We start from the raw sequence: 57,671 nt of genomic DNA, 5'->3' as shown, positions 1-57,671 counted from the left end.
TCGACGTCGCCGCAGCCGTCGCCGAGCTCACCGGCCTGCCGGTGGAGGTCCACAACGACGCCACGGCCGCCTGTGCGGCGGAGATGACCCTGGGCGGTGCGCTCACCTTTTCCTCCGCGCTCTACATCTATGTCGGCACCTTCGTCGGCGGCGGCGTGGTCATCGAGGGGCGCCTTTTCGAAGGCACGCGGCGCAACGCCGGGGCCATCGGCTCCATCCCCGTCGCCGCCCGGGACGGCCATCTCGAACAGTTGATCCGCCAGGGCTCCCTGTTTCGCCTGACGGACGAACTCCGCAAGGCAGGCATAACCGGCGACGCCATGATCGCCGATCTGGTGCGCGACCCGCGCGCCGCCGAGGCCTTCACCCGCTGGCGGCGCAGCGCGGCCCCGCCCATCGCCCAGGCCATCGCAGCGGCCATCAGCATCATCGACTTCGAAGGAGTCGTCATCGATGCTATGCTCCATAGCGAGGAGGTCGAGGCCTTCGTCGCAGACGTCCGCGCGGCGCTGACGGAAATCGACCTCACCGGCACCAGCCCGCTGGAGATCCGCCGCGGCAACGTGGGTCCGCGGGCACGGGTCTGCGGCGCCGCCATCCTGCCGCTGATCCGTCAGTTCTCGCCGGACCAGAACCTGCTGGTGAAGAAAACCGCCGCCTGAGCGGAGGCCTGAGGCATTGGCCCCAACAGACTGGGGCCCCAACAGACTGGGGCCCAACAGACTGGGGGCTCCAACAGACTGATCCGGTGGCGCCGCCCCAAGGGGCTGGCCTGGAAAGCATCCAAACGCCCCGAAACACTTTGAACGGCCCATAACAGTCTTATATGATTTTCAGTGGGACCGAAGCATGCTCAGTAAACCATTCATGACCACGCAGGAAATTGCGGAGCTCCTCAGGGTGCGGGAAGCGACTGTGCGGTCTTGGATCCACCAAAACGAACTTCGCGCAATACGGCTGGGCCGCGAATTCCGGGTGGCAGTCAAGGATCTGGAGGCCTTTGTGAATGAACACGCCACGCGCGCGCCGAGCTGTGGCAAGGAAACGAAGGACGGCTGAAACAGACCTGCCCGGCCGGGACGATCGAACGGGGCCGGCATGCCTCGCGTAGAGGCAGGCCCGGAGAAACAAGCGCCGACCACCTGGCACGACCGGCCACAAGAGGAAGCTCTGGAAACGCTTGGCGCAAGCGCCGAGCAGGGGCTTGTCGATCCTGAGGCGGCGGCGCGCCTGGCCCGCTACGGCCCGAACCGCCTGCCCGAACCCAAGCGGCAGGGTCCCCTGGTGCGCTTTCTGCGCCAGTTCCACAATCTTCTGATTTACGTCCTGCTGGCGGCAGCGGCGACGACGGCGGCCCTGGGCCATCTCGTCGACACCGGCGTAATCGTGGCGGTGGTCTTCGTCAACGCGGTGATCGGTTTCATCCAGGAAGGCAAGGCGGAGCGGGCGCTGGCTGCCATTCGCGACATGCTGGCCCCCAAAGCCACGGTGTTGCGCGCAGGACATCGCCAGACCGTGAGCGGCGACGAGGTCGTTCCCGGCGACATCGTCATCCTGGAAGCCGGCGACCGCGTGCCCGCCGACCTCAGACTCCTGGACATCCGCGGACTGAAGATCCAGGAGGCCGTGCTGACCGGCGAGTCGGTTGCCGTCGACAAGACGACGACGCCGGTCGTGGTCGAAGCGCCCCTCGGCGATCGCAGCTGCCTGGCCTTCAGCGGCACCCTGGTGGCCGCCGGACAGGGCCGCGGTGTCGCCGTGGCAACCGGCGCGGCGACGGAGCTGGGCCAGGTCAGCGCGCTCATCGCCGAAGTGCAGTCGACGACAACGCCGCTGATCCGCCAGATGGCGGTCTTCGCCAAGTGGCTGACCCTGTTCATCCTGGCCGCCAGCGCCGCCATTCTGCTCTTCGGTCTGACGCTGGGAGACTACGGCTTCAGCGAGCTCTTCATGGCCGTGGTCGGTCTTTCGGTGGCCGCGATTCCGGAGGGGCTGCCGGCAATCCTTACGGTCACCCTGGCCATCGGGGTCCAGGGCATGGCGGCGCGCCATGCCATCGTGCGCCGGCTGCCCGCGATCGAGGCCCTGGGTTCGGTCTCGGTCATCTGTTCCGACAAAACGGGCACGCTCACCAAGAACGAAATGACCGTCGCCTCCGTCGCCACCGCGCGGCAGCTCTTCGCGGTTTCCGGCACCGGCTATGCGCCGCACGGCGGTTTTGCGCTCGACGGGCACGACATTGAAGTGAGCGGCTTTCCGCTGCTGGGCGGCCTCGCCCGGGCCGCCTTTCTCTGCAGCGAAGCCGAGCTCACGGGGCAGGACGACGACTGGCACGTGGTCGGCGACCCGATGGAGGGGGCGCTGGTGACCCTGGCCCACAAGGCCGGGCTCGACCCCGCGGTCGAACGCGGCGCCCATCCCCGCACCGACGCCATTCCCTTCGACTCCCAGCACCGCTTCATGGCCAGCCTGCATCACGACCACAGCGGACAGGCGGCGATCTATGTGAAGGGAGCGCCGGAGCGCCTGCTGGAGATGTGCCAATGGCAACATCACGACGACGGGCGCATGGAGCCGCTGGACATCGACTACTGGCATCGCCGCGCCGATGCGATCGCCGCCGAGGGTCAGCGCGTTCTGGCGATCGCCAGCAAGCGAACGCCCTGGGAGCACAGCGCCCTGCGTTTCGACGATGTGGCGGACGGCCTGACGCTGCTGGGGCTGGTCGGCCTGATCGACCCCCCGCGGGAGGAGGCCGTGGCTGCGGTGGCCGACTGCCGCGCCGCCGGCATCCGGGTGAAGATGATCACCGGGGACCACGCCGGCACGGCCCAGGCCATCGCGCGCCAGCTGAACCTGGAGAACACGCGGGACGTTCTGCAGGGCGCCGAGATCGACGGGCTCGACACGGAAGCCCTCAGCCGCCGGGCTGCCGAGGTCGACGTCTTCGCCCGCACCAGCCCGGAGCACAAGCTGCGCCTGGTCGAAGCCCTGCAACAGGGCGGCGCGGTGGTCGCCATGACCGGCGACGGCGTCAACGACGCGCCGGCCCTGAAACGCGCCGATATCGGCATCGCCATGGGCCGCAAGGGGACGGAGGCGGCCAAGGAGGCCGCGGAAATCGTCCTCGCCGACGATAACTTCGCCACCATCGCCGCCGCGGTGAAAGCCGGGCGCACGGTCTACGACAATCTCAAGAAGGCGATCATCTTCCTGCTGCCCGTCAACGGCGGCGAGTCCCTGAGCCTGATCATCGCCATCCTCTTCAGCCTCACCCTGCCGATCACCCCGGTTCAGATCCTCTGGATCAACATGGTGAGCTCGGTGGTCCTGGCCATGACCCTGGCCTTCGAGGCCTCGGAGCGCGGCGTCATGCGCCGCCCACCGCGCGCGCCCGGCGAGCCGATCCTCTCCGCCTTCGTGGTCTGGCGTGTGGCTTTCGTCTCGCTGCTGTTCTGCGGCGGCATCTTCGGCAAGTTCGCCCTGGCCCAGGCCCAGGGTGCAAGCATCGAGGAGGCACGGACGGTCGCCGTCAACACGCTGGTTGTGATGGAGATCTTCTATCTCTTCTCCGTGCGCTATCTGAACGACAGCTCGCTGACCCTGCGCGGCGTCATCGGGACCAAGCCGGTGCTGATCGCCATCACCGCCGTGACGGCGCTGCAGTTCCTCTTCACCTACGCACCCTTCATGGAAGCCTTCTTCGACACCCGGCCCCTGAGCCTGCTCGAGGGCTTGCAGATCGTCGCCGTCGGCGTGGCGGTCATGCTGATCCTGGAGTTGGAGAAGCGTTTGCGGCAGCGTCTCCTGGGGCCTGGCCGCAAAGAGAACCCGCAGAATTCAATGACAGCACGGCCGCACCGGTCATGAGCGAGGCCATCGGCGGGTACATCTTCTACGAGATCGCAGCCCTTCTGGTGCTGGCGGCCAGCGTCGGCTTCGTCGGGCTGATGCTGCGCCAGCCCCTGATCGTGAGCTTCATCGCGGTGGGCATCCTGGCCGGACCCTCGGTCTTCGACATTGCCAAGTCCGACGAGCACATCGACCTCCTGGCGGAACTCGGCATCGCCGTCCTGCTGTTTCTGGTCGGCCTGAAGCTCGACCTGAAGCTGGTGCGCACCCTGGGGCCCATCGCGCTGATGACCGGGCTCGGGCAAGTCGCCTTCACGACCATCTTCGGGTTTCTGATCGGACTGGCGCTCGGCCTCGGGACCCTGACGAGCCTCTATGTCGCCGTCGCGCTCACCTTTTCCTCAACGATCATCATCGTGAAGCTGCTCTCCGACAAGCGGGAGATCGACTCCCTGCACGGACGCATCGCCCTGGGCTTCCTGATCGTCCAGGATGTGGTTGTGGTGCTGGCGATGATCGTGCTCTCGGCCATCGGCGTGGGCACCGGGGGCGACGCGGCCTTCTCCGACGTGCTGCTGGTCTTCGGCTACGGCGCGGCCATGCTGGTCGCAGTGGGCCTCTTCGTCCGCTTCCTCGCCAATCCGCTGGTCGAGCGGCTGTCCCGCGCGCCGGAACTGCTGGTCTCCTTCGCCATCGGCTGGGCAGCGCTGCTGGCGGCCCTCGGCCACTACCTGGGATTCGGCAAGGAACTGGGCGGCCTGCTGGCGGGCGTTTCGCTGGCTTCGACGCCGTTCCGCGAGGCGATCTCCGCCCGGCTCGCCTCCCTGCGCGACTTCCTGCTGCTGTTCTTTTTCATCGCACTGGGCGCCTCCCTGGATCTCTCTGTCCTCGGCGCCAGTGTCTTCGCCGCCGTGATCTTTTCGCTCTTCGTCCTCATCGGCAACCCCTTGATCGTGCTGGCGATCATGGGCGCCATGGGCTACCGCAAGCGCACCGGCTTCCTCGCCGGCCTGACCGTCGCGCAGATCAGCGAGTTCTCGCTGATCTTCATGGCCATGGGGGTATCGATCGGCCATGTGGCGGAGGACGCCCTGGGTCTGGTTACCCTGGTCGGTCTGATCACCATTGCCGTCTCCACCTACATGATCACCTACTCTCATCAGATCTACGGCCGGATCGAACCCTTGCTCGGTCCCTTCGAACGGCGCTCCGCCGGGCAGGCGGAAGACGCAAGCCTGGCCGCCAGGGCCGTGGCCTGCGATGTGCTGATCTTCGGTCTCGGCCGCTATGGCATGGGGATCGCCCAGGAACTGAGCCGCGCCGGCTGGCGGGTTCTGGGCGTCGACTTCAACCCGGTCGCCGTGCGCCATGCCCGGGAACGGGGCTTCGACGTGGTCTTCGGCGATGCCACGGACCCGGAGTTCCTCGCCCACCTGCCTCTCGGCCAGGCCCGTTGGGCGGTCTCCGCCGTGCCGGAACACGACACCGGCGTCTCGCACGACGACCCGCGGCGCTCACTTATCCGTTCCCTCACCGACCTGAAGTTCGGCGGGCGAATCGCCGTGGCCGCCCATCAGGAAGAAACCGCCGATGCCCTGGAGGCCGGAGGGGCGGATCTCGTGCTGATGCCCTTTCGCGATGCCGCCTCGCGCGCAGCCGCCCTCATCCAGAACGGGATTTCGCCGCCACACAGCGAGGCAGACGATCCGGAAGGACAGAGGGAGCTTTCGGCATGATCGAAGACAGCCCGGCGGCCCTGCAAGGCGACAGGGAAGGCACACCGGTTCCGCGGCATATCGCCGTGGTTTGCGGACTCGACGATCATGACGGGACGCTGTTGCAGAGCAGTGCAGGCCTGGCCGCCGCCTGGGGTGCCCGCCTGACCGTCCTGGGCGTTCTGGAGCCGTTGCCGGAAATCGATCGCATCGCCCGGGCGGCCGGCGTTTCGGCGCAGGAGATCGAGAAACGCCGACTGACGGAATACCGCGAGGCGCTGCAGGACCAGATCGCCCGTGCGGGGCTCGATGTGCAGCCCGGCTTCACCCTTCGTGTCGGCAAGCAGTTTCTGGAGATCGTCCGCTACGTGATCGCCGAGAACGTCGACCTCCTCCTCAAAACGGCGGAGCGGCTCGACGGGTCGGCGCACTTTGTCTTCGCGAGCACCGATCAGCACCTGCTGCGCAAGTGCCCCTGCCCCGTCTGGCTGCGCAACGACACCGCCGCGACGCCGCCAAAGACCGTGGTGGCGGCGGTAGACGTGGATGCGACCTCCGCGGGCGAACCGAAAACCCTGGCGGGCCTCAATCGCCGCATTCTGGAGCTGGCCGCCCGGGTCGCCGCCGCCGCCCAGGGAGATCTCTATCTGCTCCACGTCTGGGATGCGCCCGGCGAGGGTCTGGTGCGCCTGTGGTCCGACGGGAGTGACCCCAAGCACGCTGCGGAGGCCTATACCAGCGAGCTGCGCGCCACCCACTGGAACGCCCTGGCCGCGTTGGCCGAACAGGCGCGTGGCTGGATCGGTCCCGCCGCCGCCGAGCGTATCGCCTTTCGCTTCCGCCTGGAGCGCGGCGAGGCGCGCAGCGTCATCCCCATGCAGGTCGAGGCCCTGAAGGCGGACCTCTTGGTCATGGGCACCATCGCACGCACCGGCGTTCCCGGTTTCATCATCGGCAACACCGCAGAGGACATTCTCAACAGCGTCGACTGTTCAGTGGTCACCGTAAAGCCGCCCCACTATGTCAGCCCGGTCATGAACATGATCGCCGCGCTCTGACGGCCAGCGACGACGGGCGCCGCTCAGACCAGAGAGCGCAGCGCAGGCCTAGGTGTGACTGCGCCCGCCGGTTTCGTAGAACCAGTCGTCCGGATAGGGGTACCACCAGTCCTGAATGGCCGGCTTGTGGTCGATGACCACCATCTTGGAACGGCGGAAAGCGTCCAGCCCGAGCCGGCTTAGTTCCCGCCCCAGGCCCGACATCTTCCAACCGCCGAACGGCAGGGCGTCGTTGTCGATCAGCGGGTTGTTCACCCAGACCATGCCGGCCTCCAGGCGCTCCGCCGCCTCCATGGCCTCCGCCAGGCTGGTGGTGAAGACGGAAGCGCCGAGCCCGAAGCGGCTGTCGTTGGCCCGCTCCAGCGCTTCGTCGAAGTCCCTGACCCGGCAGATCGACGCCACGGGGCCGAAGCACTCCTCCTGCATCACGGCCATCTCCGGGGTCACGCCGGTCAGGATGGTCGGCTCGTAGAACCAGCCCACCGGCTGGTCACCCGGCACCTTGCCGCCGAGCGCAACATGGGCGCCCTTGCTCCGGGCATCCTCCACCAGCGCCATGACTTTCTCCCGCGCGGCCTCGCTCACCAGCGGCCCGATCTCGGACTTCGCAAGTCCGTTGCCGATGCGCAGCCCCTTCGCCGCGGCGACGAAGGCCTCCAGAAAGGCATCGTGGACGCCATCGACCACGAACAGCCGCTCGGCGGAGGTGCAGACCTGTCCCGACATGTGGAAAGCCGCCGTGACCGCGCCGCTGGCCGCGACCTCCAGGGGCGCCTTGGCACTGACGATCATGGCATCGCTGCCGCCGGCCTCGATCACCGCCGGCTTCATCTGCGCCGCCGCCGCAGCGGCCACAGCCTTGCCCGCGCCGACGGAGCCCGTGAAGGCCACGGCATGGGTCTTCGGCGAGGCGATCAGAGCCTGCGCCACCTCCGCACCGCCGGGCAGGCAGCAGAGCAGCCCCTCCGGCAGGGCGTTGAACACCGGCATGAACTCCAGGGTCGACAGCGTCGTCGCCGGTGCGGGCTTGACGATGCAGGCATTGCCGGCGGCAAGGGAAGCCGCCACGGTCCAGCACATCAGCAGGATCGGAAAGTTGAAGGGCATGATGTGGACGCTGACGCCAAGCGGCTCGTAGCGGGCAAACTGAAAGGAACCGGTCTGGGTCGTGCCCGCGACCTTGCCCGCCTCGTCGCGCGCCATCTCCGCGAAATAGCGGAAGGCGCCCGCGCAGTTGGCAATCTCGCCGATCGCCTCGGGATAGGGTTTGCCCATCTCCCGCGACATCAGCTCCGCGCAGCGGCGCATGTCGCGGGACTCGATGGCGCTGGCGATGCGGTGCAGCACCTGGGACCGGGACTTGGCGTCGACGCGCCTCCAATGCCGCTGCGCCGCCTGCGCCGCATCGAGAGCCTTTTCGCGCTCCGCCTCGGAAACTTCGGCAATGATGCCGACCGGCTCGAGGGTTGCCGGGTCCGTCACCGTCAGGGGGCCGCCGCCCGCGCCGATGAACGCGGGCGTGATGAAGAAGGAGGGCTGGTTCGGGTCGAAACTCATGGCTGCACAGTCCGCTTTGTTGGGGGACCCTTCTGTCTCGCGTGCCGCTGGGTTGTCGCGGGTTTCATCGGATCATGTAGACCTTCCTTACCGTCTCGTGGACACGGCAGGTGCCTTTCCATCCGGCCGGGAAGAAGGCGGCGGTGTCCGGTTCGATCTCGATCACTTCGCCGGACTCGTGGGTGTAGGTACAGCGGCCTTCCAGGAAGTGGCAGAGCTCGTCGGCGGTGACATGGCAGTCCCAGTAGCCCGGCGTGCAGATCCATATGCCGGACTCCGGACTGCCACCGGGCCCCTTGTACAGCAGCTTGCCGGAGGTCCGACTCTCGCCTTCGATCATCGTCGGGACGGCTCCCCAGTCGACCGTGTCCGCAACGGCCCTCGGGTCCTGCATCACCGGGGTTGCAGGTTGGCTCTTATCCTTATTGGCGTGGCTCATCACAGGGTCCTCGATCAGCGCAGCATATAGATGCTGCGAATGGTTTCGTGCACCGTGACGGTGCCGGTCCAGCCTTCACGAAAATGCACGACAGTGCCCGGCACCACTTCGATCACCTCGCCGTCGTCCCGGGCGTAGGTAGCCCGGCCGGAGACAAAATGGCAGAGCTCGTCTCGCGGCAGTTCGAGCCGCCAGCTGCCCGGGGTGCAGTCCCAGATACCGGCCTCGGGCAGGCCATCGCGCTCCCCCTTCCAGAGCAGGCGGCCGGCATTGGTCGACTTGCCGTCGATGGGCTCCAGGTGACCGCCCCAGTCGACCAGTTCTTCCTTCCAGTGGGAGGCCCCAGCGATGTGCGGCGCCGAGGATCTGAGGTTCGTGGGCAAGGTGGAGGGTTCCTTTCAGGACGGATCAGAGGGTGTACTCATCAGAGGCATAGAGGGCCGATCCTGTCTGTGCAACGGACAGCCGCTGGCCATCGCTCATTGCCCAGCCAGGGTGTCGAGGATACCGGCCGCCTTGCTGGGCCCATGCTGTCCCTGGGAGTGTTTGGCCGTCGCATCCAGCTTTTCGCGCATCGCCGGATCGCTGAGCATCCTGTGGATCTTCTCCGCAAGCTCCTCTTCGGTCCACCGGTAGCGGTCAAGCTTGAAGCCGTGGCCGGTTTCCTGCACCCGCGTTGCGTTGTCGTGCCCGTCCCAGACATAGGGCATGATGATCGCCGGCTTGCCGAAGTAAAGGCACTCGGTGAAGCTGTTGTTGCCGCCGTGATGGATCACGGCATCGACTTGCGGGATGACCGAGGGCTGGGGATACCAGCTGGCAAGATGCACGTTGTCCGGTACGCTGTCATAAGCCGCCATATAGTCGCCCACATTCACCAGCGCCCTCAGCTCCAGCTTCGCCAGCGCGGCGATCAGCCGCTTCAGGAGGTCCGTGTCGCCAGCGCCGAGGGAACCGAAGCTCACGTAAAGCAGCGGCTTGTCGTTGTGCGCCTTGAAGGTCGGCACGGTGTAGGGCTCATCCTCCCGCACACAGCCCTCGAGGTATTGAAACCGCGCCGGATCGAGCGGCTGGGAGCGGTCGAAGCGCACCGGTTCCGGATAGAGCAGGAAGTTCATATGCGGGGAGGCTTCGAAGAACTCGCCGAGCGGATAGGCTGATTCGCCGCAGCTTTCGAGAAAGCCGTTGAAGTCGTCATGGATCGGCTTGATGACCTCGTTGAAGCGCGCACGGTAGCGGGCATGGCAGCCGCTGTCCTTCTCGCCGCAGCCCGACAGGTGCGGCGGAATCGCAGGATCTTCGATTTCGTTTTCAGAGCAGGAGATGATGCGCACCCAGGGTTTGCCGTTTTCCTTGGCGTAGCGCTTGATCGCCGGGAAGAGGATCACGTTGTCGACGCAGACCACGTCCGGCTGCAGCTTCTCGAGGACCTGCGGCAGATCCTTCTCCGCCCACTTGGCGCTGTCGACAATCGCTTCCCAGCATTCCTTCACGTAGTTGTCGATCTGATCGATCGGGCTCTTGGCGAAGTTCGGAATGTGGCCGTTGATGAAGTCCTCCCAGAACTTCGCCATCTCCTCCGGCGGCATGGGCTCGGAGAGGTTCACCGGGTGGCACGGGAAACCATAGCCCTCATAGACCTCCACAAAGCCGGGGTCCGAAAGGAAGACGGCCTTATGCCCCAGCTTTTCGACCGCCTGAGCGATGCCAACGGAGTTGAGGGCCGGGCCGAAGGCGGCCTCGGGGAAGAATGCGATCGTTTTCTTGCTCATGGCATCCTCTCTGGAAGGTCAGTCGGTAAGAATGCGGCCGTGCGCGGGCCGCCAATGGCACCAGACCGGCTGTCCGACACGGTAGCGTGACGCCTCCGCGTCGTCCGCCGACGTACGCACCAGGACCGGGCTGTCATGGCCGGCCACGGCGACCAGCAGGGTCTCGCTCTGGCCGAGATAGGCAATGTCGGTGATCTCCCCGGGCAGGGCGTTATAGCCCTCCGCCAGCCGTTCCGTTGTGAGAACCATGCGCTCCGGCCGGACCGAGAGCGCACAGGCGGTTCCGGCGGGCAGTTGCGAGGGCGCCCGGAGCACCCCCAGACCGGCAACCTCGATGCCTTCGGCCACGGCCCTGCCCTCGAAGAGATTGGTGACCCCGATGAACCGGGCGGCAAAGCGGGTTCGGGGTTCCTCATAGAGCGCCCGCGGGGCGTCCAGCTGGACGATCCGCCCCCCATCCATCAGGGCGATCCGGTCAGCCAAAACCAGGGCTTCTTCCTGATCATGCGTCACCACCACGAAGGTGATCCCGAACTCGTGCTGCAAACGTTTCAGCTCCAGTTGCATCTGCTCGCGGAGCTTCTTGTCGAGGGCGCCGAGCGGTTCGTCGAGAAGCAGCACCCGGGGGCGCTTGATCAGGGCGCGCGCCAAAGCCACGCGCTGGCGCTGGCCGCCGGAAAGCTGGGAAGGCTTGCGCCGCGCCAGGTCCGAGAGCTGGGTCTGTTCGAGGATTTCATCGACCCTGCGGGCGATCTCGCCTTTCGGCAGCCGCTCCATCTCCAGGCCGTAGGAGATGTTTCGGCGCACATCCATATGCGGAAAGAGCGCATAGGACTGGAACATCAGATTGATCGGCCGCCGGTTGGCGCCGAGGCGCGCCATATCCCTGCCGTCCAGCAGGATCGCGCCTTCGTCCGGTTCCTCGAAGCCGGCGACCATGCGCAGCAGGGTCGTCTTGCCGCAGCCCGAGGGCCCGAGCAGGGCGAAGAATTCTCCTTCCGCCAGGTCCACGGAGACCCCGTCGACCGCCGTCAGCCCGCCGAAGCGCTTGGTGACCCCTTGCAGGGAGATGACCGTGCCACCCGCCATCAGTCGACCGTCGCGCCGCGGTTCAGACGTTGGGAGAAGAACACCAGCGTGAAGCTGATCAGCATGATGATCGTCGCCATGGCGTTGATTTCCGGCGTCACACCGAAGCGGATCATCGAATAGATGCGCATCGGAAGCGTCGTGGAGCTGGCGCCGGCGCCGGCGGTGAAGAACGCGATGATGAATTCGTCGAAGGAAAGCGTGAAGGCCAGCAGAGCCCCGGCCAGCACCCCCGGAAAGATCACCGGCAGCGTGACCCGGCGAAAGGTGGTGAAGCGGTCCGCGCCGAGGTCGATGGAGGCCTCGATGATGGCATAGTCGAAATGCTTCAGGCGCGTGCGCACCACCGCGCAGACAAAGGCGATGTTGAACACCACGTGCGAGAGAATGATGGAGTGCAGGCCGAGAGTCACCTCCAGCAGGGTGAAGAACGACAGCAGCGCGATGGCCAGCACGATATCGGGAATGATCATCGGCGCGAAGAGCAGCGCATCGACCGCGTTCGACTGCCGGCGCCGCTCCACCCCCAGCGCCAGAAGGGTTCCCAGTGTGGTGGCGATCACTGTCGAAACGACCGCCACGACGATGGTGTTGAGGGCGGCGGCCAGAATCTCCGGGCTGCCCGCCAGGGTGACGTACCAGTCGAAGGAGAACCCGGTCCAGGCCGTCGGCAGGCCGGCCCGGTTGAAGCTGAGGATCATCAGCACGAGGATCGGCCCGTAAAGAAAGGCATAGGTCAGGGCCAGATGCAGGCCGAGCGCCCGCTGCGCCACCGCCGCCCTAGCCATGCGGTGCGGCCCTTGCCTGCTGGGCCCGGTTGACGAGCACGGCCTGGGTGAACAGCAGCAGCATCATGATGAAGATCAGGATCAGCGACAGTGCCGCGCCGAAGGGCCAGTCGCGGGCCGAGAGAAACTGATCGTAGATCAGGTTGCCGACCATCTGGATGCGTCCGCCGCCCAGCAGATCCGGGGTGATGAAGTTGCCGATGGAGAGCACGAAGACGAAGACCGCGCCGGCGGCAACGCCGGGCAGGGTGAGTGGCAGGGTGACGCGCAGAAAGGTCTTCCAGGCCGGCGCGCCAAGGTCTGTCGAGGCCTCGCGCAGCTCCGGACTGAGGCGCTGCAGCGAGGCATAGATCGCCAGGATGACGAACGGCAGGTAGTTGTAGACCAGCCCGGTCACCACCGCGAAGTCGTTGTAGAGGATGTTGAGCGGCTCGGAGATGACGCCCGCACCGCCGAGCGCCTTGTTGATCAGCCCTTCGCGGTTCAGCAGGACGATCCAGGCATAGGTGCGGATCAGGTAGTTGCTCCAGAACGGCAGCATGACCAGGAACAGGTAGGTGTTCTGCCGGTCCTTGCGGGCCAGGGAAATGGCATAGGCGGCCGGATAGGCAATGATGACGGCAATCAGGGTTGCCAGGGCGGCGATGCGGGCCGACCCGAGAAAGATCGAGAGATAGATCGGTTCGGCGGCGCGCAGAAAGTTGTCGAAGCCGAAGATGTATTCGATCCCGCCATAGACGCCGCGCTCGAAGAAGCTGAAGAAGAAGACGATCAGGCAGGGAACGATCATGAAGACCGTCAGCCAGCCGAGACCGGGCAGGGCCAGAACAAGGGATCGTCTTTGGCTGTTCATGACGGTAACAGGATCCAGGGGCCGGAAGGCCGCCGCCGGGCTGGAAGCGTGATTGCCCGGCGGCGGCCTTCCGGCCCGATACCGGCTAGTTCGACGCCGTGATCTCCGTGACGGCCTTGGTATAGGCCTTCTGGGCAGAGCCGAGATCGCGCAGCTGTTCCTGCTTCATCATATCGGCCGGCGCCATGTCGAGGTTGGGGAAACTCGCCAGCAATCCGCTGTCCAGGGCCTCCATGGCCGCCTTGTTGGGCACCTTGTAGAGGATGTTTTCGGCCACCCACTTGCCGTTGTCGGCGCTGAGGATGTAGTTGATGAACTTGTGCGCGGCGTCTTTGTTTTCGGAGGCCGCGGTGATCACCATGGTGTCGACCCAGAGGTCGGTCCCCTCTTCCGGGATCACATACCTGATCTTGTCGTTCTCGGCGATGCCGTAGTTGCACCAGCCGTCCCAGGCATGCACGAGGCTGGCCTCCCCCGAGACGAGCTTCGAGTAGAAGGTGGTGTCGTCGTAGGCCAGCAGGTCCTTCTTGGTCTCGATGAGTTGGGCCTTCACCTCGTCAATCTTGGCCTGGCTGGTTTCGTTCACCGAGTAGCCCCTGGCCAGCATGCCGGCCGCCATAAGCCAGCGGTCGGTGGCCAGCATGGTCACCTTCCCCTTCAAACCGTCGCTTGGATTCAGCAGGTCATTCCAGCTCGACGGCGTGCCCTCGACCAGATCGGAGCGATAGCAGAGACCTGTCGTGCCCCAGGCATAGGGGGCCGAGAAGCTGTTGCCCGGGTCGTATTCCAGGCTGGCCGCTTCCGGGTAGAGATTGGCGAAGTTCGGCACCTTCGCGTGATCGATCGGCGCCGAAAGGCCGAGCTTGTTCAGGACCTCCGCAAAGGGCGAGGACACGAAGAGCACATCGTAGCCCTTGCCCTTGCCGGCCACGACCTTGCCCATGATCTCCTCGTTGGTCGCATGGAGGGCGACCTCCACCTCGATCCCGGTCTCAGCCTTGAACTTCTCCGGCAGATCCTTGGGCATGTAGCCGTCCCAGTTGGAGATGACGATCTTCTCGGCGGCCATGGCGGCCCCCGCCCCCGGGCCGAATGTGCCGATGCCCCCTGCGCCCAAGCCAAGTGCCACCGCCAGGGCGGCCGTCGATGCCGTCGTGAGAAAACTCTTCATTGCCGCTTTGCCTCCATGTCTGCCGGGGCGGTTTGCCCGCCCCGCTTTCTGACCGCAGCAGCCTGAACCGGCCTGCGGATGCCCCTGTCTCCGGCCAATATTGTATCATTTCCAAAAATTATACAATCTGGTTTCCCGACAGCGCCATACAACCGAACCGGGCGAACGGAGCCCGCAATCCCTGGGCCCTCTTGCCCGGGCCGTGAAACCGCCGGATTCAGGAGAGCCGGAAGCAGGGCGAGAACAGGTAAAGAGGTCTAGCGGCGTGTCAGGCGACGGTGCGCCAGGACCCGGACCTTGCGGAAGTCGGGCCGGTTTTCGTCCGACATGCGGATGTGCAGCGACATGCGCTCGGCAGCCTCCGCCAGGGCACCCCGCTCCACAGCATCGAGGATCGCCAGATGCTCGGCGAAGGAGGCCTCCAGGCGCTCAGGCGTCGTGTACTTTTCGTACTCGGAGAGGCGGCGCAGCCGCGTCTGCTGGCGGATCGCCTGCGCGAGAAAGCGGTTTCCGCAGGCCTCGCCCAGGGCATTGTGAAACGCCGCATCGATGTCGAGCAGGTTGTTCAGGGGCTCCGACTCGATACCCGACGACAAGGCGGCGAGGTGCCGCTCGCGCAGTTCGGCGATCTGAGCGGCCGGCAGATCGAAGCGCTCCTCGCGCAAGGCCGCCGGCTCCAGCAGCAGACGGAAGCGATAGCTTTCCTGATAGGAGGCCTCGTCGTTCAAAGCGGGGCCGAAGACCCAGCCGTGGCCGGGCGTCTTCTCGACCAGGCCGTCTTCCTGCATGCGGGCCAGAACCTTGTGAATGACGCTGCGGCCCGCGCCATAGCGCCGCACCAGGTCGGCGATGGAAACCTGGTTGCCCAGCAGATTGGCAAAGCGCTCGCTGGTGATCTGCCGATAGATCCGCTCCACCTCCGGCACCGGCAGGTCGACCTGCTCGAAAAGATCGGAGCCGGGGGCCGCTGTCAGAAAGTAGCCGCGGCTCGGCTTCAGGCTGACGATCTTGTGCTTCTCGAGCTGCTTCAGCGCCGTGCGGACGGGCGAGCGGGACACGCCGAGCGCATCAGCGATCCACTGTTCGCGGATATGGAACCCCGGCTCCGCGCGCTCCCGCCGCAGCGTGTCCAGGATCTGCCGTGCAAGCTCCGAACTGCGCATCGCTCCATGCTCCCGCGGCCGCGGTGCGACCCTCCATCGATTCCGGACTTACCACGAAATCCGGTGCGAGGACACCTCCGCCGGTTTTCGCCCATTGACTCAGAACTCGCCGCTCCACTCCAACCTCGATGCCGGGGCTCAGACGCCGAAATCGCTCGGGCTCCGTCCAAGGGTACGGCGAAACATGTAGCTGAACGCGCTTGAAGACGCATAGCCCATGTCGAAGGCGACCGAGCTGACCTTCTCGCCGGCGGCGAGCCTTGAAATGGCGTGAAGAATGCGCGCGTGCCGCAACCACCGCGACGGCGGCATTCCCGTTTCTGTGACAAACAATCGTTCGATGGTCTTGCGGCTGGCCGGGGCTTCGGCAAGCCAGGAGTCGACCGATCCGATCGCGCCCGGATCGTCGAGCGCCGCTTCGGCAAACCGGCTGATGCGATGGTCCTGTGGCATGGCGATCGAGAGCGGTACATCCGGGGCGGCGACCAGTTCATGGCGCAGAAGGTCGTGAAGCGCCTCGTTATGCTCGTTCGCGCGGCTCGCGGCACGGTCGGGCATGGTGCCGGCCATCAGGGCGTTCAGCAACGGCGTCATTGCCATGATCCGGCAGTCCTCCCCGATCAGTTCAGCTTCGCCCTTGCGTACGTCGACGTAGCGCATCTCGTTGTCCGATCCGTACCGCATCCAGTGCTCAACGTCCGGCGGAATCCACAACACCATCGCCGGACTGAGCAACAAGACGCGGTCCGGCGTGCCGACGTACATTGACCCCGATGCAGCGGAGATGAGCTGCCCGAAGTCGTGGGTGTGCCAGTCGTAGCTTTCGCCGGACGTCGGTCTGACGAGTTCCCCCAGGTAGCGCGGCCGAACAACTTCGCCCAGGTCGCTCAGAGGATGGTGTTTTGGATTGGTCATGGCGCTTGACGATTTCTAGATATATTTTGTCTTAATGTCGACTGAAAGACATACCGTTCTGCCCTAGGGTGCTCAAGCCTTTCGGGCCTGAGGTCCGCACCTCTCGATCAGAGCATCTTAGCGTCATGAAAAACCGCAGCCTCCTGACGTGGTTCGCGCTGGGCCATTTCGCCAACGACTGGCCGGTCTGTTCGCTGTGGCTGATCGTGCCGGCGGTCGGCATCGCCATGGAGCTTTCGCCGGCCGAGGTCGGCCTGCTGTTCACGATCTGCAACGTCGGCGGCGCGCTCGCCTATCTGCCAGCCGGCATCCTCGCCGACCACGTCGCGAACCGGGGCCGGCTCCTGGTCGCCACGTTCTGGTGGGTCGCTGTCGGGTACCTGCTGGCCGCCATGGCGCCGGGATTCTGGAGCCTCGCGCTGTTGCTCGCCGTCGCGGGCATGGGCGATGCGGCGTGGCACCCGATCGCCACCGGCGTGCTTGCGCGCAACAGCAGAGAGCGGCGTGCACACGTGCTCGGCATTCACGCCATCGGCGGCTCGCTTGCCGAGGTGCTGGCGCCGCTCGCCGTCGGCTTTCTCCTCGCTTACGTCGACTGGCGCGAGGCGCTGGCGATCTCGGTGCTTCCCGCCGCGCTCATGGGCTTCTGCTTCTTCTTCGTGGCGCGCGCGGTTCCGCGTGTCGAGAAAACGTCTGTCAACAGGCGGGACCTGCTCGACCTTCTGAGCATGTGGCGGCGGGGCAACGGACTCCGCATGGTGGCGATGATCTGCCTCTACAACATGGCCCTGATTGCGCTTCTCAGCATGATCCCGCTCTATCTTGCGGACCAGCACGGGTTCGGGCCGGAGGCGGCCGGCATTGCGTTTTCGACCATGCTGATCATCGGCGCTCTGGCGCAGCCCTGGGTCGGCAAGATCTCCGACATCGCCGGACGCCGGCCGGTCGTCGTGTTCGGCAATCTCACAGCGGCACTGGCGATCACATTGCTGGTTTTTCAGCCCTCGCTCTGGATCATGATCGCCGCGATGGTCGTCGCGGTCGCCGCCCTGGATGCGATCCGCGCCGCCATTCTCGCGGGCGCGGTCGACCATACTGGCCGCAGCGAAGGAACGACGCTGGGTCTTGCCTTCGTCCTGCTGGACGGTATCGGTGCGCTCGGCGCGGTGCTCGCCGGCATCGCGGCGGGGTTCTCGTGGCCGCACATGTTCGGCCTCGCCGCCGCCTTCTCGCTTGGCGCCGCAGCCCTGGGCTTCGTCACGGTTTTCGGGCGCCAACCCGATTCCGTCACCGCGGAAGCGGCTTCCACATCAGCATCGGCGGAGTGAAAGTCCTTTGCTTGGATGGTCGCAATATTGCCGCTCGGTCTTGATCATGGCGTCAACCGGTGCGACTTCCGACCGCTCATTCCGCGGCGAGACCAGCGGCCTTCTTCACGGCATCGGACGGCATGGCTTCGCGGTCGACAGGTGACGACTCTGGCAGCGTGCCCATCGCTTCCGCGCGGCGCTCCTTGCGCAGGTAGGTGTGGTAGAGCACCGGTACGCCGAAGAGCGTGAGGATGGAGGCGAAGCCGAGACCGCACATGATGGTCACCGCCATCGAGGCGAAGAAGACATCGAAGAGCAGCGGCACCATGCCGAGGATGGTCGTCGCAGCCGCCAGCGCCACGGGCCTCAGACGACTGACCGAGGCGGCAACGATCGCCGCCGACTGTGGCAGCCTCTGTTCCGCCTTCTGCAGGTCGATCTCCTCGACCAGGACAATGGCGTTCTTGATCAGCATCCCGGAAAGGCTCAGCAGCCCGAGCATGGCCGTGAAGCTGAAGGGCAGACCGCTGAGCAGCAGGCCAAGGGCGACACCGTTCACGGCCATCGGCACAATGGTCCAGATGACGGCGGTCTGACGCAGCTTTCCGAACAGCAGGATCGTGATCAGCAGCATCGTCCCGAAGGACAGAGGCATCTGCATTCCGAGACTCGTCTGCGCCTCGGTGGCGCTCTCGAACTCGCCGCCCCACTCCATCCGATAACCGGGCGGCAGCTGCATGGCTTCGACCAGCGGGCGGACCTCGGCGAAGGCGGCCGGCGGCAGGATGCCCGGAACGGTGAAAGCCTGAGCGCTGACCGTCGGCTCCCGGTTTCGCCGTTCGATTGCCGTATCCCGCGACACCACCTCAAAGCCGTCGATGACCTGGTTCAGGGTGGTGTAGGCGCCGCTGGCCGGTGCATAGACAATCTGGTCGAGCAACCGGCCGTCGGCCGTCATCTCCTCGCGGGGGCTGCGAATGACGATGGGGATCAGTCGGTCCCGCTCCCGAAAAGTACCGGCGCGGATGCCGTCGGTTGCCAGGGCGATCGCCTGTGCGACGTCCCTGCGTTCGACGCCCAGCGCCTGACCGCGGTCGCTGGCATAGATCGGCCGGGTGACAAGCTCGCGCTCGCTCCAGTCCGTCTGCTCGGCCAGAAGCAGGCCGCTGCCGGTTTCGAACAGCCCGCGCGCCTCCTCCGCCAGACGCCGCAACACGTCGGGGTCGGGTCCGGAAAGGCGCACCTCGACGTCGGCGCTGACCGGGGGGCCGTAGATGATCTGCTCGACGCGGGTCTGCGCCCAGGGCAGCACCGAGCGCGCAAAGACGGCCAGGTCGTCGCGCAGCTTCGGGATGGCGTCGAAGCTTTTCGCCCTGATGACGAGTTCGCCATGGCTGGGTTCCGGGTTCTCAGGCTGATAGGTCAGCAAGAAGCGGGTCAGGCTGCGGCCGGCGGTCGCGGTGACGGCTTCGACATCGTCGCGCTGAAGCAGCCACTCTTCGATCACGGCGAGATCGGCGGCGGTCTCATGGATCGAGGTTCCCTGCGCCGCCTTGTAGTTGAGATAAAAGAGCGGCGTATTGGCCGGCGGAAAGAACTGCTGGGTCACCATGCCGAAGGCCCCGATACAGGCAACCGTCCCGCCGACAAGACCAAGAATGACAAGCCAGCGGCGGCGCAGGGCTCCGCGCACCAGCACCGCATAGCCGCGAAAGAACCTGCCGCCATAGGCTCCTTCGCCCTCGCCAAGGCCGCCGACCGGAAAGATGTAGCTGGCCAGCAGGGGCGTCGCGGTGATGGCGAGAAGCCAGGACAGCATCAGCGAGATGCCGATAACGGCAAAGAGCGAGAACAGGAACTCGCCGGAGCTGTCCGGGCTGAGGCCGATCCCCGCAAAGGCCATGACACCGATAGCGGTGGCCCCCAACAGCGGGATCTGCGTCCTGCGCGCCACCTCCGCGGCGGCATCCCGGGCAGTGCGCCCCTTGCGCATCTCCACCTGCATGCCTTCGGCGACCACGATGGCGTTGTCGACGAGCATGCCCATGGCAATGATCAGGGCGCCGAGGCTGATGCGCTCCACCTTGATGTCAAAGAACGCCATGAAGAGGAAGGTCAGGCTGATGGTGAGCAAGAGCGTGGCCCCGACCACCACAGCGGCCCGCCAGCCCATGAACAGGGCCAGCACGGCAATCACGATGGCAAGCGACAGCCCCAGGCCTCTCAACACTTCCAGGTTGGCGCTCTCGACGACCCTGTGCTGCTCATAGATCGGCGCGATGGTCACGCCGACGGGCAGCAGCGGCGCAACCTCCGCAAGCCGCTGCTCGACCGCTTCGCCGACGGTGACGATGTTCGCCGAGGTCAGCCCGGCAATGCCCAGCGTGAAGGCCTCCACACCGTTGTGGCGGACAATCTGCACCGGGTCGTCGACCCGGCTGCGCGTGACGTCGGCGACATCGAGGAGGTTGAGGACCTCGCCCTCAAACCCAAAGGTCAGAGCGCCGATCTCACGGATGCTGTCTTCGCCGCGCGGCGGGTCCACCCTGACCTTGCGCGTCTCGTCGTCCGCGGAACCCGCGGGCACCACGGCATCGGCGCGACTGACCGCATCCACGATCACGGTCGGCGGCACCCCCAGGTTGGCGAGCGTCCGGCTGAACGGCTCCACGAAGATCGCCTCTTCCGGCAGGCCGGTAACCTCCGCATCGGCGACACCGGTGACGGTGAGAACTTCGCGCCGCAGGAAAGTCGCGATCTCCCAGATCTCATCGTCGCTGAAGCCCGGCGCCGTCACGGCATAGTACAGGCCGTAGACATCGCCGAAGCCGTCGTCCACGTCCGGCACAGCGGCCCCGGGGGGCAGAAACGGCACAGCGTCGGCAACCCGGTCGCGCAGGTCGTCCCAGATCTGCGGCAGGTCCCCGCCGTCGAAGCGGTCCTTGATTTCCACTTCGATCACCGACAGTCCCGGCGTGTTGCGGGAGGTGATCACGTCGACTTCGTCCATCTTCTGGATTTCGCTTTCCAGAACCTCCGAAACCTCGACAGCCACCTCCGACGCGGTGGCGCCCGGGTAGGCGGTGATCACCAGGGCGGACTTCAAGGTGAAGACCGGATCCTCCAGCTTGCCGACCGCGAGGTATCCCGCGAAGCCGCCGAAGAGGCAGATCAGGATCAGCAGCCAGGTGTAGAGCGGCTTTTCGATTGAAAAGCGGGCGATCTGCATGGCTCAGCGTTCCTCGACCACAAGGCGGGTGTAGCGCCGCACCGCCTGGCCCTCGCGAAGCAGATGTCCGCCGACCGCCACCACCTCGGCGCCTTCCGGCAGCCCCGTGACGAGAAAGCGCGTGCCGGTCCGGGAGCGGACGTCGACCGGCTGGCGGCGCAGCACGGCAAGGCCGGCCAGCCCGCCTTCGGAGGTTTCAAGGACCAGAACCGAGGCGTTCCGTTCCGGCCCGATCAGCAGGGCAGACGCAGGCAGGACGAGGCCAGCCTTCGGGGCGGGCAGTTCGGCGATGACGGTCACCGAGGCGCCGGGCACCAGGAACACACTCTTCGCATCCGGAAAGGCCAGCGTGACGATGTAGCTCTGCCCCACCCGATCGGTCTGGGCGTGAAACTCAACAAAGCGCACGGCGACCGCACCGTCCTGATCCGGCATCCGGACCATGAAGCGGATCTGCGCGGGGTCGCCGGCCTGGATCAGCAGCCTCTCCGGCAGATCGAGTTCCACGCGGACCTCGGACATGTCGTGCAGGCGGAGGATCGGGCGGCCCGGCTCGACGTTGGTGAAGTTCGGGGTCAGCCGCTCGGCGACAAGACCGTCGAAAGGCGCCAGGATTGTCGCGTCTTCCAGATCGTCGCGCGCCTCGCGGAGCGCCACGGCGGCAAGGTCCCGGCTCGTCTCCGCATCTTCCAGGCGTACACGCGACCCCGCGCTGCTCTGCATCAGCTTTGCGGCACGCTCGAAGCGGCGGTTCTCCTGCCGCAACGTGACCTCGGCCCGCTCGACGGCCCGCTTGAAGGGCGCCTGATCGAGACGCGCCAGAGGGCTGCCCCGGTCAACGCGGTCGCCCTCGACCGCGTCCAGAATCTCGAGTCGCCCCCCGACCTCGAAGGACAGGTCGACGGTCTCGCGCGCCCGCACCCGGCCGAAGAAGCTCCGGGTCTCGAAAGCCCCGGCGGCCTCCGCCGTGACCACCTTGACGGCGGGAACGCCCCCGTCCTGCACCCTGGCCCCGTCCTCCGCACCCGCCCTTCCTGCGAGCAGAAGGCCGGCCGCAAACAAGAGGCTGACTGCAAACAGAAGGCTGGCGATGGCCGCCGGGGCCGCGTACACCTGCATGAAACCTTGCCGCATGGCGGGAATACCCTATGTTTTAAGAACCAACCGTCCGGTCGGTAGGCTATCTAGATCGGCTGAGGGATGCGTCAATGCAAAAAAGTGGGGCGAGGCCGGTTTCCGAACCGGAAAACGACACGGGCGCGGAGCGTTCGTCCCGCCGGGCGGAAATCCTGACCCTGGCCACGGCCCTGTTCCTGGAAAAGGGCTATGCCGGCACCTCGATGAGTGCACTGGCCCGGGCCTGCGGCATACAGAAGGCAAGCCTGTATCACCACTTTCCCAGCAAGGAGGCGCTGTTCGTAGCCTGCGTGACCGACGGCTACGATGTGGCGGTCCGAAAACTGCAGCAGATCCTGGACGACGGCGGCCTGGACCATGAAGAACGCCTGCGCCGGGCCCTGACGGAGATCTACCGGATTACGATCGACTCGCCGGTGGGGCGCATGTCGCCGCTCATCGCCGAGGTCTCGCGCCAGATTCCCGAGGTGGCGCAGGCGTTTCACGACGGCTTTATCCAGCAGCAGCATGACATCGTGAACGCGATCCTCGATGCGGGAGAGCAGGCAGGCGCCTTTGTGCAGCATGATCGCCTGGGCATGGTGCACCTCATTTTCGGCCCGGTGGTGACCCTCTCCATCTCCCGGCAGATGTTCTCGGAACTTGAATCGCTCGAGGCGCGTTTTCCCGTGGACCCTGTCCGCGAGGGACACTGCGATCTGATCCTGCAGCTTCTGAGACCGAAAGGCTGAGTCCGCACGAACGGCGACCGTGCACGGCGAGAGCTTCTCAAAACTGCAACAGAATCTTCATTGCCGCCCGTAGCCCGCGGCAGGCATGACCCCGCCGGCAGCGGCGCCCGCCTTGGGCAGGCTGACCCCGACCTCGAGGTTTCCATTTCGTCCACGGGTGGGCTATACCCCTGGGCTCGCGGCGGCGAGGCGGTGGCCATTTCATGCAGTCGGCAGCTTCGGGGGAAGAAACATGCAAACGTCTGTGTGCCTGACGGGCGGCCGGATGCTGACGCCGCAGGGCGAGCTAGAACCCGCCGACCTGCACATCGCCGAGGGCCGGATTGTCGAATCGCCCGCAGCCGATGCCTTGTACATCGACTGCCGCGGATACTGCGTGCTGCCGGGGATCGTCGACGTTCACGGCGATGCTTTCGAACTCGAACTGCATCCGCGCCCCGGCGTCGATATCGCCTTTCCGATTGCGATGGGTTCGGTCGACCGGCAGTTGCTGGCCAACGGCATTACGACCGCCTTCCACGGCCTGACGGTCTCATGGGAACCCGGCGCCCGCAGCCTTGCGGCCGGACGCCGGTTCATGGAGGGGCTTGAGGCACTGCGCGCCCGCTTCGTGGCCGATCACCGCGTTCAACTGCGCTGGGAGACCTTTGCCCACGACGCCATCGACGATCTGATGCTCTGGTTGGCGCAGCGGCCGACCCCCGCGGTCGCGTTCAACGACCACACAACAGCGACACTGGAAAAGGTGAAAGCCGGCAACCACAAGAAGCTCGACAGCTGGGCGCTGCGTGCCGGCATGACGCGGGAGCAGTATCTGGCCGAGGTCGAAGCCGTCGGGCGGCGCGCGCCGGAGGTTCCGGCCAAGATCCGGAAGGTCGCGGAGCTGGCCGGAAGCCATGGCGCCGTCATGCTGTCCCATGACGAAAGCACCCCGGGCGAGCGGGCGCTTCACCGGGGCCTGGGCATGAGCGTCTGCGAGTTTCCGCTTGCCCCCGAGGTGGCGTCGGATGCCGTGGCGAGCGGCGAACACGTCATCATGGGCGGCCCGAACGTCATTCGTGGCGGCAGCCATACCGGGGCGATGTCCGCAGAGGACGCCATCCGCGACGGCCTCTGCACGGTGCTTGCATCCGACTACTACTACCCCAGCCTGTTGCATGCCGCCGAACGGCTCGTCGGCCGCGGCGTGCTGTCTTTGCCGGAGGCCTGGAGCCTTGTATCCGGGAATCCGGCCGAAGCGATGGGGCTGCACGATCGCGGAACGCTGGAAATCGGCGCCCGCGCCGATGTCACCGTGGTCGACTGCGCGGAGCCCTGGCGTCTCATCCACACCGTCGTCGGCGGCACCGTGGCGGGTTTCGGCGCCTGACCCAAGGCGCGTCGGAACGACGCTTCCCCCACGTGCCTTGGCAGGGGTCTAACTCTCGCTACCGTTGTCGGCGCCGCTTCCGGTGCTCGCCTCCCCTTCCTTGAGGATGCGGTCGATCAGTCCCCAGTCCAGAGCCTCTTCGGCGGTCATGAAGTGGTCTCTGTCGAGGGTGCGCTCGACCTCCTCTTCACTGCGCCCGCAGTTCTCGGCATAAAGCCTGATCATACGGCGTTTGGTCTTTTGCATTTCCTCGGCATGGATCAGGACATCCGATGCCTGCCCCTGGAAGCCGCCCAAGGGCTGGTGGACATGGAGACTGGCATTGGGCAGGGCCACCCGCTCGCCCGGCTCGCCCGCCATCAGGAGAAACGACCCCATGGAGCGCGCGGTTCCCATGCAGAGCGTGTGTACCGGCGCCTTGATGTACCGCATGGTGTCGTACATGGCGAGGCCGCTGGTCACCACGCCGCCGGGCGAGTTGATATAGAAGTGGATCGGCTTCTTCGGATTCTCGGCCTCCAGGAAGAGGAGTTGCGCACACACCAGTGCGGACACGGTGTCATTGACCTCGCCGTTGAGAAAGACGATGCGCTCGCGCAGAAGCCGCGAGTAGATGTCGAAGGACCGTTCGCCCCGACTTGACTGCTCGATGACCATGGGGACGAGTTGCATCGCTTCGCGCATCGGCGAACTCCTCTCTTCCACACTATCCATTGCTGACCGGCCCATTGCTGACCGGCCCATTGCCGACCGTCGATTTCAGGCAGCAAGCAGAAGGCAGGGGCGGTTGCTGTTCGCGGCCTCGAGGGGCCGCGGTTCCAGACGTTCGTCCACCAGCCCGTGAACGATCCGCAGGATGGTGCCGCCGTCGGCGCCGGGGCGGACCTGGAAGGTCACCACGCTTTCGAGGAAGGGCGGCTCGCTGTCCTTCATTCTGTAGCGAACCTCCTCCCCCGGCTCGGACGAAATCGGCTGCCTGTCGGCCAGGTCTCCTTCCGGCAGCCATTGCTCGCGAAACTCGGGCAGACTGATCGCCCGCCAGACCTTTTCCGGCGCCGCATCGAGTTCGTATTCGAGCACCACGTCCGCTTTCCGCCCGTCACTCTTCGGTTCGTCCATCACTCCATATCCTTCAGCAGTGCCTTCAGAGAGTCGATCCGCGCGGGCCAGTAGGCGCGATACTTTGCAAGCCACCGGGCGATGAGCGCCAGGCCATCCGGGTCAACCTCGTAGTTCACGAAACGTCCCTGCCGCTCCTCCCGCACCAGCCTTGCCCTGCGCAGAACCGAGAGGTGCTGGGACATGGCCGGCTGGCTGATCGCCATGCCTTTGCGCAAGGCACTGGCGTTCATGCCCCCGGCCGCCAGCTTCTCGAAGATGGAACGGCGGGTCGGATCGGCCAGGGCTTTGAAAACCTCATTCTCGATCATGAAAACAGATAAGCACAGACTTATGTGATTGGCAAGAGGGCGTCTTCCAGGCAGCAGCATGAAAAGCCACGCCGAATCGAACCGCAGAGCTGCACAGTTCGGCCTGGCGGGGCGGGCGCGGTTGAGTGGATCCATTCAGTGGGGAAGGCCAGGGATCGTTGACGGACTGTCATTTCTTACAGTCAGGCAGCTGCGAGGGTCATCCGGCCATGCAGACTGAGCCTCCTGACAGGAAGAGCCAGGTTTGCCCGGCCATGGAACCCTGCGCGCCAACCCGGTGGCGCTTCTATCCTGCAGAAGGATAGCTGAAGGGAAGCGCACGACTGCGCATGAAGTTGCCTTCCGAGAGTTCAATCCATTCGCGGATCTGGGCACGGGCGGTGACAAAACTGTCAAACACCCGTCGGTGCTCCGACGACGCTTCGTCTCGTGCTGCCGAAAGAATGTCGCTCGCCACCTCGCCGATCCGGGTCAGAACGTCGTCCGGAACGGTGCTAATCATGACGTTGTGCTGCTCCTTGAGAACCTGCAGCGCAGCGATGTTGCTGGCGTGCACCCGTGTCAGGTTTGCAACGTGTTCGGCCTGAGCAGCATTGGCGACAATTGCCTGCAGATCCTCCGGAAGGCTCTCGTACATCTCGCGGTTCACGATCAACTGGATCGATCCGGCAGTCTGATGGAACGAGGGGAAGAGATAGTAGGGCAGGAAAAGGTGGAGATCGTACGCGAGGTCGACGGCCGGCCCTACGAGTTCAAACGCATCGAGTTCGCCTGCTTCGAAGCGCGGCCCGATTTCGGTACGCGGCATACTGACGGGGCGCACGCCGAGCTCACGCATGATCGGGACGTTGATCCCCGTGGTCCGGTATCGCAAACCCCGTAGATCGTCAAGCGATCGGATCGGCTCCGCGAACCAGCCGAAGGACTGCGGCCCGAGCGACCCCGCCAGGAACGGTTTTACGCCGAACGCGCCAAACAGATCGTCCCAAAGCGCCTGTCCGCCAAGATCTTGTATCCAGATCGTGCGCTCCGCTTCCGTCATGCCAAGAGGCACAACAGTGAACATCTCGAATGCCAGGCCACGATCACGCCAATCATAGGAAAGGCTCCGCGCCATGGCGATTTCACCGGACGACACTCTATCGAAGGTATCGCGATAATCGCCGAGGTCGCGGGGCCCGACGACCTCGACCGACAGACGACCGTCGGACATTTGAGTGATCCGCTCAGCGAGCCGGCGCCCGGACGCCATTTGGTCAGGAAACTCGTCGGGCCATCGCGAGACCATCTGCCAACGGATTGCCTTCTGAGCGATTGCGGGCGTGCCCAATACACCCAGCGATCCGGCCGCCGTCATCGCGCCAGCAGCGGAAACGAACTGTCGTCTGTTCATTGGACCCTCTCCGATCGTGATCTGCGCAAAGGCCTGCGGTCCGCAGCCTCACGGTGGAGATGGTGATCCATTTGCAGATTTCTGATCGAAGCTTCTTCCACTACCGATCACCGGCGTTTATCAATTCGTTATGGACTCGAAGACCCTCCAATGCTTCGTCGAGGTCGTCAGGGCGGGTGGGGTTCGTGCCGCGGCCCGGACCCTGAATGTGACCCAACCGGCCCTCACGGCGCGCCTTAAGCGCCTTGAAGATGAGGCGGGATTTGCGTTGTTCAGGCGTCAAGGGCGGGGCCTTGTTCTGACCGAACAAGGGCAATTGTTCCTTCCGCGGGCGGTCGCCGCAGTCGATGCAGCGCGAGAAGCGCAGCGTAGCGCCGATAGGATCAAGGAAGGGGATGAAGGCAATCTACGTATCGGCTATACCGCCATCACCGCGCTCACTGTTTTGTCCCATATTGTGCGGCGATTTCAAGAAGACAATCCTCGTGTAAGACTACACCTTGTCCAACGCACGTCGCATGCTCTCGAAGAAGCTATCGCCCAATCGGAACTGGACGTAGCCCTTCTTCATCCACCGGTTTTCGAGGAGGGTCTGACGTATCAGGTCTTTGCGACCCACAGCTATTTATGCGCGATGTCACATCTTCATCCCCTCGCGTCAGAAGAGACCATCAGCCTTAGGTCATTGAAGGACGAAGACATCATCATGGTTCGTCGTGATGTCGGCCCGGTTATCCACGGAAGACTCTTCGAGAGCTTCCTTTCTGCGGGGTTCAAGCCGAACATAGCCTTCGAGGCTGATAATTCGATCTCTTTGCTTACTCTTGTATCTGCCGGCCTGGGTGTCGGTTTCGTTGTCGAGCCGCTGTCACAATGGCGGGTTCCAAGTGTGCTCTACAAGAAAGTCTCAGAAGGCCTTCCAAGCCTGTCCTTTTGCGTCTGTAGTCGACTTCAGGAAATCAACCCACTTGTCGGACGCTTTCAAGCGTGCATTCAAACCCTTGAGGGCGATGGTCTCGTTAGCGCCAGCTCTATGAGCGGATGACAAACCCGCAGGCCGTGATCCATTCGAGGGCTCGCTCGTCTTTCCAGAAACCGCCGAGACCGACATTCGACTGCTGTAGCAGTTCAGTTGGAGGTACCGGTCCTGGGAGAGAGTCTCTCAAGCTGCCGGATAATGACCAATAGCCTGCGGAAGGTGCGGTGCCGAACCTCTCACGGTAGCCCGAAGGTTCCAGAGAACCTGGCGAGACGGGATTCCCGTTCGCGCCGAACCCCCTGCTGCATCAATCCGGTCAGGCTCCCGAGGGAGGCAATAAACGGGAGCCCTGCGATCAGGATCCACAGCGCCGACCTCGACCGGATCGGGACCCGACTTAACGGCCTGGAAATGGACGATAGGAAAATCGCGCCAAAGAACAGGATCGACGGCAAGAAGCCCAGCTCTCATGATCGAGTTCGACCAAACTGTGGGCCAAAGCCGGAGCGCCGAAGATGCAGTTTCGGCGCGCCTGCAGCAACCCGACCGCCGCGGTATCGCCGAAGACACGCCGCCCCTACGATCGCGTCCTCACAGGGCACAGGCCGCAAGCCCAGCTTCATCCGGCAGAAGGCCCAACCCCGCCCCGCTCGGCGGAGCAAGACAGCCGTCGGCGATCGGCAACGAAGGCGCAGAGCCCCTTACCAGCCTCGTGATGCGGTCTTGCGCACGATGCAACTCCACCGGTCCCTGATCAACGGCGCCGCACATCCAATGGATGTTCACGATATCCCAGCCACCGGCCGGGCTCACCGTCCTGCCGTTCCCCCGTGCTTGCTGAGCGACCGCGATCGCAGCCCCGATCCCCCCCGCAAACACCGCGTTCGGCTGCAAGACCGAGACTCCGGCGGCTTCTAGCTGACGAAACCGCTCGCGCGACTGCTCCATCTGCCCGGCCCCGATCGGATGGATCCGGTCCGCCGCCAGCGCTGCCAGGTCGCCCGGGTCATTGCCATGCAGCGGTTCTTCGAACCAGGCCAACACCAGATCCGCCGTCTGCCGCTGAAAGCTCCGCGCAGCGTCGAGATCGTAGCCGCAATTGGCATCGACGATCAGGTCGGCCCGCTCGCCAATCGCCGCCCGCACCGCGCGCACCCTCTCTGCATCTTCCGCGGCGCTGCGCCCCCTGGCGGCCACGAGCATCTTTACGCCCGCGGCACCGCCCTCTATCTCTTTCGAGCAGGCGGAAGCCAGCGCATCAGTACCGAGCGCTGGAAACCCGCAGGTCACGTGTACGGGTGCAGCCGGCCGACGCCCTCCGAGCAGTGTTGCAAGGGAGACGCCCGCCGACTTGGCGCGCAGATCGTGCAACGCAATGTCGAGCGCGGAGAACGCCGATACCACGACCCCGGTCATCTGCCGTGGATTGAAGCGCCGTACAAGGACCGACAGGAGATCCGGTTCGGCCAGGGGATCGCATCCGACCAGCGCCTCTGCCACCGATCCGTTCAGGAAGTGTGCAACTTCGGCCGCCAGAAACCTGCCGGTATAGCCCTCGCCTTCGCGCCCGTCCGAGAGCCGCAATCGCAACCGCACGAAGACAAAGCTGTCAGCGCCCGCGTAAGGCGCGGGGTCGTCGGCTGCGGCGGGTGGCTTGTGAACTCTGGCCTCGACAGCCGCAATGCCCGGCATCAGCCTTCCCGCGCCGCCCGGCGCCGACGGGCACGCATCTCACTGATCAACGGCAAGGACATGGAAAGCAAGGTCAAAGACAGGAAGACCAAGACAATCGGCCGCTCGAGAAAACCAAACCACGAGTGGTCGAAGATGATCAACGACTGCTTGAGCGTGCCTTCGACAAGCTTGCCGAGAATCAGCCCCATGATGATCGGCGCCGCCGAAAACCCGAAACGCTGCATGACGAAACCGAGGACTCCGGCGGTGATCATGACCCAGATATCCAGCATGGCCTGTTCAAGCGCATATGAACCGACGCAGGCCAGGATGAACACAGCGGGCCAAAGGTATTCGGTCGGAATCAGCGTGATGCGCGCAAAGATCTTGGCGCCAATGAAGCCGAAGGTGGCAAAGGCGAAATTGGCGATGAGCATCGCCAGGAAGATCGAATAAAGCAGCGTTGGCTGTTCGGTGAAGAGATGCGGGCCCGGGCGCAATCCATGCACCAGGAGCGCGCCAAGAATGATCGCCGTCGTGGCGCTGCCAGGGATACCCAACGCCAGCGTTGGCACCATCGCCGCACCGGTTGCGGCGTTGTTGGCCGCCTCGGGGCCCGCGATCCCCCGCGGGTCGCCCTTGCCGAACTGCGACTTGTCCTTGGCGAAGCGCTTGGCCTCGTTGTAACCCATCATTGCCGCTACCGTGCCGCCTTCGGCTGGCAGGAGCCCGATGAACGAGCCGATGCCGCAAGACCGCGCGATGGTGCCCAGACAGGTCTTGATGTCCTGGCGCGTGGGCAGCTTTACGGCGTTCAAGGGCACACGGAAGCGCTTTTGATCCAGCTTTCCGGCTTGCTTGATGAACTCCGCTCCGGCAAAGAGACCGATCATTACCGGGATGAAGTGGATACCTTCCGACAGCTCCCAGTTTCCGAAGGTGAAACGCTCAATCCCGGTGGTAAAATCCATCCCGACCGTTGCAATCAGAACGCCGATGGCGCCGCCGATAAGGTTTTTCAGCGCACTTTCGCCACTGATGGTGGCCAGCATCGACAAGCCGAACACCGCCAGCGCGAAGTACTCCGGCGGACCGAAGTTGTAGGCGACCCGCGACAGAAGCGGTGCGGCAACAATCAGCACGACGACCGAGAAGATACCGCCAATCACACTCGATACGGCAGCAAGACCCAGAGCCTTGCCGGCGAAACCTCTCTGTGCGAGCGGATAACCATCGAAGGCCGTGGCCGCCGCCGGCGGCGCACCCGGCGCGTTCACCAGGATCGCGGTGATCGACCCCCCGAAGGTCCCCGCACAATAGAGCGCCGACAGCAAGGCGATCGCCGGGATCGGCTCCATGGTGAGCGTGAAGGGCAGCAGTAGGGCGGTCGCCATGGTCGAACTCAGGCCCGGCATCGCCCCCACCAGGACTCCGCCAAGAGTTCCAAGGACTACGATGCCCAGGAGGTAGGGATCGGAAAATGCCGATAGAGCTGTAAGAAAAGCCTCCATCCGTGTTCTCGTCCTTGCTCTGCCAGCGCCTTCTGATCGGCGCTACGCTTCAAATTACTGAGTCGATGAGGTTTTCGATGACACCTGGTGGGAAGTAGACGCCAAGCCCGACATCGAAGATCAGATACACCGCCAATGGAAAGGCCAGCGCATAAGCGATGAGCTTTGGCGACAGCTTTTCTCCCCAGACGATGGGCATCACCAGGCAAAACACGATCATGGCCGCCAGGGACCCGAGCACACCGAATGCAATCACGAAAGCGATCATGAGAGCACCCGTCATCAGCACGACGAGCTTCGGTGTGCGCCGGGCCGGCTCGGTTTGCCCGAATCCCAAAGCCATCATCAATACCGTCAGCACTGCGATGATCGCCAGAATCAACCTCGGAAAGGTTGCGGGCTGAACGTTCTGCGCAAGAGCCGCGGGTGCTTCCGCGATCCCGAGTGACACCCAGTAGGTGACCGCGCAGAATGCCAACAGCACGACGCCGACAAGAAAGTCGCGCGGCAGGCGGCCCGCTTCCGCCGGCCGCCCGCTCCTGGTTTCCGCGCTCATCAGATGAGGCCGAGTTCCTTAAGAGCCGTCTCGCTCTCAACGAAGATACGCTCGATGTGTGCGTTCCACTCGTCCATACCGACAACCGAAGCCGAGGTCATGCCACCACTTTCAAGGTAGCTTTGATAGGCCGAGTGGCTCATGGCGGTGACGAGGCCGTCCTGGAGGGTCTTCATCCGATCTTCAGGCACGCCCGACAGCGCAGCGAACCCGCGCACGGTGGAAGCATAGGCTTCGATCCCCTGCTCGACCGCCGTCGGAACGTCTGGGATGCCGGAAATACGCTCTGCGGACAATGCAACAACCGGTTTGAGATCGCCCGCAGCAAACTGGCTTTCCCCTTCGGCATAGTTGAGGATCGCAATATCGACATTACCACCCACCAGGCTGGTGACGATGTCGCCACCGCCCTGGAACGGCACAATGGTGTAAGGAATGTCTTCGGCTTTCTTGCAGAAGTTATGGATACCGACATGGTCGGCTCCGCCTGCAAAGGTGGTGCCCCACTTCAGCCCGCCATCCGCCTCGGCGGATGCGCGGATCACATCCTGCAGCGAGCTAACGGGGCTGTTCGTGGGTACGGCGATCACCGTCGGGTCGTCGGTCGCACGCGCGATACCGACGAGTTGGTCGATGGTCAGGGGCACCTTCTTCTGAATGATCTGGAAAATGTGACTCTGGGTAATGGTCAGAAAGGTATAGCCGTCGCGCGGCTGCCCGTTTGCGTACATCAGCGCCGCTGCGCCGCTGCCACCACGCTTGCTGACGACAACCATGTCTTGGCCGAAGACGCGGCGCCCGCGCAACATCATCATCCTTGTCGTGATGTCAGTTCCACCGCCGGGTCCGGCATGGGTGACCACGTTCAGTGTCTTGCTGGGAAACGCCTCCTGGGCGAATACCGCGTGCGGCAAGGATGCGCCCACAGCAGCGCCGCCGGCTGCCGCCGCAAGGCCAAGGAAACCACGGCGCGTGGGGTTGGATAAGTCTTTCATGTCTTCCTCCCTTGGTGAAAGATCGGCCCTTGTATGTGAGCCTTTTCTTCATCTGCACGGCATGGGCCGCGCCTTCGTTGTTGTTCTAGCTCGACCCCGCAAGATCGCCTTCGGGGCGTCCTTCCGCCGCGGCACCATCAGAAAGCGTCTTCAAGAAGCGCGCGAGACCTGACTCGACGTGATGTGTCGCGGCATCGCGCGCCTCGCCTGGATCGCCTGCCGCGATGGCATTCACGATGGCGGCATGTTCCTTTATCGACTGAGCAATGTTCGGCGCCACGGACAGCCCGCGGCGGCGAAAAAGGTGCATCTCCTTGACCAGCCCGTCGTAGGCACTTTTCGCCTTCGGGTTCTGCGCGCCCGCAAGGATCATGTCGTGAAAGGCGATGTTCAGATCGTAGTACGCCGGGCGATCGTCCCGGCGATAGGCTTCACGCATGTCCTCGAGGTTCTTCTGCAGCGCCGAGATCAGCGCTTCGTCCCGCTCGCTCGCCATCCGCCGCGCCACCGCGGCGCAACCCATGGCAAAGATCGCACCCCGCAGATCATAGAGATTTCGGATGTCGTCCACCGTGAGCTGATGCACAAAGGCGCCTCGGTTGGCCACAAGAACAATAAGCCCTGAGTCCGCGAGCGAGCGAATTGCCTCCCGCACCGTGCCGCGGCTCACACCCATCACATTCGCCAATGCGACTTCATTGAGCTTCTGGCCGGGCTCGATCTCGCCGGAAAGAATCCAGCGTTCGATCTCGGAACGCACTTCGCCGGCAAGCGTCTCGCGGCGTGCGCCAATGGTTCTAAGAGCCGATGTCATGACGTCCTAGTGAACGCGGCCTGCTCAATTTTGTCAACATTTAACATTTGTATTGTCAACATTAATGCCACTGCCTATTAAATAGGGAAGTTCAATCCACGGCCGGAGAACGCCGATGACCAAACCAACGGCCGCGAACCAGGCGGAAAACGGCGCTGACAGGGAAGTGACGCAGAAGCCATCCCGAACCTCATCGCGGACCCCACCAGCCAGCGCGGCACTCCAGAACATTCGGGTTCTCGATCTCACGCGCGTGCGTTCAGGGCCGACCTGCGTGCGTCAGCTCGCCGATTGGGGCGCCGACGTCATCAAAATCGAGACGCCGGCAGATGGCGCGCAGCTGGGTGGCCCACGCAGCGGCCCCGACTTCCAAAACCTCCACCGGAACAAACGCAGCCTGACATTGAATTTGAAGTCGCCCGCCGGCCTCGCAGCATTCCGGCGCCTTGCCGATACCGCCGATGTGGTGGTCGAAAACTTCCGGCCCGGTGTCAAAAAACGCCTGGGCATCGACTACGAAACGCTTGCCGCAAGCAACCCCGGTTTGATCTACGCTTCGATTTCCGGATTTGGTCAGGACGGCCCCTATGCCGAACGCCCCGGCTTCGACCAGATAGCCCAGGGCATGGGAGGGCTGATGTCGATTACCGGAAAACCCGGGGAAGGGCCGATGCGGGTCGGCATCCCGATCGCCGATCTCTGTGCCGGGCTTCTGGCTGCGCAGGGAATCTTGCTTGCCCTCCTCGAACGCGCAGTGTCTCAGCGCGGACAGTGGGTCCAGACCTCCCTCCTGCAAGCGCAGGTCTTCATGCTGGATTTCCAGGGCGCGCGTTACCTTGTCGACAAAGATGTGCCGAAGCAGGCCGGCAACAATCACCCAACGTCGATCCCCACGGGTGTGTTCCGCACCAGTAACGGCCATATGAACCTCGCGGTCGCTGGCGAGGAGATCTGGAAACGCTTCGCGAAGGCGCTGGGCCGTGAGGATTGGATCGCTGATGCACGCTTCGAAACCGCAGCCGCACGGTCTGAAAACCGCGACGCCCTGGGCGCCGAGATCGAAACGATCACAGAGTCAAAGTCCACGGCCGCATGGGTGGAGATCATGAACGCCGCAGGCGTTCCGGCGGGTGAGATCAACGACATCGGCCAGGTGTTCGCGGACCCTCAGGTCCATCACCTGGGCCTCGCCCAGCCGGTCACCAGTCACGAGCGCGGTGACACCCAGCTGATCGGCCAACCGATCATTATGAGCCGGACGCCGAGCAGAATCGCGGCGCCGCCGCCAACGGCCGGTCAGCACAGCAACGAAATTCTTGCCGAACTCGGCTATACCAAGGATGACATCGAGGCCATGAAACGCGATGGCGCAACTTAGGCGGGGCATACGGTCATGACCGACAGGATACTCACGGAACGCAGCGGCGAGATCGCACGGATCGTCTTCAATCAACCCGAGAAACGCAACGCGGTTTCACTGGAGATGTGGGAGGCCTTCGAAAAGGCGTTGAATGACTACGCCAGGGACCCCGCGATACGCATTCTGATTCTCTCCGGGGCGGGCGGCAAAGCTTTCGTCTCAGGCGCCGACATCTCAAAGTTTGAAAACGAGCGCGCCGGCGAAGAGGCCGTCGCCCACTACAACACGACGACAAAGCGGGTCTACGATGCGGTCGAGGCATTCCCGAAACCGACAATCGCCCAGATTGACGGGTTCTGCGTCGGCGGCGGTGTGGCCCTGGCCTTGTGCTGCGATCTTCGGATCTGCGGCGAAGGCTCGCAATTCGCCATTCCCGCAGCGAAGCTTGGCCTCGGCTACGGCTTTGCCGGGATCAACCGTCTGGTCAATGTCGTGGGGCCTGCCTTCGCCAAGGAGATCTTCTTCACGGCCCGTCGCTTCGACGCCCAGGAAGCCCGCATCATGGGCCTCGTCAACCGGATCGTGCCGGACGGCGCAGTGAAACAGGCCGCCGAGGACACCGCAACGATGATCGCCGCAAATGCGCCCATGACCGTAGCCTCGGTGAAGTTCATCGTCGGCGAGACGCTGAAGGACGAAAGCGCCCGCGACCTTGCCGCCTGCGAGCAGCGGGTGAAGGAGTGTTTCAAAAGTGCCGATTACATTGAGGGACGCCGCGCTTTCATGGAAAAGCGCAAGCCTGAGTTCGTGGGTTCCTGATGGATGCCAGATCCCGGCGCATCGACGCCGACGCAGCGCGCGCCCACTTCGAAACCGCGCTGGCCGAACACAGCCAGGATTTCGAAACCTTCTTTCTGGCGCGCTATCTGGGCCTGTCATTCGAATACCTGCCGGAGGAAGCAGCAGATGCGGAAAAGGAGGTCTGCCGCGTGACCTTCCCGGTCAGTGAAATGGTAATGAACCCGCAGGGCAGTCTGCACGGCGGTGCGATGGCCAGCGCGATGGATATCTCGATGGGCCATCTCGTCAAAAAAGTGGCCGGCGCCGGGGCTACGATCGAACTGAAGATTCAATTCATGCGCCCCGTGCCGGTCGGTCAGGCGACCTGCGAAGGCCGCTTCACCCGCCGTGGGCGCAGCATTTCCTTCATGGAAAGCCGTCTCTGGAGCGAGGACGGTAAACTTGCCGCGCTTGCAACGGCAACATGGAAAATGCCGTGACCCTGGCGCAGCAAGGTAGAAAGACAGTGGAAATCGAACCAGGCCTGATCGAAGAGATTCGCAGCCGCTTTGCCCATGTGGACAGCTGCCCGTTTGACGGCCCACGCGTTTTCTTCGAGAACGCAGGTGGCGCCCTTACCCTGAATACCGTGGTTGCAAAGTCCGCCGAGATGGCCGCGATCCCCGACAATCAGGGGCGGAGCAACCCGGCATCCCACGCGCTGCAGTCGATCATCGACGAAGCCAAGCGCGATACGCGGGTTTTCTTCAACGCGCCGGAGGGTCAGATCTTTGTCGGCGAGAGCGGAACCGAGCTGTTGTTCCGGCTGATCAGCGCCGCCTGTCTCGGCAGCCGCGAGGGCGGTCGGATCGTCGGCAGCTCGCTGGAACATCCGGCCACACGCAGTGCCTGCGACCGCTGGAGCCACCAAACCGGGAAGAACTACTTCGTCGCCGCCCACGACCCGGACAGCGGTTCCGTTGATCCGGAGGCTTATCTGCCGCATCTGACCGAGGACACGCGCGTTGCAACGATTCTTCACACCTCTCCGGTCACGGGGATGTCGGTGGACGTTGCCGCGATAGCCGGCGCAATCCGGGCCGTGGCGCCAGATTGCTTCATCATCGTCGACGGTATCCAGCACGCTGCCCACGGGCGGCTCGACATCGACAGCTACGGCATCGACGGCTACGTAATTTCGCCTTACAAGGTGTTCTCGCGTCATGGCTATGGTCTGGCCTGGGTATCTGACAGGCTCGCCGCCCTGCCCCACGATCACTTGCTGGACGCCCCCAACGCGCCCTGGGAGCTTGGCACGAGAGACGCAGGCGCTTATGCGACTTTTTCGGAGGTCGTGCGCTATTTCGAATGGCTGGGTGGACATTTCACCGCTTCCGCCGACCCGCGGGCGCGTATCCAGGCTGCCGGGGAAGCGATTCATAGCCATGAGAAGCGGCTGACCGACGCGATGCTCTTCGGCACCGGCAATCTTAAGGGACTGGCCGACATGCCGCGCGTTCAGATCATCGGCGGCGTCGACAATCCACGCCGCGAAGGCCTTGTCTCGATGGTTGTCGACGGAGAGACCTCAGAGGATGTCGTGACACGCCTGCGCGAGAGCGGCATCCGGGTGCACACGCGCAAGGCCGACCACTACTCCGGCAACATCCTGCGCCCCCTGGGCCTTGCCTCCTGCATCAGAGTGTCGATGTGCCACTACAACACCGAACACGAGGTAGCGCAGTTCCTGGCCGCAATGCACGATATCGCCGATGCGCCGATAGCCAAGGGACACGATTGAGTCTCACCGGCAGGCGAGATCAGCAAAGCGCTCCCCCCGGAGTGCTTTCTTCACGCCCTCAGCCTTCATGGTATCGGGGGGCTCCGTAACCACAGGAGGTCGCGGGCTCAAGTCCGGCCGCCTCATCCGGAAGCCAGCAAGGCCCCGTTCTTGGGACGGGGCCTTGCTGGATTGGTTGCGGGGGCAGGATTTGCTCAAGGCCCTACAGTTGAACTCTGCGTCTGAGAACGGTTTACGGGGCAGGGTTTGACCCAGGGACATCAGCGCCACGCCGCCGCAGAATGGTGCCGCCATCGCCGGCGGCAAAGACGCCCTCTGGCCCATCCGCCGCAACCGCGCGCAGGCCCCCATCGAAGCCCGTCACATCAAGCCGCCACTCCCGGCCAGTGTGGCGGAGGGCCGTGCCGCCCGCACCGACCGCGAAAACGCCGCTCTCGCCGCCGGAGACCGCCAGCAGGTCCGAGCGTGCCCGCGCCGGGGTCAGGGTCCAACGCCGACCGTCGAAATGTCCGATGGTGCCGGAGAGACCGACGACAAAGATGTTGTCGAGGCCATCGCCCCAGACGTCGAAGAGAAAGTTCTCCGTGCCGGCATGAAACTCGTCCCAACGTGCGCCGTTCCAACGCAGGATCATGCCGAAGTCGCCGACCGCCAGGAGATGGTCCCGATCGCGACCCCAGAGGCCGTAGAGCGCAGACTTCGTGCCGCTGTTCATACGCTCCCAGCTCGCCCCGTCCCAATGCAGAACAAGCCCCTCGTCGCCCACGGCGTATATCTTGTCGGCACCGTCGGACCACAGCGACAGGATCGTCACGTCGACATGCAGGTCAAAATGCTTGCGCCAGGTCGTGCCGTCGAAGTGATGGACCTCGCCCAGTTGGCCGGCGGCCAGCAGCCCCCCGTCACCGGCATCGCAGAGGCAATGCAGCCCGAGCGCACCAACCGGCGGCAAGGCCTCCCACCGCGCGCCGTCGAAGCGCAACACGGCCCCCTCCTCGCCGCAGGCATAGAGCGCACACGTTGCGGCGTCGTTCCAAAGACCCCAGAGCTGGCGGTCAAGCCCGCTGTCCATGGGCTCCCAGGCGGGCAAGGCCTCTCCCTGGCCGATGTTGGGTGCCGCAATGGCCTTGTGAAAGTCCGGCGCCGCCGTCATCGCCGTGCCGAAGTCGCCGACTGCCAGGGCCTCCCCCGTCGGCAACGGCACGATGCCCATCAGGTCGTTCCCGGTCGCACTCTCCAGCCGGTCCACCCGGTTGCCCCGGATGAAATAGATCCGACCCTTGTCGCCGACCGCCAGCGCCCCATCGTGATAGGCCGCCAAGGCCCGCAGGCGGGAAAACGGCTGCTCGGCCTTCACTGTCTCGAAGCGACCGGCACGCCAGCGCAGCAGGTCGCCGCGAAAGCCGTTGCAGTCGACAAAATAACGCCCGCCCGCCAACAACAGCTCGTCGGGCCCCACAGCCAGCGCGGCCTGAAACCCGGTGCGCAGCGGACATTCAAGGGCCTGCCAGCTGCCGTCGCCCGAACTGGTGAGCAGAGTGCCGTCGCCACCCGCCGCAAAAAGGCGGCCGTCGGGCAGGCGCGCGATGGCGCGCAGGTGGGCACGCGTGCCGCTGTCCTCTCGCTGCCAGACACCGTCCCGGCAGGCCAGGATCGTGCCGTCGTCGCCGACCGCCCAGATCCGGCCCGCACCATCGCCGATCAGGTCGAACAGCGGCGTGTTCTCTGCGACCGCCGCATACTTGCCGTCCTCGCCGACGACACAGCCGCGCAGCAAATGCCAACCATCGCCGTCGAAGGCAAAGACCGAGCCCATCCAGCCGACCGCATAGAGACCGTCGCGGGACAGCCCCCAGATGGCATGGATCGGCACCGGGGCAGGTGCCGTGATGCGGCGCCAGAGCGCGTCGGCGAAGTGGAAGACCGCCCCCTCATCACCGACCACAAACACCTCGCCGTCGGACGCCCAACCGGACCAGAAGACATCGCCCGCGCCGGCGGCCAGGCCCTCGACTTCTCGCCAGGGCCCGCGGCGCGGGTTCGCCGGGTCGCCGCGAAAAAGGTCGCGGAACAGATGGCGGCGGCTTTTTCCGGCGCTGGCGGCCGCGACAGTCATGGCTGACCGCGCTTTTGATCGCCGGCCGACACAGCGCCATGCAGCCGCGTGGCCTCTTCACCGAGCAGTTGGGTCAGCGCGTTCCGCATATCGGCCTGCACCGAGGGATCGAGCCCGGCCAGGGCCTCATCGAGATTGCCAGACTCGAGGTTCTCCGCGAAGACATCGTCAAGTGCCCGCGCAACTGCCCCATCAAAGTCGGCCCGGCCGAGCGTCGCACAGGCCTCGACCACCGAAGCGAAAGCCTTGGCTGCAGGACTCTCAGGGGCGGAAACGACCAACGGCACGCCGTCATCGGAAGCCGAGGCAAGTTCGATCGCCAGCGGAACACGGGCCACCGTCTCGACGGCGGCCTCGGCCAGGCTGCGTTCGAGATCGGCGTTGGGAAAGACGTGGATTTCGCCGGCGCAATGCGGACAGACCATACCCGCCATGTTCTCCACAGCGCCGATGATGGGCAGGCCGCGTTCATGGCAGAACCTTGCGGCCTTCATGCTGTCCATCAGCGCAACCGCCTGCGGCGTGGTGACCAGCAAGGCCGACACATTGGCGCCCTCGAGCATGTCGCAGAGCGTGATCAACTCGTTGCCCGTACCCGGCGGCATGTCGACGATCAGGAAATCCAGCGGGCCCCAGTCAAAGGAGCCGGCAAGGTGGTGCACGAAGTCATGCTTGTAGGCATCGCGCCAGACCACCGGCGTGTCGTCGTTCTCCAGCAGAAACGCCAAGGAGCCGACCTTGACCGGCTGCGCCATCGAAGGGTCGGCATAGTCTCGGGTCGCCAGACCGCTGTCGCCCAGGCGCACACGCTCGCCCGCAAAGCCGAAAAAGCGGCTCTGGTTCGGCCCGTGGACGTCGGCGTCGGCAACGCCCACCTTGAAGCCGCGCTGGGCGAGGCCAGCAGCGAGATTGGCGGAGACCGTACTCTTGCCAACACCTCCCTTGTTGGCAAGCACCAAAATAATCTGATCGATCTCGGCCAGGCGGTTCTCGATCAGCACCCGATTGTGGTGCGGTTTATCAAGGGCGCAGATGTCCTCCTGGGGGCAGAACTGGCAGGCGTGCCCAAGGCCACAATCGATGGCCGCAGGTTTGTCTACAATCGCCATGGCGCGGCCTTACCGTGCGGCCAGGTTGACGAGGATCCAGTCCTCGGAAACGCTTTTGAGCCCGTCTCGCTGACCATCCTTGCCCTGCCAGAGCGCGAAGGCGATGGGAACCTGCGCGCGGTCAAAGGAAACCTGGTGCTCGCCCGCCGTGGTGATAGGCCGCGACATGACAACGACCCATTGGTTGGCCGCCGGCTTCTCCCCGCTCAGGTAACGGCTGTCGCCGCTGACCGGCTGCGTGTCGAGCCGCGTCGTGCTGCCCGGCCCGCCGGCGGCGAGGTCTTCAACCAGGTTCGCGTCCGAGCGCCAATACCAGATGTTGACCGGCGCGTCGGGGCCCGTGCCCATGATGTAGGAGGTCTCTTCGTCGCCGATCGCGAACTGCACCGCCGCAGCATCGCGAAAGCGATCGTGCTTGGTGGCGGCGTCGCGGGTCTCGTCGCGCCAGCGCAAGCGCACATAGAAGCGCTCCGACGTCCGCGCCAGGCTGAAGAAAACATCCATCCCGGGCGCGTCCTCGTCCAGGCGCAGAGCCACCGACTCGTGGACCGGCGGTGCCGGGGCCAGCCGTGTGCGATACTCCGGCAGCCGCTCCCAGATCATGTCATCCGGGTCATTGACCGAGCGCAGATAAACGCCATCGGGAATCCGCGACACCGCAACCTCGTCGCCGGGCTCCAGCGCCTTCACGTTTGCCTCGACGATACTCTCGCCGACAGCTGGTGCGGCAACCGCGAAGGCGGAGACTGCGTAGATCACGGCAGCAAGACCGCGCAGAGGGAATGCTGTCATTGCTTTCTCCTATCCCCACAGGTTCTGATCGACGACACGGGTCGGGGCGGTGGTGCGACCCTCCGCTGCTTCTGCACGGGCGGCATTCCCGGTGTCGGGATCGCGGTAGCGGCCGACACGGGCTTCCAGCTCCGCGGCCTGGTGGTCCGCCCAGTCGGGCAGTTCCCCGATAAGCTGCCGGATGGTGGCATCCAACGCCTCGACCGGCCAGCCGCGCAGGCTATCGGCCACCGCCTGGAGCAGGGGGCCGAGATAGCGGCGCAGAAAATCGCGTTGCGCCCGCCGATAGGCCGCAGGGTCGCGATTCCGGCGGAGTGCCCGCACCTCCAGATGCACCAGCACCGCCATGAATTCGAGCATGCTGGCCAAGTGATCGGGTTCGTCGGCACGGCCTTCGTCCGCGGCCGCCGCCTTTAGGCCAAAGTGGCGATAGAAGGCGGAAATGTTGAGCATGAAGACAGGCCGGGCCTGGCCCGCCAGCAGCCGCTCATGGTCACCTGCCAGCAGAGATGCCACCGGCTTGCCCTTGGGCCCGTGGAGAAAGGCCGCGATGTAGCCGCATTCCAAGGCCGCGAAGTCGGTCGAGGGCCTGCTCTTCGGCCACGGCCGACCGGTCACCGCGAACCAGGCCTCGTTCAAGGCGGCATGGAAAGCCCCGCTCTCTAACGCCCCCTGCAGCTCCGGCGCCGGGTGACCCAGCGCGACGGCCGCAAGCCGCCAGATCGTTTCCTTCGCCGCCGCCCGCGCGGCTGAATCCCCTGCCGGGGGCGCGTGTGTTGGTGGTGCAGACACCAGAGCGCCCTCAGCTCAGCTTGAACATCTCGGCGTGGCGATAGCCGATCAGTGTGTCCATCAATTCGCTCTCCCCGCCCTCGGCTTTCTTTTGCCGCTCGCGGGTCAAGGTCTCCAGCGCCAACTGGACGCCGTCGCCGAACAGGCCCTCGAGATAGTCGAGCGGCACCCGCGACTCCGGCGTCGGCGCGCCATCGTCTCCGATTCTCGGCGGCGACAGCGGCGGCACATAGAAGACGTTCGGTTTGGTGCCCCACTCCGGATGCAGCGGCAGAGCCACCTTGTACTTTTCGACCAACAAATGGATCGGGCCCGCTTCATCGTCGCGATAGCCGATCCAACGGATGCGCCCGACACATTGTTTCGCGCAGGCGGTGGGCAGGCCCTTCTCGATCCGCGGATAGCAGAAGATGCATTTCTCAGACTTTGAGATTTCCTCGTTGAAATAGACCTTCTTGTAGGGGCAGGCGCCGACGCAATAGCGGTAACCGCGGCAGCGCTCCTGATCGATCAGGACGATCCCGTCTTCCTGGCGCTTGTAGATCGCGTTGCGCGAGCAGGCGGCGAGACAGGCCGGATTCTCACAGTGGTTACACAACCGGGGCAGATAGAAGTAATAGCTGTTGGGGTAGTCGCCCTCGCCTTCGTCCTCGTCCCAGTTGGCTCCCCAGGTCGGTTTGACGTTGGGACGAAGCCAAGGGTCCGTGCCGGTCATCAGGGCTTCTTCGTAATTGTACTCCCAGGGCACGCCATAGTCCTCGGCGCTGGGCTCCTGACCGAGCCTCAGCGCGCCGTCTTCGTCGAAGCCGCCGCCCATCTTCGCGTAGTCGCGGGGGTAGCCCGCGCCCGGCATCGTTTCGACGTTGTTCCAGTACATGTACTCCCGGCCGTTCCGGTTGGTCCATTGCAGCTTGCAAGCGGAGGTGCAGGTGTGACAGCCGATGCACTTGTTCAAGTCCATCACCATGCTGAGCTGACGTTTCACAGCCATATCCGTTCCTCCCAAAATCCCCTATGGAGCACCGTGCCGCTGAAACGCCTAGGCCGGCTCGACATCCACGCTGCTCTCGTGCGCCAGTTGGTTGGCGTTATACTTCCAAAGCTTGAAGCCCAGATGGCCCCACCCGCCGCACAGCTCCAGGGGCTGGATCAGCGTCGCCATGGCGTTGTTCATGGGTTTGCCTTGCTCGTACTGATGGGGCTCCCAGCCGTGTTCCATCATGATCGAGGTTTCCGGTATGCTGGGGTAGAACTTGGCCTGGGCGAAGAACTCCCCGATGCCGTTGAAGACCCGAACCCGGCCGCCGTCGACGATGCCGCGGGCGGCCGCCAGTTTCGGGCTGATGTAGATGTTGGGTTCGCCCCGCTGCAGCCGCATCATGAACTTGTTCGACCGCCAGTTCGAATGAATACCCCAGCGGGTGTGCGGCGAATAGAATGACAGCGGATAGTTCGACGCCTCGCGCCCGGCATGGTGGCGCGCTGTAGGAGTCGCCGCGCCCAGCTTCATGAAGCGCGGGTGGTCGCAGTAAAAGGTGATGCGGCCGGTCAAGGTGTCATAGGGCTTCTTGCCCTCGACCTGGGCGACGAAGGGGTTGTAGGGCTCGGACGCGGGAATCGGCTGATTGGCGCCGCCCGCCGCGCTCATCACGAAGAACCCCTGCTCGGCTCCTTCTTCCAGGCTCACGCCGCCAAACTCGGCGCTGTTGTCGACCAGCCACTTTGTGGCGTCGTAGTCGGTCAGCAGTGTGCCGCCCATGGTGAAGTCGTCGTAGATGGTGTGCAGATCGCGGCTGACGTTACCGTCCTGATAGGCACCGACACCGCGGGCAAGGGCGCGTTCCTGAACCTTCTTGCTCAGAAGCACCATGATCTCCCAGTCGGGCTTTGCCTCGCCGATCGGCTCGACGGGCCGGGAGAAGACGTTGACGAAACGGTGAAAACCGACGGAGCGAAGATCCCAGGCCTCGTAGTGACTGGCGGCCGGCAGCAGGTAGTCGGCCCACTCTGCAGTCGAGTCCATCCGAACGTTGATATTGACGAAGAGCTCCTGGACCTCCTCGAGAATCCGCTCGCGGTATTTGTCAGCATGCTTGTTGCGGCGGAACTTGTTGTCGGCGATGGAGATCAGGCCCTTCATGTCGCCGTGATAGGGCATCCAGCCCTCAGTCACGGATTCGTCGATCATCGCCTCCATCTCGTCGAGGTCGAAACCGACGCGGGCCTTGAGTTTCTCGTTGTCGAAGTGCCGGCGCGCATGCTCGATCATGTGCCCGCGCAGGAACTCGCCGAGGCCACCGGCCTCCAGGCGCGGAAACTTCTGGAACCCGAAGAGGGCAAGCTCCAGAAGCTTGCCATGGTTCCACTCGACCCAGGATGTATCGAGCCCGCCGGCCTTCCCGCCGTGGCCGGTCAGCGCCAGCATCAAGGCCTGGGCCCAGCCGGTGAATATGCCGTTGGAGTAGCGCCCGATGTTGAACCCGGTCATCAGGATCGCCTTACGGGCCTTGGCGAAAAGACGGGCCTCCCGGCGAACGGTCTCTGCCTCGACCCCGGTCTCGGGCTCGGTCGCTTCCGGTGTAAACTTCGCCGCCTCAGATCGCACTCTTTCGAAGACGGTGGTAACGGCGATCCCCTCAACCTCGAAGCTGCCCTCGATGGCCGGGTCGACGCCGTCCAGCGCCAGGGTCTTCTCCTCGGAACCCATCGAACCTTTGACCGCAACCGCCGCGCCGCTCTTAAGATCCCAGTGATAGAACACCTGATCCGAGCCGCCGTCCCTGAGGTCGGCCTCGCGCAGCAACATCCCATTGTCCTGGCGCACCAGGACCGTCAGATCGGTCTGCTCCTTGACGAAAGCCGGCTTGTACAGCCCCTCTTCGATGATCACGTTGACGAAGGCCATGGCGAGGAAAGGATCGGCGCCCTGTTTGATCGGCAGCCAGAGGTCGGCGTGGATGGATGAAGGATTGTAGTCAGGCGCCACAGAGACAACCCGCGCGCCGTTGTACTTGGCTTCCCAGAGATAGTGGGCGTCGGGGATGCGCGTCGCATTGGGATTGAACAGAGACATCATGATGTAGTCGGCATCGAACCAGGCATCGGAGGTAAAACTCTCCAGTGGATTGCCGTAGGCCAGATGAGCGCCGGTATTGAGGTCGCCGACGTCGGTGAAGATGTCCAACTGCACACCGCCCAGCAGCGAGGCAAAACGGTAGGGTGCTGCGAGACGCACCATGGAAAGGTTCCCGGAGCCGGTATGGGTCATCATCTTGCCGGGCCCGTACTTCTCGAAGATGTCGATGATCTTATCGGCGATTTCCTCGGTGATCTGATCCCAGGAGACGCGCTGCCACTTGCCCTCGCCACGCTCGCCGGCGCGCTTGAGCGGATAGCGCAGCCGGTCGCCCTCGTACATCGCTGCTGAGTGGATCGCGCCCTTCTGGCAGCCGCGCGGGTTCGCGTCCGGCACGTTCGGATTGATCTGCGGGTATTTTGCGAGCTGCTCCTCGCGCAGCACGATGCCGTCCTTCACAAAAACATCGAAGGCGCAGTTGCCGACGCAGTTGATGCAGTGTGCCGCCTTGCCGACCTTGTCCCAGGTAAACTCGCGTCGGTAGAGGTCCTCCCAATCGCGATACGGGTATTCCTCGTCCAAGGTATCGCCAATCGGCTCCAGACGATTGAGCGACCAGGCATTGTTCGCCGCGAGCACGCCGGCGCCAGCAAGACTCGATGCCTTCAGGAAATCGCGGCGTTTGACCCGCAACATGATCACTCCTCCCCTTGGCCAGCCGTCTTTTCCAAGGCCGCTATGGGAAGCGATGCCTCGGGCGACGGATCGTGTTCATTCCCCAAAGGATAGCCAGAAGCGCGATCTGGAAGGCTATGGTCATGTGAAAAGTTGTAAACCGATTGTAATCGTGACCCCCTGCACGATTGCGGCGATCCGCGAGGAGTGCTGTACTTGTGGTAACAAAGAACATCAGGGGAGGGGGCCTTCGCTGGCCTAAAAGCACCAAGATGTCGTGCAGCGCCCGCCAGGATCTCTCGGAAGTTGATGCTGCTGCCCACTGCTTGGCGGTGCTGCCCGGATTCTTTCGCGACAAGCGCGAAACGCTGGTCGACTTGGCGATCCAGGTGGCCAAGGACTATGGCTACGCGCAGTACACCACGACAATCCGGGCGGCTTGGATTGAGGCGGTCGATACGCTGAACGAATGCCTGGCAACCTACCTCGCCAGCGAAGTGGCCATGATCCTTAAACCGGAAGCCGAGCTCGACTTTCAGCGCGATCCGCGCTTCACCCTCTTGCGCGAGGTCGCCAAGCGCCACCGCTCGATGGGGGTGACGCTGCAGCTCTATCTCGGGCTCTTCAAGCACTTCAGGAATCTCTACCTGGACATCTTGGATGACCTTCCTGGCGAGACCGCCCTCGCGACCCGGGCCCGCGATCGACTGCAGGGATTCTTCGACGCGGCGGAGCTGAGCGTCGGGGCGGATTGGGCCGAGGCAACCGAGGACGAGAGACTGATGGAATTGCAGGCGCGGGCAAGGAGTGTGGCGCTTGACAAAGACCGCTACTTTTCAGTCTTCGAAAGCCTGCGCGATCCGGCCTTTCTGCTTAACCGGCAACGGCGGCTGCTGAACGCAAATCAGGCCGCCGCGGAACTCTTCGTTGGCGAGGCCAATGCGGGCGAAATCGTCTACCTGACGTCCATGCGCGGCCGCAGGACACCGCTGGAAGAAGTTCTGAGAATGGCAGCGCCGGCCGGCGAAGGCGACGACCGTTCGATCTGGCTCGACACCCGTCGGGGACCGATGTGTTTCGACCTGCGCGAGCGCGGCATTCACGATGCCCTGGATAACACCGAGCTTGGCTATGTCGTAATCCTCCACGACGTTACGACCCATCGCCGTGCGACAGAGGACGCAGAGCGCGCCCGCCGCGCCATGTCGACTTTTCTCGCCACCATGAGCCACGAGATACGCACCCCCCTGCATGGCGTCCTGGGCGCGAGCGAGCTTTTGCGCGACGCCGATAGCGAGTGCCAAGGGCCCTATGTCGATGCGATCGAGACCGCAGGCCGCCACCTGTTACAGACCCTCAACAAGGTGCTCGATTTCTCGCGCCTGGAATCAAGGCCGCCGAAACCCACACCTCAGCCTTGTAGCCTGCACACCGTTCTCAGGGAGTACGGCCATTTCGCCTCCGTCTGGGCGCGTCGGGCCAAGGTCCCCATGACCCTGTCCGTTGCCCGCAATCTACCGCGCGCCGTCGTGATCGATTGGGAAATGACCCAGCAGGTCTTGACCAACCTGGTTTCCAACGCCATCCGCCACGACTGCGGCGGCGGCGTTACCATCGCCGTGCGCCGCCGTCGGTCGGTCCAGGAGCAACGCTTCCTGAGATTTGAAGTTCTGGACAACGGGCCGGGCATCCTGCCCGGCGATGCGGAGATGCTGTTTGAACCCTTCGGGGCGCGCTCGCCCGGCACGGCAAGCAGCAGCGGGGCCGGCCTCGGCTTGGCGATTTCCAGGCGGTTGATCGAAGCGATGGGTGGGTCGATCGGCTTTCGAAGCCGCCGTGCCGGCGGTGCCGCTTTCTGGTTCGATCTGCCCTATGGTCACCTTCGGAACCCGGCCGCAACAGGCGCCGTCCCCGGACCCGAAGCTTCAGATGCCATGCCCAAAGCGGATCATCTGTGCTGCCTGCTGGTGGATGACGATCAAATCAGCCGAATGGTGACCGCCGACCAGCTGCGACGCGATGGCATCGCGGTGACCGAGGCGGCAAGCGTTGCAGATGCGCTGACCTGCGCCGAGGCTGGCACCTTCGACATCTTCGTCGTCGACTACCATCTTGCCGATGGTGACGGCGCGATGCTGGTCTCCCGCCTTCGAAGCAACCTTGCAAAAACGGCCGCCCCGCGCTTTGTCGCTCTGACGGCCAATGCGGATATGGTGGAAAAGGCTTGTGACGGCGGTCATCCTTTCGACGCCCTGTTGGCGAAGCCGATTGCCGGCGCGGATCTGACCGCCGCCGTGCGGGCGCCGGGGCCACTCCCGTCGCCGGTTCCTTCTGGCGCACAGAAGTTGGACACACCCTGCAGTCTCTCGGAACTGTCGCCCCGGGTTGTCGACGCCATGGCGGAAGCGTTCACCGCTCAATGGGATAGCGAAATCGCGAAGCTGCGCGGCGCGATCGAACGTGGCGATGTAAGCCGCCTGGCCGAGCAGGCCCACCGCGTCGCCAGCAGCTGCGCGGTGATGGGAATCACCGATCTGGCTGCCATGCTTCGAGATCTTGAACTGGAATGCCGCTACGGACCGAATCAACCCGATCTCCCGGCATGGCAGGCACGCCTTGACCCGCAACTGCGCGCCGCGCCGGGCCAGGCACGCAGCCTGGCAGCGGAGATTGCCGGATGATCCCGCAGGCAGCCTCCACACCGCGGCGGGCCCTCAGAGGTCGACACCCAAACCGCATTCTTGTGGTGGACGACGATCCGGTCGTCCAAGTGCTGTTGCGCGAAACGCTCCTGGCCGAGGGATACGATGTCAGCGGGGCCAAAAGTTCGGAAGAGGCCGAGCAGCGGCTGCGCCAGAGCCCCTGGGACCTCGTTATCCTCGATCGCAGGCTGCCGGATGCCGACGGCCTGCTCCTTCTTCAGACGGTTAAGGAGAAGTCAGGCTGCCCCGTCATAATTCTGAGCGTGATGGATGACCAGCACGATCGGACGCTGGGGCTTGGGCTCGGCGCACAGGACTACGTCGCCAAGCCGTTCAGCGCCTCCGAGATCTTGCTGCGTATCCGAAATCTTCTCGTCGCGCGCGACGTCTCGCTTCTCCCGGGCAGAACGCAGGAAATCGAGCACGGTCCTTTCAGGTTGGTTCAGACGACACGCCGCCTGACTGCGGATGGGACGACCCATCAACTGACTGCGGCCGAAGCCCGGCTTCTTGCGGTGTTCTTGACCCATCCCGGCGAGGTCCTGGACCGGACCTCACTGACTCGCAGCATCTGTCAGCGCGAGTGGTCTCACAACGACCGTTCGATCGACGTTCTGGTCGCTCGGCTGAGAAAACGCATCGAGACCGACCCGAAGTCTCCGGAGTGGATCGTCACAGTGCATGGCGCAGGCTATCTTTTCAGCGCGGAGATCCCCTGCAGACCCTGCTGAAGCCGCTGCCAGGATGTGCCAAGTTCGTTAGGGACGCGCGCATACCGAAAGCGGTTTCGGGTTAATGGATCCGCCTCAGGAAACCCTGCGGCGGACCAGGAGGCTTTATTGGTTTCGGGTTGAGGATTTGCCCCTTGCGCAGCCTGCGCGCGGCCTGTTTGCCGTGCTCGCCCTTCGAGCTAAAAGCGCTCCATCCCGATAGGGATCCAGCGCAGCTGGAGCGCTTTCTTTACGCTCTCAGCCTTCATGGTATGGGCGCTCCCGCTGGTCGCAGTTCTGGCCTTCATGGGCGCGGGCTCGGAGCCTGACCCTGCAGGCCGAAACGCAAGAAAGCCGCCCATGGGGCGGCTTCTTTGCGTTTGGTTGCGGGGGCAGGATTTGAACCTGCGACCTTCAGGTTATGAGTTCGTTTAAGGCCGTTTTCCCGACGGTGGACGAAAGTGGCGGATGCTGGATAAAGTGCTGTAAAAGAAGGGTTATTTTGACTCACTCCGTTTGATAAACTAGGCGGCAGATAGCGCGAACTTGCGTCTAAGTGGTACCCATATGGTACCCAGAATAAGCCGGCGCAGGGCGCAGCGAGGAGCCGCTAGATGCCGAAACTTACCAAGCGTGTAGTCGACGCCTTGAAGCCGGGAGCATCCGATATCGTCCACTGGGACGATGGTCTTTCGGGCTTCGGCGTACGAGTGCGTCCGACAGGTCGAAAATCGTACATCGTCAAATGCCGCTGCCGCGGCCGTCAGATCAAGATGACGATCGGCACTCACGGTCCCATGACCGTCGAGCAGGCTCGGACCAAGGCGCGGGGCATCATTGCCGAGGCGAAGGCCGGGCAAGACCCGGCCGCTGAGCACTCTCGGATGCGGAAATCTCCGACGATGAAGGAACTCGGGCAACGCTTCCTCGACGAATACGTACCGACCCACTGTCGCCCTACGACCGAGCGCGAATATCGGCGTTCGGTCGAACTCTTCATCAACCCGGAAATCGGCACACGGAAGATCATCGATATCGAGCGCACCGACATCGCCAAGCTGCACCACGGCTTGCGGGACAAGCCGTACCAAGCCAATCGGACACTCGGCGTCCTGTCGAAGATGTTCAATCTTGCCGAAATCTGGGGTCTTCGCCCGGACGGGTCGAACCCCTGCCGGCACGTGAAGAAATACAAAGAGGAAAAACGTGAGCGCTTCCTTTCCGACGAAGAGTATAAGCAGCTTGGCAAAGCGCTGCGCAAAGCCGAGTCCGAGAAGACAGAAACCCAATCAGCGATCAATGCGATCTGGCTGCTCATGCTGACGGGTTGTCGGCTGAACGAGGTCATGACGTTTAAGTGGGCGTTTGTTGATCTCGACGCCAAAGAGCTACGTCTGCCCGACTCGAAAACGGGTGCCAAGACCGTCCATCTCGGCACGGCGGCGATCGACCGGCTCAAGACGATCACGAAGCTTGAGGACAACGAGTTCGTCATCACAGGAAAGAAGTCCGGAGGCCGCCTCACAGATCTTCAGCACCCCTGGAGGCGCATTCGAAAAACGGCCGGCCTTGATGACGTACGGCTCCACGACCTTCGACACTCGTTCGCCAGCCGTGGCCTGATTGTCGGTGAGGGTCTGCCGATGATCGGAAAGCTGCTCGGGCACTCACAAATCCAGACCACGGCCCGCTATGCTCATCTGGCCAACGATCCGATCAAGTCGGCCGCCGACCGAATTGCTGATGGAATTTCGATGTCGGCCGCCGCCTCGTGACAGTCGATCAAACTGGTCAGAGCCTCCGCGATTTCGCTGCCGGAGCATGGAGTGCTCGGCCAAGTCACCTCACATGGCAATGCCGTGCTGATATCGACGGGTGCGTGGGCTCGCAACCGTCGACAGCAGCAGGGGCTTTTCCAAGCAGCGGCATGATTGTCCATCTTGGCCCAGTCAACGGCGCATCTTCTTTGCTTACGGCCCAAACATGCCATTTGGCTGACTAAGCATTGCCTGAGGCTCGATTCCCCAAGGCGACCCTCCTGCGGTCACACGGTATCGAAGTTAGGGTGCCGTTGCACGGAAATGAACGTCAGCGAAACAAGCCAAGTTTCATGGGCTTTCCGACTGCTGCCTGCATCCCCAACCGTCTAACAACTGTCGTCCAGCTCGACTCGCGTTCCCACAATCCGGGGACATCAGGGCCGCCGACCGGCCCAACCTTGTTTGTAGCAGAAATAGCACTCCGATCGGTCGCCCAAACTGCATCTCAGCAGCGAACCCGCAATCATGAGTCGATGTGCCCTAGAAAAATTCTCTTAATTGCGACATGATGCAATGACTAGCGAATACTGATTGTTCATCTGGATATCTAGGAACTTAGTCAATCACGCTCAGAGTGTCGTTCGTGAGCTGATTCAGAAGCCTTCAGATCTTTTCCGTCTATGGTCACAAACATGCAAAGTTGTTTCTAAAATCTCAAATCTCGCTCTCCATGGCACTGATTTCCAGGAGGTTGATTGAAAATGAGATCCGGGCGCTACCAAGCTGAAAGTGGTCAAATCACTTTTGACATTCGCGCTGAGATTCGTGGGGGGGCACTTATACTCAGCGGCGATATCCTCGCTCAAGATCAGTTTGTCGCAGGGTTTCGCGGCGAAGCTGCTAGGCCTGAAACCCCGACAAGCTTTGTCCAAGCACCCCTCTCCTTTATCGGCCATCCACGACTCGATACCGGATCCCTCAGGATCGATGTCGATGACAGGGGCATCGGCTCCTTTCAGCTAACCGTAGATTTGCAAGGCAGCCTCAGAGACACCATCGCCGGCGAAATCCGGTGGATAAGCAGCCGATATCGCATGCTGTCGATCGAAATCGACGGTCTGGAAGGAACCGATGTCCGGACATCCTTCACCGCTCGAAACGGTGAAGTCGTGTCACTCGCCTCAGCTTACGAGGCCGTTGGGTTTGATGTCGACATTCGCCAAGACCGGTTTGGATGGATTGCGCCCAGAGCGCAGGAAACGAGAGGCTGGACGCCAGCCGAGATGCATCGGGCGATGGAGCAGATCCGCACCGGTCCGCGACCAGGAACATTACAAACCCATGTTTTCGTTTGTGGCTTTATGGCCGGGCCCCGAAATCGTGGTGTCCTAGGCATAATGTATGATTGGCGGGACGCTGATGAGAACGACCGCGCGCGCGAAGGTGTGGCAATCTTTCACGATCACCCGCTTCTTTCCGATCCGCGTGTTCCCGTCGCAGCGCGGGATCGTGAGTTTACCTACACACTGATCCATGAGGTCGGGCATGCGCTGAACATGCTCCACAGTTTCGACAAGACCCGCCCAGCCGCCATGTCGTTCATGAACTATCCTGACCTTTTCCCGTTTGGCCACGAAGCTCCGGAGGATCATGACGGATCAAACGAATTCTGGTCACAATTCGAGCACGTCTTTGATGACCAAGAGCTAGATCATCTGCGGCATGGCACTCGGCGCGAGATCTTTCCCGGAGGATTTGAGTTTGGTCGATATGAAGACGGGCTAAGCACACCCTTCGGAGGCCAGGCCAATCCTCGTCGCCCAGCCCCAGGTTTAAACCCGCTCCGTACGACGCACGACCTCAGCCTAACCTTGGACCCGCTCAAATCGACCTATGAACTCGGCGAGCCAGTCTTTACGCGCATTGCGCTCAAAAATGTCGGTCGCGAAATTCGCGCCGTTCCCACCAAACTCGACCCGATCGAAGGTTTTCTGCAGATCGAAATTACCGAACCGGACGGGCGCACTTTTGACTTCCGGCCGCCCATGCGCCTATGCGCCAAAGCTGAGCGCACTGCGCTACTACCGGGAGAAGAGTTGACCGGTCATCCCGGTGCGCCCCTCTTTATCAGTGCCGACGGACCCATCTTCACCAAACCCGGACGTTATGTCCTGCGCGGAAGACTGGCCGGCGTCGACGGTTTCCAGGTTGCCGAATCTGCACCCGTGTCCTTGACGGTTGATACACCGACGCGAGCCATCGAGAACTTTGCGGAAACAGTTTGGGACACGCCCGGATCGCTCAGAGCTCTTTATTTGCGCCATCCGTTGGCCGACTTGGACGCCTGGCATGTGCTCGATGATGCGGCCGAACGTGCGAAATTGCGCGGCCGTCGCGGCAACTCCACTGCGGACCATATTGACTATGTCAGAGCCCTTGGCTGGCTTAGCCCCTTTGCCGACCTCAAAGGGCGACAGGAAGCACCCGCTGACGTCAGTCGTGCGCGTGAGATCATGCGCGAGCTACGTACCGACGACCTGCCCCACTCCTATGCCGAACGGCAGAATGCACTCGAGACGCTGATCGGTACGAAAGATTCAAAAAAATATTTTCCAGCCGAAACGGTTTCCACACCGCCCGTGGCCGTCGATCCTATCGATGTTCAAGTACCCCCCGCTGGACTCTTCGGATCAGCAGGTCTTGATCTACCGGGCGTCGTGGGCCCTCTCATTGATCCGTTCGTGCGCGTCGTTGATACGTTCCGTGGGACGCGCCGTTTTGCCGACCTCGTGACGTGGAACATCCAGCAACTACACAGTGAACGACGTTCCTCGCGGTTTCGCCGCGTCGCCCGTCTGATCCGCGATATGCGGTGCGACTTCTGGGCCCTTCAGGAAGTCGACATCGATGCGCTCAAGCGGGTCGTTTATGAGCTCAACAGCATGTCTTCTATCCACTACACGTTTCAGGGCGTGCACGGCCGCGGTCAGCAGTGCGGCTGCATCTATCGGACCGACACCACCACTGTGCAGCCGGTCCGGGTGCGCCGTGGTCTCTTCTCGGGCGAGATTGAGGTTGAACTCCGCGATGGAAGAAGAAAGACAAAGGATATCTTCTTGCGCGACCCGCATGTCACCGAAGTGCGAATCCGAAACGGTCAACAGGCTTTTGATTTTCGCTGCGCCAATGTGCACCTGAAAGCCACTGATTCTGACTACAAGGACAAGGGCAATGCCCACCGCCTGGCTGCCGCAGAGCGTCTCGCCCAATGGATTTCTGAGGATCGGGGTGCAACAAGCGAGATCGACTACTTCATCTTTGGCGACCTAAATGGCGAAAAGGCCTCGCAAGGGCTTGGCCCTTTTCTCGATCATGGCGCGCTTGATGTACTCTCCGTCGGCATGCAGGACAAATATGGCGAAGACAATTCGCTGACCCGTGTCGCGAGCAAGCGGACACTCGACCACATCATCGTGACCTCTGATACCACTGCTTTGGCGCCGACCAGCGATCTCGGCGAGCAGATTGTCATCCGCACTGATCGACGAATACCAAATTTCACGCGAAGCCATTCGGATCATATACCTGTTGCCGCGCGTTTCATCATTTCTGAAGACCACGACTAGAATCGAGAGGTTCGGATATGGAGCTCCACCTCGATCTAGATTTCGACACGTACTTCAATGACGCGGATGACAGCGCGAGAGATCTGTTACGGTGGGCCCTCGGCCTGCGCGACGGCTTGCTCGCCAACTTACTCCGGCGTGACATTCAAACACCCCCACCCTGATCCAAAAGCCGTCCGGCTAAGGAGATGACATGGCCGAGGTTAGAAACCCAACCTACATGGAGCATATTCGTCACTTTTTCGAAGCCGAAGACCATGACTGCATGTTTCCGCGCGGCAAGGATTACTCGACCTATACTGCCCTCAAGAACGCTGCCATTGAGGTCTATTCCATCACCAGGCCACCAAACGCGACCATGCCCAAACCGGTGGCCCGGCGCTGGGACGAGGACAGATCAAAGAGTTTTTTGAACTGGATTACAAATGGCCACCCGCGCGGGGAACCGACACCAAAGAAACCTAAAACGGGGACCGCGGACCGGGTACGCCGCTCAATCTCCGAATTGAGCGAAGACGACGTCAAGCTGTTGATCAAAGCGTTCGAAGGCATAATGGATCGGGGCACCGACGATCCAACCGGCTACTTCAAGATCGCCGGTATTCACTGGTATCCGAACACGCCGCCTGACGAAGCCTACTGTCAGCACCATGTGGCGCATTACCATATGTGGCACCGCGCTTACCTTCTACAGTTTGAAGATGCGCTTCGCTCCGTGCCGGGCTGCAACACGGTCACTCTACCATATTGGGATTTCGCCGAAAAACTGCCCGATTGGATGAATCGGAAACCGTTCAAGAGTTACAAGCTTCCGAGGGCCGTCCATCCCGCCTACCCTAAGGATCATGCCACCGAACGCTACTCGGCGTCGAAGATTGCAAAGAACTTCGAAGACGAAGGCATTCTAGCGACGATCGAAGAGGCCCTAAAAAAGTCGAGCTGGGAGACATTCAACGCAGAAATCGAGGGCGCCCATGATTCCGGCCACCCCGCCTGTGGTCCAAGCCTCACACATCCCGACATCGCCTCGTTCGATCCACTCTTCTGGTTCTTCCACGCTAATTGGGACCGCCTATGGTGGCGGTGGCAGCAGATCATGCAGGCGACGACGCTTTGGACCTTCCGCTCAACCTTTGCCGATCACTCAACTGGGATATTCTTTGTTGCGCCTTTGAACAGCATGCGGCCGAATTTCATGACCGCCGATCAGACCATTGATCTGAAGGCCCTCGGTATCACCTATACTCAGCCCGACACAGGTGTCCCGGAAATAGCCGTCGATAATTTCGGCAGTCTTCTAGCTGCACGCGGTTTTCGCGCCGCTGAAAGCCCGACCATGTCTGTTCGCATACGTGGGATCGACAGGCTTGTCATTCCGGGCTCGTTTCGCGTGCAGTTGATCGCCAATGGCAAATCGGTCGCGCGACGCAGTTTCTTCCAGTCAACAGCGCCCGTTGATTGCCCTACCTGCCGCGACAACGCACTCATAAACATGGATTTCAAAGTCCCCATCAAGAAAATCTTGGGCGCGAAGATGGAAGTGAAAATCGACGTTTTCGGAAGAGATGGAAAGCCACATGCATTCCCATTAAGTTCAGTCGGAAACCCCACCGTCAATGCGCGTTTGCCATTGGAGATATAGTCGCTACAGGACGCGAGGCTCTAATGACACTCGACAAGTGGACCGCAGCTCAGAGGAGTGGCGGCCAGAGAAGGAAGGCTCCGGCAGAGCCAAACGGACCTATGATGCCAAAGCCGAAGCGCTCAAAGATTTACGTAACGACATCAGCTCGCAGGGTGGCTCGGTTCGCATCCAAAAGATTGACAACGCCATCCAGGAAGAGTGCGCCTTGCCGCGATCGAAGGACCCGCGCCGCAATAAAAAACGGGCCGATGTGTCAACTCACAGCACTCTGATGCCAGAACCCGTTGATGATGGGAGGTCTATTATTGGCATCATCCAGCCTATGGTCGAAGGATGATTATCGCCGAAGTTTTCAAATTCTTGGGGGTGATACTCTCTGCGGCAGTGGCAGTGTATGCCACCAGAACCGACCATATGAAGACCTCAGATTCGACCGGCGCGCTAACCCGAAAGGGTTGGAGGGTCATCACATTGGCCCTTATCGGTGTCCTGATATCGGGCGGCGCGCAGCTCTTTCAGATCTTCGATGTCATCGAAAGCAGCCGCAAGAATCAAGAGCGCCAGGAACAGCTTACCGACAGGCTTGAAAACATCAGCTACCAAGCGGTGAGACAATACTATCCCCTTGAGCCCGTAGCACTTGTCTATGTTCTTGAATATCCAATGGATCAACCATTTCTGTCGGAATACGCCGATGTCGTCGGTAAGAAGATCTACGACTATCTGGTTGAACAGCGCCAGGGACGCGGGGCGACTGATCCCAGCTTGAAAAACGAAGATGTGATCTTTCGTCTGTCTTCAAACGAAGACTGGTTGCCGTCGACGCGAGAAGCCCGGTTCAACCTGCTTGAGGACAGCACGTCCTTCACCTTCACCATGCCCACCGACGACCGGGAATTGAGGTTTCACTCAGCGCGCAAAGGTGAAGAAGAGATCTTCGTCTCTTTGCCCTTAAAGGGTACTCCACAGCAGGAAATCACTCTTTTCGCGGATTTTGATCGACGGGTATTCCTGAAGGAGGTGACAAGCCAGAACCCACTGCGAACAGGAGATGACTTGGCCGCGGTCAGTGCCCTGGATCTTGTTGGAAGAAGGATGGATTGGGCCTCAGGTGCATCGATCATGCCCGAGGAGGCGAATTCCAATTGGTACTTGAAAAAATTTGGTTTCATCTTCCCATTTGACTACGCCGAACGCAGCACATCACGACAGATTAACAGCACCCGA

The 57,671-nt window shown here is 63.2% G+C and carries 47 protein-coding genes (2 of these 47 only partly in view); 20 read left to right on the top strand and 27 right to left on the bottom strand.

The window, feature by feature from the left end; translation table 11 throughout:
* From ACO06P_RS17980 to ACO06P_RS17960, 5 genes are all read left to right on the top strand, one after another.
* A protein-coding gene (locus ACO06P_RS17980) for an ROK family transcriptional regulator (protein ID WP_420346596.1) crosses the window boundary here: on the top strand, positions 1 to 662 show its 3' portion. The gene continues 538 nt to the left of window position 1, outside the view; 662 of the gene's 1,200 nt are visible here — the last part of the coding sequence; the start codon falls outside the window, past its left edge; its stop codon occupies positions 660 to 662.
* 205 nt (positions 663 to 867) lie between these two features.
* The gene (locus tag ACO06P_RS17975; protein ID WP_420346595.1) at positions 868 to 1,059 is read left to right on the top strand and encodes a helix-turn-helix domain-containing protein; all 192 of its coding nucleotides are present in this window, start codon (positions 868 to 870) and stop codon (positions 1,057 to 1,059) included.
* Positions 1,060 to 1,098: 39 nt separating this feature from the next.
* Positions 1,099 to 3,870: a cation-transporting P-type ATPase gene (locus ACO06P_RS17970; protein WP_420346594.1), complete on the top strand. Its 2,772-nt coding sequence runs from the start codon at positions 1,099 to 1,101 to the stop codon at positions 3,868 to 3,870.
* Positions 3,867 to 5,588 carry a cation:proton antiporter gene (locus ACO06P_RS17965; RefSeq protein WP_420346593.1) on the top strand — a complete coding sequence of 574 codons (1,722 nt, stop codon included), beginning with the start codon at positions 3,867 to 3,869 and terminating at the stop codon, positions 5,586 to 5,588. Before ACO06P_RS17970 ends, ACO06P_RS17965 begins: the two co-directional genes overlap by 4 nt.
* Positions 5,585 to 6,625, top strand: coding sequence for a universal stress protein (locus ACO06P_RS17960; RefSeq protein ID WP_420346592.1), 1,041 nt, complete (start codon positions 5,585 to 5,587; stop codon positions 6,623 to 6,625). Before ACO06P_RS17965 ends, ACO06P_RS17960 begins: the two co-directional genes overlap by 4 nt.
* A 48-nt stretch (positions 6,626 to 6,673) precedes the next feature.
* On the opposite strand, the gene ACO06P_RS17955 is transcribed toward ACO06P_RS17960, so the two are convergent.
* The 10 genes from ACO06P_RS17955 to ACO06P_RS17910 form a co-directional block, all read right to left on the bottom strand.
* Complete coding sequence (locus ACO06P_RS17955; protein WP_420346591.1) at positions 6,674 to 8,182, bottom strand: aldehyde dehydrogenase family protein; 1,509 nt, start codon at positions 8,180 to 8,182, stop codon at positions 6,674 to 6,676.
* 64 nt (positions 8,183 to 8,246) lie between these two features.
* Positions 8,247 to 8,621: a cupin domain-containing protein gene (locus ACO06P_RS17950; RefSeq protein WP_420346590.1), complete on the bottom strand. Its 375-nt coding sequence runs from the start codon at positions 8,619 to 8,621 to the stop codon at positions 8,247 to 8,249.
* Between the two features lie 14 nt (positions 8,622 to 8,635).
* Complete coding sequence (locus ACO06P_RS17945; RefSeq protein ID WP_420346589.1) at positions 8,636 to 9,004, bottom strand: cupin domain-containing protein; 369 nt, start codon at positions 9,002 to 9,004, stop codon at positions 8,636 to 8,638.
* Positions 9,005 to 9,100: 96 nt separating this feature from the next.
* The gene (locus tag ACO06P_RS17940) at positions 9,101 to 10,393 is read right to left on the bottom strand and encodes a nucleotide disphospho-sugar-binding domain-containing protein (protein ID WP_420346588.1); all 1,293 of its coding nucleotides are present in this window, start codon (positions 10,391 to 10,393) and stop codon (positions 9,101 to 9,103) included.
* Between the two features lie 18 nt (positions 10,394 to 10,411).
* Entirely contained in the window at positions 10,412 to 11,482 is a 1,071-nt protein-coding gene (locus ACO06P_RS17935; RefSeq protein ID WP_420346587.1) for an ABC transporter ATP-binding protein, read from the bottom strand.
* On the bottom strand, positions 11,482 to 12,270 hold the full coding sequence (locus ACO06P_RS17930; protein ID WP_420346586.1) for an ABC transporter permease: 789 nt from the start codon (positions 12,268 to 12,270) through the stop codon (positions 11,482 to 11,484). The genes ACO06P_RS17935 and ACO06P_RS17930 overlap by 1 nt, the downstream gene beginning before the upstream one ends.
* On the bottom strand, positions 12,263 to 13,123 hold the full coding sequence (locus tag ACO06P_RS17925) for an ABC transporter permease (protein ID WP_420346585.1): 861 nt from the start codon (positions 13,121 to 13,123) through the stop codon (positions 12,263 to 12,265). The genes ACO06P_RS17930 and ACO06P_RS17925 overlap by 8 nt, the downstream gene beginning before the upstream one ends.
* 85 nt (positions 13,124 to 13,208) lie before the next feature.
* The gene (locus tag ACO06P_RS17920) at positions 13,209 to 14,294 is read right to left on the bottom strand and encodes a polyamine ABC transporter substrate-binding protein (RefSeq protein WP_420346584.1); all 1,086 of its coding nucleotides are present in this window, start codon (positions 14,292 to 14,294) and stop codon (positions 13,209 to 13,211) included.
* Positions 14,295 to 14,551: 257 nt separating this feature from the next.
* A complete protein-coding gene (locus ACO06P_RS17915) occupies positions 14,552 to 15,457 on the bottom strand; it encodes a GntR family transcriptional regulator (protein WP_420346583.1) in 906 nt (301 codons plus the stop codon).
* A 138-nt stretch (positions 15,458 to 15,595) separates the two neighbouring features.
* Positions 15,596 to 16,372: an AraC family transcriptional regulator gene (locus ACO06P_RS17910; RefSeq protein WP_420346582.1), complete on the bottom strand. Its 777-nt coding sequence runs from the start codon at positions 16,370 to 16,372 to the stop codon at positions 15,596 to 15,598.
* 125 nt (positions 16,373 to 16,497) lie between these two features.
* Between ACO06P_RS17910 and ACO06P_RS17905 the strand changes: the two genes are divergently transcribed.
* Complete coding sequence (locus ACO06P_RS17905; protein WP_420346581.1) at positions 16,498 to 17,700, top strand: MFS transporter; 1,203 nt, start codon at positions 16,498 to 16,500, stop codon at positions 17,698 to 17,700.
* 76 nt (positions 17,701 to 17,776) lie between these two features.
* Here ACO06P_RS17905 and ACO06P_RS17900 read toward each other — a convergent pair whose 3' ends face one another.
* Positions 17,777 to 20,911: an efflux RND transporter permease subunit gene (locus ACO06P_RS17900; RefSeq protein ID WP_420346580.1), complete on the bottom strand. Its 3,135-nt coding sequence runs from the start codon at positions 20,909 to 20,911 to the stop codon at positions 17,777 to 17,779.
* A gap of 3 nt (positions 20,912 to 20,914) precedes the next feature.
* Positions 20,915 to 22,030: an efflux RND transporter periplasmic adaptor subunit gene (locus tag ACO06P_RS17895; protein ID WP_420346579.1), complete on the bottom strand. Its 1,116-nt coding sequence runs from the start codon at positions 22,028 to 22,030 to the stop codon at positions 20,915 to 20,917.
* Between the two features lie 89 nt (positions 22,031 to 22,119).
* On the opposite strand from ACO06P_RS17895, the gene ACO06P_RS17890 reads away from it, so the two are divergent.
* Positions 22,120 to 22,779 (top strand): TetR/AcrR family transcriptional regulator, encoded by a 660-nt coding sequence (locus tag ACO06P_RS17890; protein WP_420346578.1) that lies wholly within the window; start codon positions 22,120 to 22,122, stop codon positions 22,777 to 22,779.
* Between the two features lie 232 nt (positions 22,780 to 23,011).
* Complete coding sequence (locus tag ACO06P_RS17885; protein ID WP_420346577.1) at positions 23,012 to 24,148, top strand: alpha-D-ribose 1-methylphosphonate 5-triphosphate diphosphatase; 1,137 nt, start codon at positions 23,012 to 23,014, stop codon at positions 24,146 to 24,148.
* Between the two features lie 48 nt (positions 24,149 to 24,196).
* Here the strand turns inward: ACO06P_RS17885 and ACO06P_RS17880 are convergent, their stop codons facing one another.
* The 4 genes from ACO06P_RS17880 to ACO06P_RS17865 form a co-directional block, all read right to left on the bottom strand.
* Positions 24,197 to 24,832 (bottom strand): ATP-dependent Clp protease proteolytic subunit, encoded by a 636-nt coding sequence (locus ACO06P_RS17880; protein WP_420346576.1) that lies wholly within the window; start codon positions 24,830 to 24,832, stop codon positions 24,197 to 24,199.
* 75 nt (positions 24,833 to 24,907) lie between these two features.
* On the bottom strand, positions 24,908 to 25,267 hold the full coding sequence (locus ACO06P_RS17875) for an SRPBCC family protein (RefSeq protein ID WP_420346575.1): 360 nt from the start codon (positions 25,265 to 25,267) through the stop codon (positions 24,908 to 24,910).
* Positions 25,267 to 25,578 (bottom strand): ArsR/SmtB family transcription factor, encoded by a 312-nt coding sequence (locus ACO06P_RS17870; RefSeq protein ID WP_420346574.1) that lies wholly within the window; start codon positions 25,576 to 25,578, stop codon positions 25,267 to 25,269. The genes ACO06P_RS17875 and ACO06P_RS17870 overlap by 1 nt, the downstream gene beginning before the upstream one ends.
* A 286-nt stretch (positions 25,579 to 25,864) precedes the next feature.
* Positions 25,865 to 26,971, bottom strand: a complete 1,107-nt coding sequence (locus tag ACO06P_RS17865; RefSeq protein ID WP_420346573.1) for a TRAP transporter substrate-binding protein — start codon at positions 26,969 to 26,971, stop codon at positions 25,865 to 25,867.
* Positions 26,972 to 27,101: 130 nt separating this feature from the next.
* Between ACO06P_RS17865 and ACO06P_RS17860 the strand changes: the two genes are divergently transcribed.
* Entirely contained in the window at positions 27,102 to 28,016 is a 915-nt protein-coding gene (locus tag ACO06P_RS17860) for a LysR substrate-binding domain-containing protein (protein WP_420346572.1), read from the top strand.
* Between the two features lie 525 nt (positions 28,017 to 28,541).
* Here the strand turns inward: ACO06P_RS17860 and ACO06P_RS17855 are convergent.
* From ACO06P_RS17855 to ACO06P_RS17835, 5 genes are all read right to left on the bottom strand, one after another.
* Positions 28,542 to 29,642: a mandelate racemase/muconate lactonizing enzyme family protein gene (locus ACO06P_RS17855; protein ID WP_420346571.1), complete on the bottom strand. Its 1,101-nt coding sequence runs from the start codon at positions 29,640 to 29,642 to the stop codon at positions 28,542 to 28,544.
* On the bottom strand, positions 29,642 to 31,135 hold the full coding sequence (locus tag ACO06P_RS17850; RefSeq protein ID WP_420346570.1) for a tripartite tricarboxylate transporter permease: 1,494 nt from the start codon (positions 31,133 to 31,135) through the stop codon (positions 29,642 to 29,644). The genes ACO06P_RS17855 and ACO06P_RS17850 overlap by 1 nt, the downstream gene beginning before the upstream one ends.
* 49 nt (positions 31,136 to 31,184) lie before the next feature.
* Positions 31,185 to 31,691, bottom strand: coding sequence for a tripartite tricarboxylate transporter TctB family protein (locus tag ACO06P_RS17845; RefSeq protein WP_420346569.1), 507 nt, complete (start codon positions 31,689 to 31,691; stop codon positions 31,185 to 31,187).
* Complete coding sequence (locus ACO06P_RS17840) at positions 31,691 to 32,686, bottom strand: Bug family tripartite tricarboxylate transporter substrate binding protein (RefSeq protein ID WP_420346568.1); 996 nt, start codon at positions 32,684 to 32,686, stop codon at positions 31,691 to 31,693. Before ACO06P_RS17840 ends, ACO06P_RS17845 begins: the two co-directional genes overlap by 1 nt.
* Before the next feature lie 85 nt (positions 32,687 to 32,771).
* Positions 32,772 to 33,500, bottom strand: coding sequence for a GntR family transcriptional regulator (locus ACO06P_RS17835; RefSeq protein ID WP_420346567.1), 729 nt, complete (start codon positions 33,498 to 33,500; stop codon positions 32,772 to 32,774).
* A gap of 115 nt (positions 33,501 to 33,615) precedes the next feature.
* Between ACO06P_RS17835 and ACO06P_RS17830 the strand changes: the two genes are divergently transcribed.
* Genes ACO06P_RS17830 through ACO06P_RS17815 form a run of 4 tightly spaced genes read left to right on the top strand, consistent with a single transcriptional unit; the run spans position 33,616 to position 37,441 of the window.
* Positions 33,616 to 34,878 carry a CaiB/BaiF CoA transferase family protein gene (locus ACO06P_RS17830; protein WP_420346566.1) on the top strand — a complete coding sequence of 421 codons (1,263 nt, stop codon included), beginning with the start codon at positions 33,616 to 33,618 and terminating at the stop codon, positions 34,876 to 34,878.
* Between the two features lie 15 nt (positions 34,879 to 34,893).
* Positions 34,894 to 35,679: an enoyl-CoA hydratase gene (locus tag ACO06P_RS17825; protein WP_420346565.1), complete on the top strand. Its 786-nt coding sequence runs from the start codon at positions 34,894 to 34,896 to the stop codon at positions 35,677 to 35,679.
* On the top strand, positions 35,679 to 36,140 hold the full coding sequence (locus ACO06P_RS17820; protein ID WP_420346564.1) for a PaaI family thioesterase: 462 nt from the start codon (positions 35,679 to 35,681) through the stop codon (positions 36,138 to 36,140). Before ACO06P_RS17825 ends, ACO06P_RS17820 begins: the two co-directional genes overlap by 1 nt.
* A 26-nt stretch (positions 36,141 to 36,166) precedes the next feature.
* Complete coding sequence (locus ACO06P_RS17815) at positions 36,167 to 37,441, top strand: aminotransferase class V-fold PLP-dependent enzyme (protein WP_420346563.1); 1,275 nt, start codon at positions 36,167 to 36,169, stop codon at positions 37,439 to 37,441.
* Positions 37,442 to 37,673: 232 nt separating this feature from the next.
* Here the strand turns inward: ACO06P_RS17815 and ACO06P_RS17810 are convergent, their stop codons facing one another.
* The 6 genes from ACO06P_RS17810 to ACO06P_RS17785 form a co-directional block, all read right to left on the bottom strand.
* Positions 37,674 to 39,557: a WD40/YVTN/BNR-like repeat-containing protein gene (locus tag ACO06P_RS17810; protein ID WP_420346562.1), complete on the bottom strand. Its 1,884-nt coding sequence runs from the start codon at positions 39,555 to 39,557 to the stop codon at positions 37,674 to 37,676.
* Complete coding sequence (locus tag ACO06P_RS17805; protein ID WP_420346561.1) at positions 39,554 to 40,666, bottom strand: P-loop NTPase; 1,113 nt, start codon at positions 40,664 to 40,666, stop codon at positions 39,554 to 39,556. Before ACO06P_RS17805 ends, ACO06P_RS17810 begins: the two co-directional genes overlap by 4 nt.
* Positions 40,667 to 40,675: 9 nt before the next feature.
* A complete protein-coding gene (locus ACO06P_RS17800) occupies positions 40,676 to 41,458 on the bottom strand; it encodes an ethylbenzene dehydrogenase-related protein (RefSeq protein WP_420346560.1) in 783 nt (260 codons plus the stop codon).
* 9 nt (positions 41,459 to 41,467) lie between these two features.
* Complete coding sequence (locus ACO06P_RS17795) at positions 41,468 to 42,097, bottom strand: molecular chaperone TorD family protein (protein WP_420346559.1); 630 nt, start codon at positions 42,095 to 42,097, stop codon at positions 41,468 to 41,470.
* A gap of 163 nt (positions 42,098 to 42,260) precedes the next feature.
* Positions 42,261 to 43,241: a chlorate reductase subunit beta gene (gene clrB, locus ACO06P_RS17790; protein WP_420346558.1), complete on the bottom strand. Its 981-nt coding sequence runs from the start codon at positions 43,239 to 43,241 to the stop codon at positions 42,261 to 42,263.
* Positions 43,242 to 43,289: 48 nt separating this feature from the next.
* Positions 43,290 to 46,022 (bottom strand): molybdopterin-dependent oxidoreductase, encoded by a 2,733-nt coding sequence (locus ACO06P_RS17785; RefSeq protein ID WP_420346557.1) that lies wholly within the window; start codon positions 46,020 to 46,022, stop codon positions 43,290 to 43,292.
* A 251-nt stretch (positions 46,023 to 46,273) separates the two neighbouring features.
* On the opposite strand from ACO06P_RS17785, the gene ACO06P_RS17780 reads away from it, so the two are divergent.
* The 7 genes from ACO06P_RS17780 to ACO06P_RS17750 form a co-directional block, all read left to right on the top strand.
* On the top strand, positions 46,274 to 48,682 hold the full coding sequence (locus ACO06P_RS17780; protein ID WP_420346556.1) for an ATP-binding protein: 2,409 nt from the start codon (positions 46,274 to 46,276) through the stop codon (positions 48,680 to 48,682).
* Positions 48,679 to 49,434, top strand: a complete 756-nt coding sequence (locus ACO06P_RS17775) for a response regulator (protein WP_420346555.1) — start codon at positions 48,679 to 48,681, stop codon at positions 49,432 to 49,434. The genes ACO06P_RS17780 and ACO06P_RS17775 overlap by 4 nt, the downstream gene beginning before the upstream one ends.
* A gap of 593 nt (positions 49,435 to 50,027) precedes the next feature.
* Positions 50,028 to 51,188: a tyrosine-type recombinase/integrase gene (locus ACO06P_RS17770; protein WP_420346554.1), complete on the top strand. Its 1,161-nt coding sequence runs from the start codon at positions 50,028 to 50,030 to the stop codon at positions 51,186 to 51,188.
* A gap of 746 nt (positions 51,189 to 51,934) precedes the next feature.
* Positions 51,935 to 54,799, top strand: a complete 2,865-nt coding sequence (locus ACO06P_RS17765; RefSeq protein WP_420346553.1) for an endonuclease/exonuclease/phosphatase family protein — start codon at positions 51,935 to 51,937, stop codon at positions 54,797 to 54,799.
* Between the two features lie 193 nt (positions 54,800 to 54,992).
* On the top strand, positions 54,993 to 56,441 hold the full coding sequence (locus ACO06P_RS17760; protein WP_420346552.1) for a tyrosinase family protein: 1,449 nt from the start codon (positions 54,993 to 54,995) through the stop codon (positions 56,439 to 56,441).
* A 37-nt stretch (positions 56,442 to 56,478) separates the two neighbouring features.
* Positions 56,479 to 56,781: a DUF2188 domain-containing protein gene (locus tag ACO06P_RS17755; protein ID WP_420346551.1), complete on the top strand. Its 303-nt coding sequence runs from the start codon at positions 56,479 to 56,481 to the stop codon at positions 56,779 to 56,781.
* Positions 56,778 to 57,671 carry the 5' portion of a hypothetical protein gene (locus ACO06P_RS17750; RefSeq protein ID WP_420346550.1) on the top strand. 123 nt of this gene lie beyond the right edge of the window, so 894 of the gene's 1,017 nt are visible here — the first part of the coding sequence; its start codon is at positions 56,778 to 56,780; its stop codon lies beyond the right edge, outside the window. The genes ACO06P_RS17755 and ACO06P_RS17750 overlap by 4 nt, the downstream gene beginning before the upstream one ends.

The organism is Pelagibius sp. (genome assembly GCF_965227505.1).
Taxonomy (GTDB): domain Bacteria; phylum Pseudomonadota; class Alphaproteobacteria; order Kiloniellales; family Kiloniellaceae; genus Pelagibius.
Note: the sequence above shows the minus strand (reverse complement) of the source record. Positions and strands in the feature narration are given on the sequence as shown.

Excerpts from the sequence above, each read along its gene's own strand:
- ACO06P_RS17975 (WP_420346595.1), top strand. The coding sequence starts at position 868 with ATGACCACGCAGGAAATTGCGGAGCTCCTCAGGGTGCGGGAAGCGACT.
- ACO06P_RS17970 (WP_420346594.1), top strand. The coding sequence starts at position 1,099 with ATGCCTCGCGTAGAGGCAGGCCCGGAGAAACAAGCGCCGACCACCTGG.
- ACO06P_RS17965 (WP_420346593.1), top strand. The coding sequence starts at position 3,867 with ATGAGCGAGGCCATCGGCGGGTACATCTTCTACGAGATCGCAGCCCTT.
- ACO06P_RS17960 (WP_420346592.1), top strand. The coding sequence starts at position 5,585 with ATGATCGAAGACAGCCCGGCGGCCCTGCAAGGCGACAGGGAAGGCACA.
- ACO06P_RS17955 (WP_420346591.1), bottom strand. The coding sequence starts at position 8,182 with ATGAGTTTCGACCCGAACCAGCCCTCCTTCTTCATCACGCCCGCGTTC.
- ACO06P_RS17950 (WP_420346590.1), bottom strand. The coding sequence starts at position 8,621 with ATGAGCCACGCCAATAAGGATAAGAGCCAACCTGCAACCCCGGTGATG.
- ACO06P_RS17940 (WP_420346588.1), bottom strand. The coding sequence starts at position 10,393 with ATGAGCAAGAAAACGATCGCATTCTTCCCCGAGGCCGCCTTCGGCCCG.
- ACO06P_RS17935 (WP_420346587.1), bottom strand. The coding sequence starts at position 11,482 with ATGGCGGGTGGCACGGTCATCTCCCTGCAAGGGGTCACCAAGCGCTTC.
- ACO06P_RS17930 (WP_420346586.1), bottom strand. The coding sequence starts at position 12,270 with ATGGCTAGGGCGGCGGTGGCGCAGCGGGCGCTCGGCCTGCATCTGGCC.
- ACO06P_RS17925 (WP_420346585.1), bottom strand. The coding sequence starts at position 13,123 with ATGAACAGCCAAAGACGATCCCTTGTTCTGGCCCTGCCCGGTCTCGGC.
- ACO06P_RS17920 (WP_420346584.1), bottom strand. The coding sequence starts at position 14,294 with ATGAAGAGTTTTCTCACGACGGCATCGACGGCCGCCCTGGCGGTGGCA.
- ACO06P_RS17915 (WP_420346583.1), bottom strand. The coding sequence starts at position 15,457 with ATGCGCAGTTCGGAGCTTGCACGGCAGATCCTGGACACGCTGCGGCGG.
- ACO06P_RS17910 (WP_420346582.1), bottom strand. The coding sequence starts at position 16,372 with ATGACCAATCCAAAACACCATCCTCTGAGCGACCTGGGCGAAGTTGTT.
- ACO06P_RS17905 (WP_420346581.1), top strand. The coding sequence starts at position 16,498 with ATGAAAAACCGCAGCCTCCTGACGTGGTTCGCGCTGGGCCATTTCGCC.
- ACO06P_RS17900 (WP_420346580.1), bottom strand. The coding sequence starts at position 20,911 with ATGCAGATCGCCCGCTTTTCAATCGAAAAGCCGCTCTACACCTGGCTG.
- ACO06P_RS17895 (WP_420346579.1), bottom strand. The coding sequence starts at position 22,030 with ATGCAGGTGTACGCGGCCCCGGCGGCCATCGCCAGCCTTCTGTTTGCA.
- ACO06P_RS17890 (WP_420346578.1), top strand. The coding sequence starts at position 22,120 with ATGCAAAAAAGTGGGGCGAGGCCGGTTTCCGAACCGGAAAACGACACG.
- ACO06P_RS17885 (WP_420346577.1), top strand. The coding sequence starts at position 23,012 with ATGCAAACGTCTGTGTGCCTGACGGGCGGCCGGATGCTGACGCCGCAG.
- ACO06P_RS17880 (WP_420346576.1), bottom strand. The coding sequence starts at position 24,832 with ATGCGCGAAGCGATGCAACTCGTCCCCATGGTCATCGAGCAGTCAAGT.
- ACO06P_RS17875 (WP_420346575.1), bottom strand. The coding sequence starts at position 25,267 with ATGGACGAACCGAAGAGTGACGGGCGGAAAGCGGACGTGGTGCTCGAA.
- ACO06P_RS17870 (WP_420346574.1), bottom strand. The coding sequence starts at position 25,578 with ATGATCGAGAATGAGGTTTTCAAAGCCCTGGCCGATCCGACCCGCCGT.
- ACO06P_RS17865 (WP_420346573.1), bottom strand. The coding sequence starts at position 26,971 with ATGAACAGACGACAGTTCGTTTCCGCTGCTGGCGCGATGACGGCGGCC.
- ACO06P_RS17860 (WP_420346572.1), top strand. The coding sequence starts at position 27,102 with ATGGACTCGAAGACCCTCCAATGCTTCGTCGAGGTCGTCAGGGCGGGT.
- ACO06P_RS17855 (WP_420346571.1), bottom strand. The coding sequence starts at position 29,642 with ATGCCGGGCATTGCGGCTGTCGAGGCCAGAGTTCACAAGCCACCCGCC.
- ACO06P_RS17850 (WP_420346570.1), bottom strand. The coding sequence starts at position 31,135 with ATGGAGGCTTTTCTTACAGCTCTATCGGCATTTTCCGATCCCTACCTC.
- ACO06P_RS17845 (WP_420346569.1), bottom strand. The coding sequence starts at position 31,691 with ATGAGCGCGGAAACCAGGAGCGGGCGGCCGGCGGAAGCGGGCCGCCTG.
- ACO06P_RS17840 (WP_420346568.1), bottom strand. The coding sequence starts at position 32,686 with ATGAAAGACTTATCCAACCCCACGCGCCGTGGTTTCCTTGGCCTTGCG.
- ACO06P_RS17835 (WP_420346567.1), bottom strand. The coding sequence starts at position 33,500 with ATGACATCGGCTCTTAGAACCATTGGCGCACGCCGCGAGACGCTTGCC.
- ACO06P_RS17830 (WP_420346566.1), top strand. The coding sequence starts at position 33,616 with ATGACCAAACCAACGGCCGCGAACCAGGCGGAAAACGGCGCTGACAGG.
- ACO06P_RS17825 (WP_420346565.1), top strand. The coding sequence starts at position 34,894 with ATGACCGACAGGATACTCACGGAACGCAGCGGCGAGATCGCACGGATC.
- ACO06P_RS17820 (WP_420346564.1), top strand. The coding sequence starts at position 35,679 with ATGGATGCCAGATCCCGGCGCATCGACGCCGACGCAGCGCGCGCCCAC.
- ACO06P_RS17810 (WP_420346562.1), bottom strand. The coding sequence starts at position 39,557 with ATGACTGTCGCGGCCGCCAGCGCCGGAAAAAGCCGCCGCCATCTGTTC.
- ACO06P_RS17805 (WP_420346561.1), bottom strand. The coding sequence starts at position 40,666 with ATGGCGATTGTAGACAAACCTGCGGCCATCGATTGTGGCCTTGGGCAC.
- ACO06P_RS17800 (WP_420346560.1), bottom strand. The coding sequence starts at position 41,458 with ATGACAGCATTCCCTCTGCGCGGTCTTGCTGCCGTGATCTACGCAGTC.
- clrB (WP_420346558.1), bottom strand. The coding sequence starts at position 43,241 with ATGGCTGTGAAACGTCAGCTCAGCATGGTGATGGACTTGAACAAGTGC.
- ACO06P_RS17785 (WP_420346557.1), bottom strand. The coding sequence starts at position 46,022 with ATGTTGCGGGTCAAACGCCGCGATTTCCTGAAGGCATCGAGTCTTGCT.
- ACO06P_RS17780 (WP_420346556.1), top strand. The coding sequence starts at position 46,274 with ATGTCGTGCAGCGCCCGCCAGGATCTCTCGGAAGTTGATGCTGCTGCC.
- ACO06P_RS17775 (WP_420346555.1), top strand. The coding sequence starts at position 48,679 with ATGATCCCGCAGGCAGCCTCCACACCGCGGCGGGCCCTCAGAGGTCGA.
- ACO06P_RS17770 (WP_420346554.1), top strand. The coding sequence starts at position 50,028 with ATGCCGAAACTTACCAAGCGTGTAGTCGACGCCTTGAAGCCGGGAGCA.
- ACO06P_RS17765 (WP_420346553.1), top strand. The coding sequence starts at position 51,935 with ATGAGATCCGGGCGCTACCAAGCTGAAAGTGGTCAAATCACTTTTGAC.
- ACO06P_RS17760 (WP_420346552.1), top strand. The coding sequence starts at position 54,993 with ATGGCCGAGGTTAGAAACCCAACCTACATGGAGCATATTCGTCACTTT.